Raw genomic sequence first — 56,709 nt, forward strand, 5'->3', positions numbered from 1 at the left:
GTGGCGCTCGCGGCCGTGAGTCGGCGGCGACCGGCGGCTGTGGCCGGCGTCACCCTCCATGGTTCGCTCGCGCTGTTTGATCGCGACCTGCCGAGTTTCAGAGAGCTCCGTGCTTCCGGAACACATCATCCACGCGGCCAGCGCGGGAGACCTGCGTCTCAACTGAGAGAGTTACTTCCACATAGCTAATACTATCTCGGTGAGTGCCCGAGCGTTGCGTCGGTTTCTGCGGCGTTGCGCCGTCGGGCCCGCCGCTGCTCCTGGCTTCGGAGTGGGGTTCACGCGCCGGGACCGGGACTCGGCGAACCGCGGAGGTGGTGTCGGAGATGACCGAGCTGGTGGTGGTGGCCGGCGCCGTGGATAGTGCCGGTCGGGCCGGCGGCGATCGTCTGGTGGGGACCGCCGAGACGGCTGACACGGTGGCGCGGGAGCTGATGGGGCTGCGGATCGACCCGGGCAGCGGCCGTGGCGAGCTCGTGGCTGTCCCGCACCTTCTTAACGCGGTCGGAGGGCTGTGGGGCGGCGCGGGGTTGGCTGTTGCTCTCGCCCTGGGCGCGCAGGTGCTGGAACGGCCACCGCTGCGGGCAAGTGTGCAGTACATCAGCCCGATTCGAGCCGGCGAGCGGCTGGAGCTTCGGGTGGAGCCTGGCCACCATGGCCGACAGCTGTCACAGGCCGTCGTCCGCGGCACAGTGGAGGGACGGCTGGCCCTGGTCGCCACCGGAACCTTCGGGGAACAGGCTGGCGATGGCCGCTCAGGCGACGCGGTCAGTATCCCGGATGGACCCGCGGACCGGCAGCTGGTGGCCCCGCCCGCTGGGGTGCCGGCGCCGGAACAGTGCCCGGAACGGACGGTGCCGGCCGACCCACCGGGGGCGGCGCCAGGAATGCGGGGGTGCTTCGAGGAACGCTGGGCGCGTCCGATGCCGCCGGAGCTGACGGGTAGTCCGTCCGATGGGCGTAGCGTTCTGTGGCTGCGCCCACGGGCGCACCTGCCGATGTCGGCGGTTCTGCTCGCCTTGCTCGCGGATTTCGCTCCCGCCGCCATCAGCGTGGCACGCGGCGTGCACACCTACGGTGCCAGCCTCGACAACAGCATCCGGGTCGTCGATGTCCCGACGGACCAGGCTGGCAATGAACAAATCCGCTGGGTGTTGCTCGACGTCAGGGTCGAGGCGCTTGTGCGCGGCGTCGCGCAGCTCCACACGCGGATGTTCGACGAGGACGGCCGCCTCCTCGCGACCGCCGGCCAGTCCATGATCGAGAGTCGACCGCCCTGGCTCTGACGCCGTGCCCCTGGCGACTCGACGCATGGCGACGAGGACAGGGGAGCGACGTACCGCTGGTGGCCGGATGACCGCCAGAGGGCTCCTCTCGGCCCGGCAGCCGAGAGACATAGCACGTGCTATTGTCGGTCGGCACCGACAGGCTCCGGCTGACCACGACGTGATCACATGAGGGCGGCATCTGGGCTGGACTCCAGGAGGACGCCGATGGACACACCTGTTGTCGATCCGACCCCTGCGGAGGCACGCCCCTGACGCACGATCTGGTCATTCGCGGCGGCCTCGTCGTCGATGGGTCTGGCAGTAAGCCGGCGCCCGGCGATGTCGCCATCGACGGGGACCGCATCACCGAGGTCGGGCCGTGCATGGTGTGAACGCCGGTGGCCTGGTCGGGCACTGCGCGGTCCGCTGTGCCCGCCCTGTTCAGCGCCGACGACCGCGGCGCGCTTCGCCCGGGCGTGTTTGTGGACTTGAACGTGATCGACCTTGATGGACTGCGCCTGCATGCCCCCGAGTACGTCCACGACGTTTCCGGCGGCGTCGGCCGGTTCGTGCAACGGCCCAGCGGATACCGCTGGGCCCTGGTCAACGGCCCCCCGACCGCCGAGGACGGCCAACCCACGGGCGCGCTGCCCGGCCAGCCGCTACACGGAGACAGCCAGCCGAGACGCTGCGGGTTATGACGGTTCCTCGTGACAGATGAGGGAGAGGGAATCGGCAATGCCGATCAAGGTGGATGTGATGTTGTCGAACTCGGTCGTGGACGCGGCCGAGCGGGCCCGGGCGTTGGAGCGCGCCGGTGTGGATGGGGTGTTCAGCTTCGAGAACTCGCACGACCTGTTCTTCCCGCTGGTCGCGGCGGCTCCGGTGTGCTCGCTGGACCTGATGACGAACGTCGCGATCGCCTTCCCACGCAGCCCGCTGCATCTGGCGCACGCGGCCTATGACCTGCAGCTGCTGTCGCGGGGCAGGTTCCGGCTCGGGCTCGGCTCGCAGGTGCGGGCGCACGTGGAGAAGCGCTACGGCGCCCGGTGGGGCAAGCCGGTGGCGCAGATGCGCGAATGGGTGCAGGCGACGAAGACGATCCTGAACAGCTGGCAGGACGGCACCCGGCTGGACTTCCGCGGCGAGTACACCACCCACACCCTGATGACTCCGGCGTTCAGCCCGGGGCCGAACCCCTACGGGGTGCCGAAGGTGCTGGTGGGGGCGCTTGGGCCGAGGATGAACCAGATGGCGGCCGAGGTAGCCGACGGGATCCTGGTGATGCCGTTCAACAGCGACCGGCACATGCGGGAACGCACGATGCCGGCGATCGAGGCCGGTCTGGCCGCCGCTGGCCGTAGCCGCGCCGACCTGGAGATCACCGCCGAGGTGATCGTCGCGGTCGGGCGGACCGAGGAGGAACTGGCCGCGGCGAGGGCCGCGCGCGGCCTGCTGGGGTTCTACGGTTCGACGCCGTCCTACCGGCCGGTGCTGGAGGTGGAGGGCTGGGGTGACCTGCAGCCCGAGCTCAACGCGCGCTCCAAGCGCGGCGACTGGGCCGGCATGACCGAGCTGATCACCGACGAGATGTTCGAGACGATCGCCGTCCACGGCACCCCCGACCAGGTGGCCGACGAGATCATCCGCCGCTACGGCGACTGCGACCGCGTCTGCGCCTACTTCCCCGGCTACCAGGTCGGCGATGACCTGATCGGCGACCTGGCGCGGTCGCTGCATGCCGCGTCCGCGAAGGCAGACGGCCAGGACGCCGTGGCCGGGGCGGTGGCGCTGTGACGGTCCTGTTCGACCTCACCGACGGGGTCGCGACGCTCACCCTGCACCGACCCGAGGTGCGCAACGCGTTTGGCGGCGCGATGGCCCGCGACCTCGTCGCGGCCTATGAACGCTGCGACACCGACGACGCGGTCCGCGCGGTCGTACTGACCGGCACGCCGCCGGCGTTCTGCGCCGGCGCGGACATGACGTCGGGCGGGGACACGTTCGCCAGCCCCGACAGTTCGACGTTCAGCGCGGCGGGGCTGGGCATGCCGGCGTGGCGGGTGCGCAAGCCGGTCATCGCGGCGGTCAACGGCCACGCGATCGGCATCGGCTTCACCCTGACCCTGCAGTGCGACATCCGGATCTTCGCCGCCGACGCGAAGTACGGCATCGTCCAGGCCCGCCGAGGCGTCCTCGGTGACGCCTACTCGCACTGGACGCTGCCCCGGATCGCCGGCATGTCCGGCGCGGCGGAGATCCTGCTGACCGGGCGGACGTTCAACGGCCAGGAGGCGCACGGCCTGGGTGTGTGCAGCCGGGTGCTGCCGAACGACGAGGTCCTGCCCGCCGCGCTCGCGCTGGCCCGCGACATCGCGGCCAACACCGCCCCCCTGTCCGTCGCCTACAGCAAGCGCCTGCTCTGGGACAGCTGGGGCCTGGACCCGGCCGGCGTCGAGGCACGCGAGACGGCGGCGCACCACCACACCATGGGCGCGCCGGACGCCAGGGAAGGCGTCCTCGCCTTCCTGGAACGCCGCCCGCCGCGCTGGCGGGGCAGCGTCGCCACCGAGTGGTCCGACGACTGACGCACGCCCGTCGCACGCCCCAGCGGAAGGAACTCGACTATGGACAACGGCGTGACCCAGCCGGTCGCGATCGTCACGGGCGCGAACACCGGCATCGGCCTCGAAACAGCCCTCGGCCTGGCTGAGCAGGGGATGCGGGTGGTAGCCACCGCGCGGGACCCACGTCGCGGCGCCGAGGCGGTCGCCGAGATCGAGCGCCGGACCGGCAGGACCGTCGACCTCGTACCGCTCGACCTGGCCTCGTTCGCCTCGATCCGCCGGTTCGCCGCGACCGTGCTGGAACGCTACCCGCGCATCGACGTCCTCGTGCACAACGCCGGGCTCGCGCCGGGCGGGCACCGCTGGGAGACGGCGGAGGGCTTCGAGGCGGCCTTCGGCGTCAACCACCTCGGCCCGTTCCTGCTGACCGGCCTCCTGCGGGACCGGATCGTCGCGAGCGCGCCGGCCCGGATCATGATCGTCTCGTCCGGCGCCTACCGCATGGCACCGGACGGCCTCTGCTTCGACGACCTGCAGCACCGGGAGAACTTCCACACGCTCCAGGTCTACGCGGAGTCCAAGACCGCGAACATCTATTTCACGCACATCCTCGCCCGCCAGCTTGCCGGCACCGGGGTGACGGTCAACGCCGTCAACCCGGGCTACGTCGCCACGCAGCTGGGTCAGCCCCGCGAGGCCGACCTCGCCCACGCGGTCGCCGTGCCGCGCGACAACGCGGCGTCGAGCGCCGTGCTCGCGAACCTCCCGGAGCCGATGACCGCGGCGCGGGGCGCGATCCCGTCGATCACGCTGGCCACGGCCGCGGAGCTGGCCACGACGACCGGTGTCTACTTCGACCGGACCAGGCCGGCGACGCTGACCCCCGTCGCCGCTGACCTCGACCTCGCCCAGCGGCTCTGGGACGAGAGCGAACGACTCGTCGCCCTGCACCCCGCCCACTGACCCCCGGCGACCACGGCCGCCCGAGGCGCTGGCCTCGGGCGGCCGGACCCACCGCGCCGCCCCTGGGCGCGCGGCAGTTCTGATCATCTTTCTTGGCGTCCCAGACAGGCCGACGGCTGGCTCGTCGGCCGCGAGGAGTGATGCAACGTGTCCATCGGTCTCGACGAGGACCACGCCGCGCTGGCGGACGCGGTGCGCGGCTTCGTGTCCCGGCACGCTGGGTCCGAGCGGGTCCGGGCGGGGCTGGATCGGTGGGTCGCGGGCGCGGCTCCCGACTACTGGCGGGCGATCGTCGAGCAGGGCCTGACCTGGCCGCACCTGCCGGAGAACCTCGGCGGCGCCGAGGCGGGCGAAATTCGTCCAGAATCTTTGGCGCCGACGCTGCGGACTCGGCACCGATGCCAAACCCAGCCGTCGGCTCACGGCGGAGTTCCCCGAGTTCGCCTTGGCTGTCTGGCCAGGTAACCAACCCGTCGTGGTCATGCCTCCGGCCTGCTCAACGAGACAGCGCCGGTATTCTTGACACGCCGCTAGATGCAATGCATAGTATTCGCTATGTTGACCCCGCCGTGTGGGTGCCATACCCACAACGAGGCTCGACGTGCCGCGGGCAGTGGATCGACTCGCCGCGCCGCGTCGCCTGGGGCGGGCACGCGACGGAGCGGCACCGCCCAGTGGCCGGGGTGCTTCCGTTGGTGGGATACCTTCGTCAGATAGGGCAATGACGCTGTGGAGCGACTGATATCCGCCGACTCGCACGTCCAGATGACGCACGAGCAGGTCAAGTACCATCTCCCTTCGCGCCTGCACGAGGCGTATGACAAGGCGTCCGGTGACTATGAAGCCAGGATGAACCGGGGCGCCGGCGCGGCGAACCGTGCCGGCGCCAAGGGAGGTCAGGCCAGCTCGGCATCCAACGCGGTATTCGGTCGTAAGGCCTACTACGACCCGGTGGCGCGCCTGGAGGACATGGACACCGATGGCGTCGAGGCCGAGGTGCTCTACAGTGAGGTCAGCGCATTTCGCTACCTGGCCTCCGTCGAGGGCGGCGTCGACGAGACCGTCCAGGCGTTCAACGATGCGCTGGCTGACTTCGCCAGCACCGACCCCAATCGGTTGATTGTCTCCTACCAGATCCCGATCCACGATATCGATCTCGCGGTCCGCGAGGTCCAGCGGGTGGCGGCCAAGGGCGGTAAATCGCTCCAGATGCCGGTTTTCCCGAGCGAGTTCAAGCTGCCGGAGTACTTCGACGAGCGGTATGCTCCGCTGTTCTCCGCGATCGAGGAGACCGGGCTGCCGATCTGCTTCCACATCGGCCTGAACACGAACCTGGCAGACCTGTTCATGCGGGACCCGACCCCGAACAAGGGGATCGCGGTCCCGCTGGTGCCGCTGATGACCGCCGAGGCTCTCGGTATGATCATCATGGGTGGGGTGCTTGAGCGCCACCCGCGGCTCAAGGTGGTCTTCGTGGAGCCCGGCCTGGCCTGGGTCGCCTGGTGGCTGGAGACGGTGGACGACATGGTCCGCCGGCAGGGCTACAAGTTCCCGGCGATCAAGGAAATGCCGAGCGAGTACTACTATCGCAATGTCTTCCTGACGTTCATCGACGAGAGCGTCGGCCTCCAGCGCGTGCGCGACCTGCTGGGCGTCAACAACATCATCTGGTCGACTGACTTTCCGCACCCGGTGACCAGCTGGCCCAACTCCCGGGCCGTGGTCGACAAGATTTTCACCGGTATCCCGGCCGAGGAGCGCAAGGCCATGGTCTCCGGCAACGCGGCCCGCGTCTGGAATCTGTAAGCAGGGTCGTAGACGGCGCGGCGCGACCTCCGCTCGCCCGGGACCGAAGGCCAGGACGGCGTTTCGGCGTTCTGAGGTCCGTAGAAGCCAGGCATGCTGAGCAGGCCCGCTGGGGCCGGCTCACACCGCGCTGGGCCGCGTCGGGAGCGTAAGGCCAGGCGGGGACTACATCGCCATTCCGGTGCCGGGCGCGCCGCCGTCGGCCTGGACGAGTCTCCTGCCTGGCCGGCCGCGCTCCCCGGTGACCGGGTTGAGGCGTCTGGTCCAGGGCTTCCTGGTCTGGAAGCCAGGACCGGTCACCTGGCCCGCGCAGATCCTGGCGGGTTCCGCACGTATTCATCGGAACTCGGCCTGGGATGACCGGCGCCGTGTGACAGCCCGCTTCGCGGGGCCCTGGTAATCCCCACCCGAAGAGGTGCGAAGACGACGCCGGCCTCAGCATTTCTCGGTGCCTTAGCCGGTGGTGGTTCCTGTGGTTATGACATCGCCGCACCAGTAGCCGTCTGACCGGGCTGGGTCCGAGATGACCTGCCACTGGTCGCCGGACGGGCTCACCTGGACGAAGTTGACACACCTCGCCGGGTCGGCCGGGTGGCGTATGTCATTTGGTGGGATCAGGCCGCCCGCGGTGTAGTCGGGCACCTGGCGCAGGCCCTCGATGAACTTCTCCCGCGTGGGGCAGTCGCCGGCGAGGCTCAGGCCGAGCAGCATCTCGTCGGCGGCGACGTACCCGGCCAGGGCCAGCTGGTCCTGGGGGTTGGTCAGCTCCGGCGCGTAGGTGTCGACGTTGCGCAGGTAGGTGTTCATCGCCTCGGTCCCGAAGGCCGAGTACGAGACGACGACGGTCATGCCGGCCAGTGCCTGCCCCTGAGAGGCCAGTATGTCCGCGTCGTATCCAGTGGCGTTCATCGCCAGCTTGAGTCGCAGGGGCCCCAGGAGCGGGTAGAGCTCGTAGAACGGGTCGGCCTGGATCGTCCCGATGACGCCGTTGGCCCCGCTGTCGCGGATCGCGTCGGCGACCCGGGCGGGGCTGGAGATGCCCTTGGTGATGTCCAGCGTGCCGACCACCTGGACGTTCTGGCTCTGCAGACTCGTGACGACGTGCGCGGCCAGGCTGGCCGACGCCTGGGCCTGCTGGTCGGTGAGCACGAACACCTTGCTCGCGCCCTGGGCATTGGCGAACTGGCCGTACGTGGTGACCGCCTGGTTCTGGTTGAAGATGTTGCCGAAATGGAACGCGTTCGGGTAGTTGCTCCACTCGGCGGAGGTGGCGACGCCGACGACGGGTACGCCGGCCTTGGCCAGCCAGTCGAAGGACGCCGGCGTCAGCGCGATTGTCTGTGCCAGCAGCGCGAGGACGCCCTGCCCGTCGCTGTCGTCGAGCAGGTCATGGGCGGCCAGGGAAAACACGTCCGCGGTGCCCTGGTCGTCGCGCCAGTCGACGATGACCTTGCGGCCGTTGACACCGCCGGCGGCGTTGGCCGCCTCGATCCGGGCCGCCACGGCACCAGGAGTGGCCTGGAAGCCACCGACGACGGCGCCGCTGTCCGGGTAGATGAGCCCGATCCTGATCGTGTCCGCCGTGACACCGGGCGAGACACACCCGCCAGCGCCGTCGCCGCTCGGATCCGACGAACCGTCCGCGCAGCCAGCGAGCACCGCGGCCAGCAGCGCAAACGTGGTCACGACGCTCGCCGTCGTTCCGGGTGCTAATCGCTGACGAACCATCGGCTGGATACCTCCAGTGGAGAGTCGATTCAGGCACTGTTACGCCGCGGCGCGCGGCAGGTCCGGGAGCACCACCACCGCGCCGCCGACCCGAGGCGGTCCGGCTGGACTGCCGGACGGTGCAGGCCGCCGTGGTCCGGCGGACACCTCGGAACCCGATCCGGAGAAGAAGAGCAGGGGCGGCCGGAGCGGGGCCGCGACCGACACGCTCGGCGTTCTCCGCGGGATGTTGCCGGTGCGCGGTGAGGGTGGTGCGTGGGCGCGGTTGGTGGCTGCTTGTCGGTAGCATTCGGGCGGTGCGAGATCCTCTGACCCCGGCGCGTGTGGTCGCCGCGGCGACGTTGTTGCTGGAGCGGGACGGTTTCCGGCAGTTCTCCATGCGTCGGTTGGCGGCGGAGCTAGGTGTGGCGCCGACTGCGATCTACTGGCACGTCGGTAACCGGGATGAGCTTCTCGACGTCATCGCCGATGAGGCTCGGGATGTTCTCGGTAGGGTGAGTACGGTCGGACAGTCGCCGTTGGAGCGGGTCATGTCGACTGCTTCGGCACTGGTGGCGAACATCAACGAGCACCGCGGGTTGGTGGAGTTGGCCCACCAACGTGGGATCTTGCTGGCGTTGCTCGGGCCGGCTCGACAAGCCCTCGCGGCGGAGTTCGCCGCCGCCGGGCTGGGCGGGCTGGGGATCGTTGACGCGACCAACGCGGTCGTCCAACTTGTTGGTGAGCATGTGACGTTCGAGCACTATGCGCGGAGGTGGCCTGAGCAGACGGTGGGTGACGGTTTCGACGCGAGTGCGGGTGGGGTTCTGGACGAGGCCGCTTCGGCGGCTCTCGCGCGGAGCCCGGATCGTGATCGAACCTTCGTCGTCATGCTGCGGGCCCTGGTCGCCGGGTTGTTGGCGGAGTCCGACTCCTCGGGTGGTGCCGACGGTCAGGCGGTGACAAGGACCTCGGCGGGTGATGGTCCGATCCGTGCGGCTGCCCAGGGGCGATAGATCAGGGCGACAGGCCGGACCGGCGGGGACGGACGGATCAACCGCCTCCCCAGCCCCCCCGCCATCATCTTCTCGAAGTGGTCCATCAGACTGGCGAGCGCGGCGGCCGGGTTCAGTTCCAGCACCTCGCTGGGCTCATCGTAGATAAGCGAGTGCCCGGCCGGGAAGAAGTACACGTCTCCCGCGGTGGCGACCTCGTCCGGCCAGTCGGTGCCTGGGTATACAGCACGTAGCCGCCCGCGGAAAACATATCCGTAATGCGGGCAGTTGCATACGCCGCCTGGTAGCCCCTGATATCCTGGAGTGCAGTCGACGGGGGCGGGGACGACGGTGTAGCCGACCTCCATGTCTCCCCACTGAACGGAGCGGAAGCCTGTGTGCGGCCACCGGCCGTCGCCGTTCTCGGGTAACTCCTGGGGCTTCATTACCGGCATCGGTTTCTCCTATGGGTGGTGAAGGCGTCTTCGCCTTTCCGGTTCCCGGTTGACGTGAGCGTCGCGGTTGGCGGGTCGATCGACGACTACGTCCTCCGACTCCAACGGCTTCGGGTCCATGCGGCCAGGCCACCGTAGCAGCCACTATGTTGCGGAGGCAATATGACCCGGTGGTCACCGGTCTCCGCGGGTGCCGAAGCTGCCCGTCGGCGAGCGGCGCGCGGCTGGCCGTCGCCGCCTCGGGGCGGTCGACCCGACGCGAGGACCACGCGCGTTCCCCGGCGGGCCGGCAGCTCACCGGTGGCTCGACCGATTCCGGCCGAGCCACCGGTGATCACGGCAGCGCGTTCGGGGAGGGACTGTATGTCCGCCTTCTCGACTTCCGATCCGTCCGCGGCGTGCGCCGGGCGTGCGGTTCAGCTCGCGGTGAGACCATTGTCAATGGCGTAGACGGCGCCAGTCACCGAGCGGGCCTCGTCGGAGCCGAGGAAGGCGAACAGCGCCGCGACCTCGTCCGGCTCCGTCCTGCCGCGATGACCACCGAGCCTGCCGAGCAACCGCAGGTCGACGTCGGCTGGGAACGTGCCCGCCGCCGCCATGGGCGTGTTCGTCGCCGCGGGCGCGATGGCGTTTACCCGCAGCGGCCGCTTGAGATACTCGACGGCAAGGGAGCGCGTCAGCGCCACCAGCCCACCCTTGCTCATCGAGTAGGCGGCCGCGTACGGCACGCCTTGCAGCCCGGCGTGCGAGCTGACGTTGACGATGTTGCCCGAGGTCGCGAGCAGGTGCGGGATGGCGGCCTGAGCAAGGAAGAACGGGGCGTCGAGGTTGACCGCCATCACCTGTCGGTAGTGCTCGACCGTGATCTCGGTGGCGTGTCCCGTCGCGTGGACGCCCGCCACGTTCCCGAGTACGTCGATCCGCCCGTACCGGTCGAGGCAGCTGGCGACGACGTCGGTGGCGGCGCCTGGATCGGTGAGGTCCGCGCGCAGCGTCGACATTCGCTCACCGGCGCTCGACGCGGTGCCGACAAGGCCGTCGCCGGATATGTCCACGCCGAGCACGGTGCCGCCCTCCGCGACGACGCGCCGGGCGATCGCCCGCCCGATGCCCGAGCCGGCACCGGTGACGATCGCGACCTTGCCGGAGAAGCGGTTCCCGACAGCGGCGGCCGCGGTCTGGCCTTTCATGACGTCCACGGGCAGATCTCCCGGCGGTCCACAGCCTCGCGGCTAGTTGTACCGGCGCATCAGGGTCACGTTGAACCCGAACCACTGTGCCGGGTCGAGGATGAGTTGGTGGACGGCATGGGCCTGCTCGTCGGAGTTGCCCGCGCGGCTGTCGTACTCGAAGACGATGTTGTAGTTGTGCTCCGCGAGCCAGGCGCGGGCCTCGTCGATGTCGGCGATCTCCCAGACCAGCGGGCCGATCTGACCGGGGCCGCGCTCGAGCTTCGCGGCGAAGCCGCCCTGCCCGTCCACCGGGGCGACCAGCTCGATGTGCCCGTCGAAGTCGGTGGCCGACAGCACCGGTGCGTTCTGGATGGGGTGCGGCTTCGGCAGCTTGAGGCCGAAAACCTCGTTGAACTGCTCGACAGCCTTCTCGATCTCGTCTTCGCGGACGACGAGTTCGACCCGGTTGAAGCCCAGAATGTGCACTGTTCCTCCTGTGTGCTTGATGACGGATGGGTACGGGCCGGTCTTCCCAGGACGCGCCGCCGCGGCGAGACGCGCGCCGCCGCCGGACCGACGCGTCTACCAGGACGCGCCGCGCGCGCCGCCGCCGTTGACGGTCAGGACCTGACCGCTGACGTAGCGGGAGTCGTCCGAGGCGAGGAACGCGACCACGTCGGCGACGTCCTCCGGCTGGCAGACCCGGCCCGCGGCGGACGCGGCGCCGAACCTGCCGATCATCTCGTCGTCGAAGATCTCACGGATGCCTTCGGTGAGGACGAACCCGGGCGCCACCACATTGCTGCGGATGCCGGCCTGGCCAAAGTTGGTCGCCGTGTACATCGACAGGGTTTCGAGCGCGGCCTTCGCGGTGCCGTAGGCGACCCGGGTCGCCGTCGCCGCGTGGGCCGCGCCCGAACTGGTGTTGATGATCGAGCCGCCGCCGGTCTTCGTCATCACCGGAATGGCATGACGGCAGCCGTAGACGGCGGCCATCACCACGACGTCGAAGGTCGCCCGCCACATCCAGTCGGGAGTACGGACCGTGTCGGTGTCCTCGGCCGAGGAGCGGACCGCGTTGTTGTGCAGGATGTCGAGCCGGCCGAAACGCTCGACGGCGGTCTCGACGAGGGCCGCCACGGCGGCCTCGTCGGCGACGTCCGCCTGCCGCGGTACGACCGCGTCGCCGATCTGTTTGGCCACGGCCGTCACGCCGTCGAGGTCGAGGTCGGCGGCGACCACCGACGCGCCCTCGGCGGCGAGGCGGCGCGCGGTCGCGGCACCGATGCCCCGGCCGGCGCCGGTCACGATCGCGACCTTGCCCGCGAGACGGCCGCTCATCGCTGCACGCCGCTGTAGTTCACGATGATCGACTCAGGGTCGGCCGGGTCGGTGAAGCCGAAGCCGGTCATCCAGAGCTGGCCGTTCTGACGCCAGGTGAGGTCGAAGGCGGCGCCCCGAGCGGTGATGGTCCACTCGAATGGCCCCCAGGTCGTGCCGCCGTACCCGTCGTAGGTGATGGCGTAGGTCCCGGGGAACCCGTTCCTGGTGTCGCCGATCGCCCGGCCGGGCAGTGCTTCGTCCTGCCCGGACACCGCCGACATCATCGAGCAGTAGTAGGCGTCGATCGTGTACGGGTCGCGGATGGTGTAGCGCACGATCCCGGTGGGCGCCGCGTCGCCGGTCCAGCCGCTGACCAGGACCGTCGAGGGCGAGTCCTCGTCGCGTAGGCCCATGCCGCGCCAGACGGCCTCGCCGCCGATGTTCGCCTCGAGGTCGACCAGCGCCGTGCCTCGGGTCTTGACGTCGAGTTCGACGCTGAGCTCCGAACCGTCGTCGAGGCGCACCGAGGCCTGGTGATGGCCGGCCGCGTCCAGCGCGCCCTCCGGGAAGTCGAGGAACGCCGTTCGCGTGCGGCTCTCGTCGGCCGGGTGGCCGGGCACCAGGTAGGTCACGGTGACTCGTTCCGGTGTGTCCGGGTTCCACGCGCATTTCGCCGCCGCGAGCGTGGCCGGCGCGATGTCGTTGGTCATCTGGTTCCGCCTGTCATGAGTAGTGAGCAGCGCTCGGGCCGGCTGTCGGGTTCAGCCCACCGGGTCGCCCATCCGGGCGAACACGTCGGTGATGTTGTCGCCGAGGAATCGTGCCCGGACATCGTCGGGCACCTTTCCGAGCTGGTTCTCGATCAAGGTGATCGGATCCGCGTTGCCCTCGCCGTGGGGGTAGTCCGACGAGAACACCATCACCTCCGGAAAGGCCGTCAGGAGTTCGGCGACGTCGAGGTCTCCCATACCGATCAGTGGCGACGACCGCACGTTGTGCCGAACCATTTCGCCGACGGAGCGTTCGAACGGCCAGCCGACGGTCGTGTGGCTGAGCCGGTCGATCCGGGTGACGAAGGACGGGAACCAGGAGTTCTGGATTTCCTCGCAGAGGACCGTGAGGTTCGGGTGGCGGCCGAACACGCCACCGAAGAGCATCGCGGCGAGCATCTTCTCCGGAGTGTGGTGGCGCATCGAGTTGGCGAAGGAGAAGAACCCGCCGACGCCGGTGCTCGTCGGATCGAGCCAGCCCGCATTGCCCCAACCGCCGTCGAAGTTGGCGGGGGCGTTGCCGACGTGCAGGATCGCCACCATGCCGAGACTGGTCGCGGCCGACCAGATCTTGTCCCAGTCGGGGTGGGCGGGGCTCACGCCGCCGGCGGGCTCGGCGCGGATCCAGAACGCCCGGCTCCCTCGCGCGCGCATCCACGTCAGCTCACGGACTGCCCGGTCGAGGTCGCTGAAATCGACCATGCTCACTGGGAAGAGCCGGTCGGCGCCATCTTCGAGCCGTTCGGCAAGAAAGTCGTTGCACAGCGTCACGGCGAGCGGGCGGTCGTCACCCATGTGCTCGCAGAGCGCGAAGTAGGACCCCGGGTTGACGAGTGCCTTGTCGATGCCGATCCGGTCCATCCAGCCGAGCCGCTCGGCCACGCTGGACACGACGAATCGCGGCTCCCGCTCCCCGGGAACCGTCGCCTGCTCGGACGCCGACCGGTTGGCATCCGGAAGAAACGCCTGGACGGCGTAGGCCGGCGGCCGGGAGTCCTCCGGGGTCGCCCGGTACAACTCTCCGGCGATCGCGTGGGTGATGTCCTCGTCGGTCGAGGGAAAGCGGTCGGCGAATCGCCGTAGCGGATGCTCTTGCGGCGTCAGGGAGACCTCGAGATGACAGTCCACGTCGAAAATCATGATCTTCTCCTGCTCTCGCGAGTCCGACCGGGAATCAAGGTGCCCGCGGTAGCGCGGCCGTGGGCGGAACGGTGGAACGGCTTGAGGGTGAGGCCGTGCGGTGGCGCGCCACCATGACAGTCCGCCGGGTTGACGGCCATGGCGTCCTGGTCCTCGTGTCGATCTCCGAGGGCGCCGGAGCGGTGCTGAGACTGTAACAGGCGTAACATTCCAGGTGAAGATGGTGGTTGCTATGGAGTTGTCCGCTGTCTTGATCCGGGCCGCATGGTCCGCGCGCCGGTCGACACCGGCGATGACCGGCCTTGGCCGTATCACCTCGGTGGCTGGCGGACCATCGAGTGGCCGCCAGGTTCGAGGGCGACGGTCCGCCCACTGGCCGGACGCGCGTCGACCCGCGACGCGGCTACGGTGCGCGACTGGCCGATCATCCTGACCTGGGTGGCCAGCCAGTCGTCTTGCGTTCCCGCCGCCACTGAACCGGTCTCGGTCTCGGTCGCGGCTGGCGGTCACGGTCGCCGAGCTCATCCGCGGCCCGATCATCCGCTGCCTTCGGGCGATGCCGGGCCGTGCCCGTCGCGGACGCGGGAGACCTTCGTCGACGCGGGGGCGCGGGGTAGCGATGGAAACATAGTGAATGCTACCGTGTCCCAGCTCACACACTTGACCCGGGCGGCTGCTTCCTCAGGTGGTCAGCCGTGCCCAGCGCACGGCGAGCGGCGGGCCGCCCTCTTGCTTAGCCGACCCGGAACCGGGCCATCGGCCCGTCACGACACACCAGGAGTTGATCATGCTTGATCTGCCACGGAGCCCGTGGCCGGACGGGGCGCGTCCGCCGGCCGCGTCCGGAGGGTTGGTGGGCGCCCGCGCGTACCTCGTGGACGGGGGAGTGGACGGGGGACTGGTCTTATGCTGACGGCGACACGAGGTGCCCGGCGGCGCGGGCTGAGCATCGCGGCGGCCGTCCTGGCCATGGGACTGGCGGCGTGCGGCTCCTCGGACGACGCGGCCCCGCCAGACGACTCGAACGCTACGACGGCTGGCCCGTCGGCCGGACCGTCGTCCGGCTGGAGCGACGGTGGTTTCAAGGTCAACGCCGCCGACCTGAAGTGCGGGTCCAAGGCCGCCGACCCGACCCGGGGGGTCACGCCGGACAGCATCACCATCGGCGGCCTCGCCTATCTGACCAGCCCCAACGGCAGCTCGATGGCCGGTACCGACGCCGGTGCGAAGGCGCGGTTCGAGCGGGCGAACGCCGAGGGCGGAGTACACGGCCGGAAGATCAATTTCATCGGTGTGCTGGACGACGGCCAGGACGTCGCCCGGAACACGCAGCAGGCCAGCCGGCTCGTCGAGCAGGACAAGGTCTTCGCGGTCGTGCCGCTGATGACCAGCAACACCGGCTACCTGGACACCTTCTGCGGCAACGTGGTTCCGTTCTTCGGCTGGGGATTCAACCAGGGCTACTGCTCCACGGCGATCGGCTTCGGTATCACCGGATGCCAGTTCGCCCCCGGGAACATCGCCAACAACTCCCTGGCGTACTCGGTCAACTCCATGTTCGAGGGCGAGCCGGCGAGTCGCACCGTGGCGTTCGTCGGCGTGGACAACGATTCCGCCCGGGCTGGCGTCAAGACACTCGCCGCGTACGCGAAGGCGGGCGGCCTGGACGTGGTCTACGCAGAGAATCCCACCCCAGCCGCCGGACTGACCGACCCGACGCCGGTCGTCCAGGCCATCATGCGTTCGAACAAGGGCGCGCCACCGGACGTCGTCTATCACGTGACCGACTTCCAGTCGACGCTGAAGCTGACCACCGCGCTGAAGGCGGCCGGGTACCCGGGAAAGCAGCTCAGTCCGACATATGACCCGCGGCTGGCTGGGCTCAAGGACCTCGACGGCGCCTACGGCAACGTGCAGTGGCTGCCCGCGATCGACGACTCGAATCCGGTGATCAAGCAGCTGCTCGCGGACCTTGCCGCGTACGCGCCTGACCAGGCACCGACCCTCTCGACCATGGCGGGCTACTACGCCGCCGACATGTTCCTCACCGCCGCGGAAAAGGTCGGACCTGACCTGACGGTGGACAAGCTGCTGTCCGTCCTCAACAACAACTACACCTATGAGCTTCCGGGCGCGCTTCCCGAGACCCGGTGGCCGCTCAACCACGTCATCTCCGCTCCGTGCAGTTCGGTGGCGCAGATCAAGGATGGCGCCTGGCACGTCGTTGGCCCGCTCAGCTGCGGTTCCGTGATCGTCGCCAAGAAGTAGCTGCCAACCCGGACGGGCCAGCCGCCAGACGGCGGCCCGGCCCGTCCGGAGCGTGGCTGTGGATCATTTTCGATCATGCTGATGAACGTGCGGCGGCCGGGTGCGTAGCCCGGCCGCCTCCGTCCTCGGCGCCCAGTCGAGCATCGCCGTCCACCCCGACAGGCCCGGCGTCAGGGCGGCAGAGAGGAGGCTCCGGGCCGCGCGGTCCGGTGAACGGCGAGTCGTTCGGCAGCACGGCCGGCCCTCGCCCTGCCCTCGCCCCGTCGTCGGTCACGACGCCGGCGCGGATCGCCGTCCGGGGTCGTTCCTGTCGCCAGTTCCAACCGAACGATCGTTCGGCTCGCCGGTAGAGTGCTGACCGGGCGGGACGGCTGACGGCGGGAGCGGGGCCAGGTGGACGACGGCGTTACCAGGGGGAGCGCGGCCGGACGGAGATCACCGGACTCGGCCGAGCCGCCACGGCGTCGCGCCTCGTCGCGCGGCGGGATCGAGGTGGTCCTGCAATCCGCCATCTCGAACTTCGCGCGCGTCGGCTACCACGGCACGTCGATGCGCGACATCGCGGGCGATGCCGGGATGACGGTGGCGACCATCTACCACCACTTCGCCTCGAAGCAGGAGATCCTCCAGGCGATCATGGCCGCGACCCTGCGCGACGTCATCGCCCTGACGCGCCGGGCGCTGGTGCACGCGGGCGGATCGCCCGCGGAACAGCTGACCGCCCTCGTGAGCGCATGGATTCTCTTCCACACGGACCGTCAGGCCGAGGCACTCATCGGGGCGAGCGAACTGCGCAGTCTCGACACCGCCGGCCGTCGCCTCATCGTCGCGCTACGCGACGAGCAGGAGGCGATGTTCCGCGATGTGATCGAGCACGGCACGCAGCGCGGTGAGTTCCTGACGCCGTACCCCGTCGAGGCGGCCCGGGCCATCATCAACATGGGCTACTCGGTCGCCGCCTGGTACCGCGCCGGGGCCGGCGTCACCCCAGCGGAGATGGCCGCTCGCTACTGCGAACTCGCGCTGGGCGTCGTGCGCGGGCCGCGGACGCCAACCCCCTGAGCCCTGCCGACTGGGACCGGCCTCGCGACGGTGAATCGTCTACCATCGAAAACCGAGCGGTTGTTCGGTAAGTTGAGGAGGTGGCGCCCATGGCCGCCGGGCCGCTGGCCGCCGATCTCGATCTTGTGGGTCTCGCCGCCTACCTCGGTCCCCGGGTGGACGGCGGGCTCGCCGGCCCCTTGCGGGGTCGTCTGCTGGCGGGCGGACGTTCCAATCCGACGTACGAGGTCGACGACGGTGTCCGCCAGTGGATCGTGCGCCGGCCGCCCTACGGCGACGTGATGGCCTCGACGCACGACATGGGGCGCGAGTCGCGGGTGATCCGCGCGTTGCACGGCTCATCCGTCCCGGTGCCCGCGGTCGTGGCGCGCTGCGCGGACCCCAGCGTGATCGGGGCCGACTTCTACGTCATGGAAAAGGTCGACGGCCGGACCTACCGGACGCGGGAGGACACGCGACTACTCGCGCCTGACCAGCGGGCCGAGCTGTCCCGGTCACTCGTCGACACGCTGGTGGCGCTGCACACCATCGACCCGGCGGCCGTCGGGCTGGCCGACTTCGGGCGTCCCGACGGCTACCTGGAACGCCAGCTCTCCCGCTGGCGGCGCCAATGGGAGAAGGTGCGTACCCGCGACCTCCCGGCCTTCGACTCTCTCGCCGACTTCCTCACCCGATCCATTCCCGACCGTCGTCTTCCGGGAATCGTCCACGGCGACTACAAGATTGACAACCTGATGGTCGACCACGCCGACCCGAGCCGGATCGTGGCGGTGCTCGACTGGGAGATGGCGACGCTCGGCGACACCCTCGCCGACGTGGGCATGCTCCTGAGCTTCTGGGACGAGCCGGCCCTGCCGTACAACCCGATCACCGCCGGCGCCACCGCGCTGCCGGGCTTCCCCGATCGCCGTGGTGTCCTGTCCGCGTATGCCGAGCGCCGCGGCATCGACCTCGGTGACATCGAGTGGTACGTCATTTTCTCGGACTTCAAGCTCATGGTCATCCTGGAGCAGATTCATGCCCGGCATCTTGAGGGCGCAACGGTGGGGGAGGGTTTCGCGGACATCGATCCCATGGTGCCGGCGCTGCTGGAACGGGCGCTTGCGCGGAAAGCGGAGTCCGGCGACCCGCCTTTGCGCGGCTGAGCCAGCCGCCGATAGGTCCGGCGGCTCACTCTCTCGACGTCTCCCGTCCAGCGGGCACCGGGAACCAGGAGGAACAGGCGTGACAGCCTTCGAGCACATCCGTCTCGAAACGGTGGACGGCATCGCCACGATCACACTGAGCCGGCCCGAGGCACTCAACTCGTTCACGGACACCATGGAGGGCGAGCTCATCGCCGCCTACGACCTGGTGGACTCCGACGACAGCGTCCGCGCGGTCGTCCTGACCGGCGCCGGGCGCGCGTTCTGCGCCGGCATGGACCTCGGTGACGGCGGCGCCGCCTTCGACGTGTGGTCGGCGAGCGGATCGGGGCCCGAGGGCGCGCGGCCGCGCGACGACGCCCTGCGCCGCGACGGCGGCGGCCGGGTCGCGCTGCGCATGTACGAGGCGCGGAAACCGATCATCGCGGCGATCAACGGGCCCGCGGTCGGCGTGGGCATCACGATGACCCTGGCCGCCGACTTCCGGCTCGCGGTGCCGGCGGCGAAGATCGGCTTCGTCTTCGCCCGCCGTGGCCTCGTCCCCGAGTCGTGCTCGAGCTGGTTCCTTCCGCGGCTGGTCGGGATGCAGACGGCGCTCGACTGGATGTACAGCGGGAGGATCTTCACCTCCGAGGAGGCGCTCGCCGCGGGGCTCCTCCGTGGCATCCACGAACCCGCCGACCTCCTGCCGGCCGCGCGCGTGCTCGCCGACTCCCTCACGAGGGAGTCGGCGCCCGTGTCGGTGGCGCTGACCCGCCAGCTGCTGTGGCGCATGCTCGGCGAGACCCACCCGATGCGCGCGCACGAGGCCGAGACCCTCGCCATCAACGTCCGAGGAGTGAGCGCGGACGCGCGTGAAGGCATCAGCGCCTTCCTCGACAAGCGCCCGGCGGCGTTTCCGCAGCGCGTGTCGACGGACACTCCCGACCTGTCGGCCCAGCTTCCCGCGCCGGCCTATCAGCCGCCTCGCGCACCACGACGAGCCGGGTAACGGCGCGTCGCTGACGCACCCCACCGGGCGTTCGCCGCGCGCGACCGTCGACGATTCGAGGAGGAACCGCAGTGGACTTCGCGCCGAGCCCGAAGGCCGCCGACTACCTGGCGCGGCTGACCGAGTTCATGGACGAGTACGTCTATCCGGCTGAGCCGGTCTACGAGGCCTACCGACGGGAGCGCGGCGGGGCCGACAACACCCTGCCGCCGGTGGTCGAGGAGCTCAAGGTCGAGGCGCGCAAGCGCGGGCTGTGGAACCTGTTCCTGCCCGACGCCGTCGATCCCGCGCACGGCCTGTCGGTCGTCGACTACGCGCAGCTCGCCGAGATCGCCGGTCGCAGCCCCGAGCTCGGGCCGGAGGCACTCAACTGCTCGGCCCCGGACACCGGCAACATGGAAGTACTGCATCTGTTCGGCACCGTCGAGCAGAAGGAACGGTGGCTGGCCCCGCTGCTCGACGGGCGGATCCGCTCGGCGTTCGCCATGACCGAGCCCGACGTCGCCTCCTCGGACGCGACCAACATCCAGACCTCGATCCGCCGCGACGGCGACGAGTACGTCATCAACGGCCGCAAGTGGTGGATCAGCGGCGTCGCGGACCCCCGCTGCGAGGTCATGATCGTGATGGGTCGCACCGACCCGGATGCCGCGCCGCACCGGCAGCAGTCACAGGTCCTGGTACCCCTCGACACCCCGGGGGTGGAGGTGGTGCGGCCGCTGCCCGTGTTCGGGTACTGGGACCAGCATGGGCACTGCGAGATAACGTTCACCGACGTCCGGGTGCCGGTCCGCAACCTGATCGCGGGCGAGGGCGACGGCTTCATGATCGCGCAGGCTCGGCTCGGCCCCGGCCGCATCCACCACTGCATGCGGTGCATCGGCGTCGCCGAGCGGGCACTCGAGATGGCGTGCCGGCGGGCCAGCTCGCGGGTGGCGTTCGGCGGGCCGCTGGCCGAGCAGGGGGTCGTGCAACAGCAGGTGGCCGAGTCCCGGATGGAGATCGAACAGGCCAGGTTGCTCACCCTGAAGACGGCCTGGCTGATCGACAACGTCGGGGTGAAGGGTGCTCGGACCGAGATCGCGGCGATCAAGGTGATCGCGCCGCGGGTGGCGCTCGCCGTGCTCGACCGCGCGATCCAGATCCACGGTGGCGGCGGCGTCTCCGACGACTTCCCGCTCGCCTCGATGTACGCCCACACCAGGACGCTGCGGCTCGCCGACGGCCCCGACGAGGTGCATGTCCGGACCGTCGCCCGCCAGGAGCTGCGCCCCTACCTCAGCCGCGTCTGACCAGGCGAACCAGCGCGGCCTCGCAAGCCGCCGGAACCGGGTGACGGCGCCGGCGTCGATGACGAGTACCTCGCCCGTGATCCAGCTGGCGTGGTCGCTGGCCAGCCACAGCGCGGCCGACGCGATGTCGCCGGGCTGGCCGATCCGCCGCAGCGGCCACGGCCAGGCCGCGCCGGCCGGGTCGTCGCCGGCGCCCTCCCACAGGTAACGGGCGAAGGCGGTCTGCACCAGGCCGGGTGCCAGCGCGTTGACCCGCACCTTCGGCCCCAGTTCGGTCGCGAGGTGCTTGGTCTGGTGGATCAGCGCCGCCTTGGTCATGTCGTAGGCGCCGATCGGCCCGCCGTACTTCATCCCGCCGATCGAGGCGATGTTGAGGACGCTGCCGCCGTGCTCGGACTGCCACTGGCGCCAGGCCTGCTGGGTCCAGACGAGCGGTCCGCGCAGGTTGACCTCGATCGTCTTGTCGAGGCGCGGCAGGTCGATGTCGATCAGCGGGCCGGCGTACGGGTTGGTCGCGGCGTTGTTGACCAGGACGTCCAGGCGGCCGAAGCGGTCGAGCGTCGCGGCGACGGCCCGCTCGGCCGCCTCGGGGCTGCCGGCGTGGGCCGGATGGACCGCCACCTCGCCGTCGATCTGGGCCGCGGTCTTCTCGAGGCCCTCCTGTTTGCGGGAGCTGAGCATGACCCTGGCGCCGTTCTCGGCGAAGATCTTCGCGATCGCGGCGCCGATTCCCTGCGAGGCGCCGGTGACGAGCGCGACCTTGCCGTCGAGACCAACCTGCATGGTCTGCCCTCCTGAAGGTCAGGACTTCGTGTGTGGCGGCGCCGTCCGGCCGCCGGCGGCGGCCTTCGGTGACGACGCCGGTGTGCTGACGGTGCCGGTGTGCTCAGGCCAGGCCGTAGATGCGTTCCGCGTTGCGGGCGCAGATCAGGTCGCGCTCGTCGTCGGGGATGTCGGCGAACTGGCGGGCGACGGTGGCCTGGGAGTGGGGCCAGGTGGTGGCCGGGTGCGGGAAGTCGGTGGACCAGAGGATGTTCTCGATCCCGATCAGATGGCGCAACCCAAGCCCGACCTCGTCGTCCATGAACGTGAGGGCCATGTTGCGGCGGAAGTACTCGCTCGGCGCCAGCCGCAGGCCGGGCAGGTCGTAGACCTTGGCCTTGCGGTCGAGGCTGGCCAGGAAGCCCGGCACCCAGTACAGGCCAGGCTCGACCAAGACGATCTTGAGCCTCGGGAACCGTTCGAGGGTGCCCGTGAGGATCCACCAGGCGATCACCTCCGCCAGCGCCAGCGCCGGCATCGACGTGAAGATCGCTGCCTGCGGCGTGGGGTCCCGCCGCATGATGTCGTAGAGCCAGTGGCGGTTGCCGAGATGGTGGCTGATGGAGATGCCGGTTTCCTGGAGCACGGCCCACAGCGGGTCGTACACCGGTTCGTGGTAGTCGGGCAGGCCGATCTCGCTCGGGAAGTTGGGTAGGTGCACCGACCGGGCGCCGAGCGCGGCCAGGCGCTCGACCTCGGCGACGGCGTACTCGATGTCGATGATCGGGACCTGGTAGGAGACCGCGAGCCGGTCCGGGTCGTGGGCGGCGAACTCGGTGAGGTGGTCGGTGAACGCGCGGCTGATGGGCTTCCAGTCGCCCTTGACGAGCCCGAACGACCGAAAGGCGCTCACCTCGGAGTACAGGACCTCGGCCTGCACGCCGTCGCGGTCCATGGCGGCCAGCCTGGCCACCGGCTCGCGGTAGCCGGGGTCGCGAAAGGCCTCGAGGTCCCAGTCGTCCAACGAGATCTTCCGCCCGCCGCGCAGGTCCTCGTCGATCCTCGCCTGCTCGGCGGTGGCGTCGTCGAACGCCTCGCGCAGCGATCGCGGTACCCGGTCCCGGATGGCGTCGAGGCGCACCGCCACATGCGAGTCGGCCGAGATCAGTTTCGTCATGGTTCCTCCCGAGTCGTTCACTCCGTCCCGAGTTGTTGCGCCGCCGGAACCATAGCACCTACTATGCGCAATGTGAGGCCTGCCACCGTCATTACGGATGATTCGGCCGTCTTCTGGGACGCCGCCACCAAACTCGAACTGGTCGCGCAGCGGTGCGGAGGATGCGGGGTGCTACGCCATCCACCCCGCCCGATGTGCCCGCACTGCCAGTCGCTCGACTACGAGGCCGTGCAGTTGTCCGGCCGGGGAACCCTGTACAGCTACGCCCTGCTGCACCACCCGCGGCACCCCGCCTTCGACTACCCGGTCGTCGCCGCGCTCGTCGACCTCGACGAGGGCGTCCGGGTGGTGTCGAACCTCGTGGACGTCGAGCCGGGGGAGATCCGGATCGGCATGCCGCTGGAGGTCACGTTCGAGCCGACGGCTGGCGACGGGTCGGTGCCCGTGTTCCGGCCTGCCCGGGACGCGGCGTGAGCGGGTTCGGCGGCCGGGCCGCGATCGTCGGGGTCGGCGCGACGGAGTTCTCCCGCCAGGCCGGCCGCACCGAGCTGCAGCTGGCATGTGAGGCGATCCGCGACGCGCTTGGTGACGCGGGGCTGACAGCGACCGACGTCGACGGCATCGTCAGCTATACGGTCGATCCCGTCGAGGAGACCGAGCTCGTGCGGTCCGTCGGCTTTCAGGAGATCGGCTTCTCCTCCCGGGTGCCGTACGGCGGCGGCGGCTCCATGGGCACCCTGCTGCACGCCGCCGCGGCGATCGCCAGCGGCGCCGCCGAGGTCGTCGTCGCCTACCGGGCCATCCGGGCCCGGTCCGGCGCTACCCGGTTCGGGGGCGCCAAGACGGCCGCGTCGCCGACGTCCGGCCATTCGGGAACGACGGCGATGCAGTGGTGCATGCCCTACGGCGTGCTGACGCCGGCGTCGTGGATGGCGCTCAACGCCACCCGGTACATGCACACCTACGGCGTGACGAGCGCGGACATCGGCCGGGCCGTCGTGCAGCTGCGGGCCTACGCCGAGACGAATCCGGCGGCCTGGGGATACCGGCGGCCGATGACGCTGGAGGACCATCAGGCGTCGCGCTGGATCGCCGAGCCCTGCATCCGGCTGTTCGACTGCTGCCAGGAGACCGACGGGTCCGTCGCTCTCGTCATCACCTCGCGGGAGCGGGCCGCCGATCTGCCGAGCCAGCCCGCGTTCATCGCCGTCGCGGCCGGCGCGGGCCTTTTCGGGCAGGAGATCGCGTCCGACCACTACAGCCGCGACCTGGCGGTCATGGAGGGGTCGGTGGCGCTGGGCCGGCGGCTGTTCGACCGGACCGGCATCGGTCGCGACGAGATCGACGCCGCGATGATCTATGACGCGTTCTCGCCGATCCTGCTGATGCAGCTCGAGGGCCTCGGGTTCTGCGGGCTCGGTGAGGCGAAGGACTTCATCGCCGCCGGCAGCCTCGCTCCGGGCGGCGCGCTGCCCACCAACACCAACGGCGGGCTCATCGGCGAGGGCTACATCCACGGGCTGAACCTGGTGCTCGAAGCGGTCCGCCAGCTGCGGGGAACGGCCGTGAACCAGGTGGCGGACCCGCGGCAGATCCTGGTGAGCGCGAGCCGCACCGGCGCCATCCTGACCCGGGACTGACTGGCCGAAGGACCCGCGCGCCGGCACGCCGGCGGCCGGGGTCCCAGTGACGTGAGGTGAACCATGGGAAGCGTTCTCGACGGCGTTCGCGTGCTCGACCTGTCCTGGGGCGTCGCCGGCCCCATCACCGGGATGCTCCTGGCCGACCACGGCGCGGACGTGGTCAAGGTCGAGCCGCCCGGCGGCGACCCGTTCCGTGGCAGCCCCGGCTACGACGTCTGGCTGCGGGGCCGGCGCAGCGTCGTCCTCGATCTCAAGGCGGCCGACGATCGCGACCGGTTCCTGACGCTGGCCGACGACGCCGACGTCGTCCTCGAGGCCTTCTCGCCGGGCACCATGGCCCGCCTCGGCCTGGCCGCCGACACGCTGTTAGCCCGCAACCCGCGGCTGGTCGTGTGTTCGATCACCGGATACGGGCCGCACGCGGGCCACCGGGACCGGCCAGCCTACGAGGCGCTCGTCGCCGCCCGGCTCGGGATCCTCGACGTCCAACGCAGTACCGACGGCGGCGCCGTCCCGCACATGCACGGCGAGGAGCCGTACCTCCCCGACCTGGAGATTCCCCCCGGCATGGAGCCGGGCGCGCCGCGCGAAGGCCCGATCTTCACCTACACGCCATGGCTCAGCATGGGGGCCGCCTTCCTCGCGTCCACCGGCATCAACGCGGCGCTGTTCGCCCGTGAGCACACCGGCCGCGGCCAGCACGTCGAGACCTCTCTGCTGCAGGCCGCGCTGAGCGGGACCGCGTCGAAATGGCAGCGGGTCGGCCGGCCCGACGCGGTCGGCTACCGCTCCTGGGTGTACGACCGCCGGGCCCCGAAGGGCTTCTTCCAGTGCTCCGACGGGCGCTGGATCCAACAGTGGGTACCGAACCCCGGCTTCGTGCTCAGCAGCGCCGCCGGGGACACCCTGGCCGAGCGCCGCGACGTCCGCAACGCCCGCGAGGACCCGGACCGGGTCGGCCCGGACCCCGAGAGCATCGTGATCCTCGCCCACTACTTCCCCCAGCTGGCCGAGGCCGTCGCCCGTTTCCCCAGTGACGAGTGGGTATCCGTCGCCGCGCAGGCCGGCGTTCCGCTGCAGCCGGTGCGCACCCCGGAGGAAGCCCTGGCGGACCCGGCCCTGCTCGCCGAGCAGGCCGTCGTCGAGGTCGACCATCCCGAGCACGGGCCGCTGCGGCAGGCCGGGATCCTCTACGGGCTCAGCCGCACCCCGGGGAAGGTGCGCCGGCCGGTGCCCCGCGTCGGCGAACACACCGGCGGCGTTCTGGCGGACGGCCTGGCCGCCGCCGGATCTCCGGCGCGGGCCGGCGCGGCGCCGAGTCCGGCGCCGGCCCCGGCGGCGAGCCGGCGGGCCTCGCTCGAGGGGATCACCGTGCTCGACCTCGGCTTCGCGGTCGCCGGCCCGTTCGGCACCCAGCTGCTCGCCGACCTCGGCGCGAACGTCATCAAGGTCAACGCCTGGCGGGACCCGTGGTGGCACGCCCAGCACATCGCCTACGGCGCCAACCGCGGCAAGCGCAGCGTCGGCATCGACCTGAAGACCCCGGATGGCCTGGCGGTCCTGCACCGGCTCGTCGCGTCCGCCGACGTCGTGCACTCCAACATGCGCCGGGGCGCGCTGGCGCGGCTGAAGTGCGACGAGGACTCCCTGCGCGAGGTCAACCCGAACGTCATCTACTGCCACACCCGCGGCTTCGACCGTGGCCCCCGCTCCAACTCGCCCGGCAACGACCAGACCGGCAGCTCGCTGGCCGGCGTCACCTGGGAGGACGGCGGCTGCTGGGACGGCGGCAGACCGTTCTGGAGCCTGACCTCGCTGGGCGACACCGGCAACGGCTTCTTCTCCGCTATCGGCGTCATCCAGGCCCTTTACCACCGGGCCCGCACCGGCGAGGCGCAGTCCGTCGACACCTCCATCCTCAACGCCGGCCTGCTGGTCGCGTCGATGGCCGCGGTCAAGGCCGACGGGACGGCGCTGCCCCGCCCGCGCCTCGACCGGATGCAGCTCGGGCTCGGGCCCCTGTACCGGCTTTACGAGACCGGTGACGGGTGGGCGTGCGTCGCCGCGCTCACCGGCCCGCACCGCGACGCGCTCGCCGCCGCCACCGGCCTCGACGTCGACCGGCTCGACGCGGCACGGCTCGAGCCGTGGTTTCGCGCCCGGCCGGGCGCCGAGGTGTTCGCGACCCTGGACAGCGCCGGCGTCCCGATCGAGCTGTGCGACGAGGACTTCGGCCGGCGCATCTTCGACGACCCGGAGATGGACGCCCACAAGCTCGTCGTCCACCAGCGGCACCCGAAACTCGGCAGCTTCGAACACTTCGGCAAGACCATCCACCTGTCCGACACCCCACAGCACATCTGGGGTCCGCCACCCGTCTGCGGCCAGCACACCCGAGAGATCATGCGCGAGCACGGCCTCGACGACACCGACATCGACAAGCTCGTCGCCGCCAGGGTGGTGTTCGAGGAGCACTGGGTCGAGTGAGCCGGCGAGCGGTGCCGGGCCGGGCGGGCCGGTGGCGAGCCGGCGGCCACGGCCGCCGGCGTCCCACGCGTGCTCACCCTGAGACCTCGGCGAGCCGGCCGGGCCCGGCGCGCCTGGCGGGCGAGATGCTCAGTCGATCGCCTGTTCCTGGGCGGCCACGAGTCCCGCGAGGAAGAGCCTTTGGGCGTCCTCTATGTGCAACCGGGGACGGCCGGGAGCGATCGAGTCGACCAGCTGGGTGCTGATGGCGAAGCCGCGGATCATATGGAACATCGCGGTGCGGCGGGCGTCGTCGATGTCGGGGCCGAGAGCCTCGGCCAGCAGGCGCCGAATCTCGTCGGCGACCCGCTGCTGCTGGTTGGACAGGGCCTCGTTCGCCGCCGGGGAGGTGTCCGGGTCGTGCTGGAAGTTCAGCAGGATCTGCATGCTCGCCAGGTAGGACGGCGCACCGTAGTGCTGGTCCAGCAGGTCGTAGAGCGACTCGATCCGTTCCGCGAGCGTCGCGCCCTCGACGTGGCACTGCCCGATCGACGCCAGGAACCGCCGGTTGATCTCCTCGAGCGCGGCCAGCATGAGGGACTCGCGGGTGCCGAAGTGATATTGGATCGCGCCCCAGCTGAGGTTCGCGCGCCGGGCGATCTCGTTCGTGCTTGCCCGGTAGAAGCCGAACTCCAGGATGCAGGCGACGGCGGCCTCGACGATCTGCGTCCGTCCGGCAGGGTCCTTCGTGGACCGGCGTGACCGTGACCGGTCGCGCGGGGCGTGACCGGTCGCGTTCTCGGCCGTCTCCACCACAGTGTTCCTCCCAGTCAGCCTGCCTACCTCTAAATCCTCGCACGGGCGGAAGCGCCGTACCGGAGATGACCGGTGACTAGGGCGCCACAGGCTGGCCAGCCCGATGCCGGCGCGACTGGCGCCGACGGGGACAGATCGAGGTGGTCGAGCCGGTTGGCGGCGGTCACCGCGGAACGGGCGAACGGTGTCGGTGGCGAGGTGTGGCCCGTGAATATAGCTTCCGCCGATCAGCCCGCCGCGGCGCCGCGCTGCCAGCCGGCCCTGCCTGGCGGCCATCGGGAGGAACTCGTTGTCCTCGGTTGTCGCGGACGCGGGATGTACGTCGGTTCCGACAGCAGATATGGTGACCACAACATAGCGAATGCTATTGTCTGTTGTGATGGACCGCAATCAGTGCGGCCGCCCCGTCCGCTGACTGGTTCCAGCCGGTCGAGAGATCGCGGCGCGGAACCGGATCAGGTCGTCGCGCGGGCGACGGGGCTGACCGCGTCGCACGGACCAGACCCTGAACCAATCCGGGAGGACCTTGATGGTCGACTCGCCTGGGCCGCGCCGCGGTCCGCTCGCCGGCCTCGCCGTGCTCGACCTGTCCTGGGGTGCCGCCGGGCCGATGACGACGATGCTGCTGGCCGACTCCGGCGCGGACGTCCTGAGAATCGAGTCCCCGCACGGCGACCGGGTGCGCGACGAGGTCGCCTACACGGTCTGGCACCGGGGCAAGCGCGGCGCCGTCCTCGACCTGCGCGACGCCGAAGGACGTGCGGCGTTCCTGCGGCTGGCCGAACGTGCCGACGTGCTGGTCGAGTCGTTCGAACCCGGCGTGACCACCCGGCTGGGCATCGACGAGCCGACGCTGCGCGCCGCGAACCCACAGCTGGTGTATTGCTCGATCACCGGCTACGGCCCCGACGGCCCGGACGCGCACCGCCCCGGGATCGACGCCCTCGTCGCGGCGCGTACCGGGCTGCAGTGGGAGTCACGCGGGTTCGCCGGCACCGTGCTCAACCGGATCAGCGGCGCCGGGATCCCGCTTCCCGACATCGAGGTGCCGGACCTGCCGGCGAGCAGGTTCGATCAGGACGGCCCGGTGTTCCCGCGATCCACGTGGCCGAGCCTCGGCGCCGCCTACCTCGCCACCGCCGGCATCAGCGCCGCGCTGCGCGCCCGGGAGGTCACCGGGCTCGGTGAGCATGTGCGTACGTCGTTGCTGCAGGGCGCGATGGCCGCCGCCGGCCCGAACTGGCAGCGCGTCGACGACGCCGGCGCGCCCGGCTACTGGATGTGGGTGACCGACCGTCGGGCGCCGGAGGGACTGTTCGAGTGCGCGGACGGCAGGTGGGTGCACTTCTGGACCATGCGGCCCACGCTCGTCCTGGACGCCGCCGAGGCCGATGAACTGGCGATCGAGGGCCCACGGGACGACATGCGGGCCGGTATTCGGATCGGGATGGACGCCGACGAACTGCCGATCCTGTACCTCTTTCACGGGCAGCTCGCCGAGGCGTTCCGCAAGTTCCCCAGCGACCAGTGGGTCGCCTTCGGCGCGGCGCGCAACCTGGGGATCGCCCTGGTGCGCTCGCCGGAGGAGGCGTTCGCCGACCAGGCGCTGCTGGACCACGGCTGTGTCGTCGAGGTCGCCGACCCCGACGCCGGGCCGATCCGGCACGCCGGCGTCCTGCTGGAGTTCACCGCCACCCCGGGCGCGGTGACGGGGCCGGCGCCCCGCCGCGGCGAGCACACCAGCGCGGCGCTGGCCGCCGCCGCCGCGGCCGCAACGCCCGCCGGCGAGCAGGCGCCCCAGCGACCCGCCGGCCAGGCGGCCGCGTCGCGGCGGCTCGATCGCGGCCCGCTGGACGGCGTGCGGGTGCTCGACCTCGGGCTCGGTGTCGCCGGTCCCTGGGGCGGGCGGGTGCTGGCGGACCTCGGCGCTGACGTGATCAAGGTGCACGCGCTGCACGACGGCTACTGGACCGGGACGCACCTGGGCCTGGGCACCAACTGGGGCAAGCGCAGCATCGCCCTGAACCTCAAGGACCCGGCCGCCAGGGAGGTGCTCGACCGCCTGCTCGCCACCGCGGACGTCCTCGCGCACAACATGCGCCCGGGCGCGGCCGAGCGGCTCGGCATCGGCTACGAGCAGCTGCGGGAGCGGTTCCCCCGGCTTGTCTACTGCCACACCCGCGGCTTCGAGGACGGCCCGCGCTCCCTGCAGCCCGGCACCGACCAGACCGCCAACGCGCTCGCCGGGACCGAGTACGAGGACGGCGCCTGCCGTTTCGGCACCCCGCCGCTGTGGAGCCGGATCAACATGGGCGACACCGGCAACGGCTACCTGTGGGCGACCGCCGTCATCCAGGCCCTCTACCACCGTGAGTGCACCGGTCAGGGGCAGCGGGTCGGTACCGCGATCATCAACGCGACGCTGCTGGCGACCTCGTACGCCTACAGCCTGGCGGACGGGACGCCGGTCGACCGGCCGCGGATCGACGCCCAGCAGCGAGGCCTGTCCGCGCTCTACGGCCTGTACCAGCTGGCCGGCGACGACTGGCTGACCATCGCGGTGCTCGACGACGCGGCCTGGCCCGACCTGTGTGACGCCCTGGACGCGCCGGCCGAGCTGCGTGACGACGCACGGTTCGCCGACCAGGCCGGCCGACGGGCGCACGACGCCGACCTGCGCGCCGCGCTCGAGCCGCTGTTCGCCCGGCGCACCGCGGACGACGTGGTGGCCGCGTTCGAGAAGCGGAACCTGCCCTGCGAGCTGTCCTCCACCACCTACTCCACCAGGCTGTTCGACGACCCCGAGATCCGCGCCCGCGGCTGGATCGCCACCGCGCGCCGACCCGGGGTCGGCCGGATCGAGCAGCCCGGGGTCCTCGTCGACCTCGCCACCCACCCCGGCCGGGTGGCCGGGCCGCCGTGCCTCGCCGGCGAGCACACCCGGCCGATCCTCACCGAGCTCGGCTACGACGAAGCCTCGATCGCCGCGCTCCTCGATTCCCGCGCGGCCCTCGACGCCCCGGTCGCCTGAACCGCCCCGACCTCGACGGCCCTCCGCGGGAGGGCGACAGCGAAAAAACGGAAGGGAACAAGGATGGGATCGCAGACGCTGCGCCCCGGCGCCCGGCTGAGCAGCCAGGTGTGCCAGACCCAGGTGATCGTCGTGCGCGGTGGCGGCGGCGCGCCCGAACTGGGCTGCGGCGGCGCGCCGCTGGTCGGTCAGTCCGGCGCGGCCACCGAGCCCGCTCTGCCGGCGGACGCCGCGCTGCTGGGCGGCAGCCCGCTCGGCAAGCGGTTCGTCGTCCCCGGCGCCCCGTCGGTCGTCGAGCTCCTGGTGACCCGGGCGGGGGAGGGGACACTGACCGCCGACGGCGTCGCGATGGTGGAGAAGGAGGCCGCGAAACTACCGTCGAGTGACTGACTGACTGACCGCCCGCCCGGCTCGCCGCCGCCCGCCGCCCGGAGTCTGACTCAGACGTTCCTGCCGCCGGCGGTGGCCTGCCGGGCGATGTCGCGGCCGATGATCTCTTTCATGATCTCGTTGGTGCCGCCGAAGATCGGCTGGATGCGGGCGTCGGCGTAGGCGCGGGTGATGGGGTACTCCCACATGAATCCGTAGCCGCCGTGGAGCTGCACGCACCGGTCGACGACCCGGTTCTGCAGGTCGGTCAGCCACCACTTGGCCTTGGCCGCGTCGACCGCCGACAGGGACCCGTCGCCCAGGGCGAGGATGGCGCGGTCCAGGTAGATCTCCGCGACGTCCAGTTCGGTGGCGAGCTCGGCGAGGGTGAACCGGGTGTTCTGGAAGTCGCCGATCGGCTTGCCGAAGGCGCGGCGCCCGAAGCAGTAGTCGACGGTCCAGGTGTACGCGGCGCGGGCGAAGGCGTAGGACGTGGCGGCGATCGACAGCCGCTCCAGCGGCAGCCGTTCCATCAGGTGGATCAGTCCTCGGCCCTCGGTGCCGAGCAGGGCGGTCGCGGGTAGCGCGATGTCGTCGAAGAACAGTTCGGCGGTGTCGTTGCCGCGTAGGCCGAGCTTCTCGAGCTTGCGGCCGTGCCGGAAGCCGGGCGCGGCGCTTTCGACCAGGAAGAGGCTGAACCCGCGGGAGCCGGCGTCGGGGTCGGTGCGGGCGAACACGATGACGACGTCCGCCAGGATGCCGTTGGTGATGAACGTCTTGCCGCCGGACAGCCGCCAGCCGTCGCCGTCGCGGACCGCGCTGGTGCGGATGCCCTGCAGGTCGCTGCCCGCGTCCGGCTCGGTCATGGCGAGCGCGCCGATCGCCTCGCCAGCACACAGCCGTGGCAGCCAGCTCGCCTTCTGCTCGGGCGTGCCCAGGTCTCGCAGGTAGGGAACGACCAGATCGTCCTGCGCGGACGTGCCGGCGTTGAAGGACGCCGCGCCGACCCGGGCCAGCTCCTCGATGAGGACCATCCGGTACCGGTAGTCCTCCTCGCCGGCGCCGCCGTACTCGGCGGGCGCGGCGATGCCGAGCAGCCCCTGGGCGCCGGCCGCGAGCCAGGCCGACCGGTCCACGAGCCCCTTCTCCAGCCAGGCGTCCTGGTGCGGGATCACCTCGCGTTCGACGAAGGTGCGGGCGGTCTGCCGCAGGGCCTCGTGGTCGGGCCCGAAGAGTTCTCGCCGCACGTCGCGCGCTCCTCACTCGCAGTGGTTCGGATCATTCGAAGTCGTTCTGGGATCCGGGGTGAATGGAACGTAGCATTCGCTATGTTGCTGAGACAATTGAGCGTCGAGGTGAGTGCCGGCGGGCGTCGAGTCTCCGATACGGAGGAGCGCGTCGCCACCGCGGCCCGCCCGCGCCTCGTCGGGCCGGTTGCCTGGACCTCCAGGCTGTAGATGGTCAGGCGGTGGCAAGGACCTCGGCGGGTGATGGTCCGATCCGGGCGGCTGTGGCGGCCAGCAGGTCCGCGTCGAAGCCGTAGAAGTCGATCGCGTTCAGGCCGAGGATCTGCCGTGCCTCGGTGGCCGGGACGCCCGCGACCGCGGCGGCGATGGACTTCCTGCTCTCCGGCCAGGTGCTTTCCGTGTGGGGGTAGTCGCTGCCCCACATCATGCGGCCGACGCCGGCCTCGTGGCGGCGGCCCGCCTCGGCGGCGCCCATGAAGCTCACGCCGTACCAGATGTTCTGCCGCAGGTAGTCGCTCGGCCGGCGGCGCAGCGACCGGATGAAGTCCGGTCCGACGAGTTCCCGCATGGCGCCCGCGGAACTGTGCTCGGCCGCGCCGCTGAGGACCGCGTGCAGGCCGTCGTGGGTCGCGGCGTCGTTGAGCACGCCGTCGAAGCTCTGCTCGGTGACGACGTAGCGCAGCGTGGGGTGCCGCTCGAAGATGCCGGCCCAGATGAGCAGCCAGAGGTTGCGGTGCGAGTAGAAGGTGAACTCCTGCAGGTAGACGAGGCGGGCCATGCCAGGGTGGCCGCCGTAGTCCGGTGACCCGCTGCCGCCATGGTGGTTGACCGGGACGTCGAGGTCGGCGCAGGCGGCCCAGATCCGGTCGTAGCTGTCGTCCCAGATCGGCGGGATCGGCGCGCCCGGCGGGATCGACGGCAGCAGGATCCCGCCGGTCAGCCCGTTCTCCCGGGCCCACGTGATCTCTCTGACCGCCGCGTCCGGGTCGTTGAAGAGGACCTGCGCGATCCCGGCCCGCCGGCCTGGCACCTCGCGGCAGAACTCGGCCAGCCAGCGGTTGTGCGCCTGCAGGCCCGCCCACCGGCGCTGGTAGTCCGCGGCCGACGGCGGGCCGGCGACGAGGCTGGTCTGCGGGCAGAACGGCGGCGCGGTGTTCGGGAAGATGACCTCCGCGGCGATGCTGTCCTCCTCCAGGTGGCGTAACCGTTTGGCGCTGTCCCAGTTCCGGTCCGCGTACACCTCGTCGAGGTCACGCCACGGATTGACGAACTCGCGCGCCCACCGGTCGAAATCGTCATGCCACTCGCTGGCGAGATAGTCCCGGTATCCGAGCGTCGGCGCACCGGCGTGACAGTCCGCCGACACGATCACCACTGGTTCGCCGGCCGTCGGCGCTTCGCGTTCCACAACACCCTCCAGGAGCCTGTTGAGCCGCTATCGACCAGCGGCACTGTAACAGGCGTAACATAGTGAGTAAAGATCGCACTCGCTATGGTCGGTGGCCACGTGTCAATCCGAGGTGGCGAGCACGGCTGGCGGGCTGGCCGACCGCGGGAAGCGCGTGCCTACACCGCGCTCGCCGTGCCACGGCGGAGTCGCTCGTATGCCGTGGGCCTGGCTCGTGTCGAGGACAGTGACGCCAAGGCTCGGGGTGGGCCGGTCCACGTACTTCTGGTGTTTCAACTTCGAAGAGGGCACCCTCGTCGCCGGAGTTGACCAGGGACGCACGGAGCGCCGGCGAACCGGTGGCGCCGGAGGTTGTCGTCAAATGGAGGGAACAACGCGATGGGTAGCCGCGCAGCCACGGTGTTACGCGACGGGTTCACCTTTCCGGAGGGCCTGCGCTGGCATGACGACCGCCTCTGGGTCTCCGACCAGACCACCGGCACCGTGTGGACAGTGGCCGACGACGGCATGGCCGAACCCGTCGTCGAGGTTCCCGGCGGCGCGTCCGGCCTCGGGTGGCTCGCGGATGGTGACCTGCTCGTCGTGTCGATGACGAACCGCCAACTGCTGCGCGTCGACACGGCCACCGGCGGGACGGCGGTGCACGCGAGCCTCGCCGACCTCCCGGGCTACCGGCTCAACGACATGGTGGTCGACGAGGAGGGGCGGGCCTATGTCGGCGACTTCGGCTTCGACCCGCGGGCCTTCGCCGCGCGGTTCGGGGGCGCCGCGTTGATGGGCGGCGAGGCCCCCACGTCGATTCTCGCCAGGGTCGATCCGGACGGATCGGTGCGTGTGGCCGCGGACGGGCTGCGTTTTCCCAACGGCTGCGTGATCACCACGGATGGCGGGACCCTGATCGTCGCCGAGACGTTCGGCCGACGGCTGACCGCCTTCGACCGATCCGAGACCGGTGACCTGTTCGGGCGGCGAGTATGGGCGACGCTCGACGCGCGCCCCGACGGCATCTGCCTGGACGCGGAGGGAGCCGTCTGGGTCGCGAACGCCGGAGCGACCGAGTGCCTGCGCGTGGCGGCGCCACGGGCCGGACAACCTGCGTCGGTGGTCGACCGGGTGGTGACGGGGGCCCCGGTCTACTCGTGCGCACTCGGCGGCGCGGACGGGCGCACGCTGTTCCTCGCGACCGCCCCACCGGCCGCGGCCAGCCAGACCGTCTCCGGAGCCCTGGCCGAGGGCCGCATCGAGACCGCGCGCATTGACGTGCCCGCGGCGGGTTCGCCCTGAGCGGCCGCCCGGGGCGGCTGCCCGGCGGTGTGACGCCGTTTCGCGGCAGTTCCGCCTGCCTGTGGCGGCCCGCGGCCGCCTCCCGCTGGCAGTCGGGCCGACGGTGACCAGGCCGCTGTGGTTATTGCCACATAGTGTTTGCTATATTGTCTGTGGCGTCCGAGACCGGAACGGCCATAGCTTGCGGGCCATGCTTGCTGCCGCCGCCGTCGCCACGCACCCTGACGATCCGCTCGCCGGCCTGGCGGTCGGAGAACAGCCGGAACGGCCCGTCCCCGATGGCTGGATGACGGTCTCGGTCCGCGCCGCGGCACTGAACCACCACGACCTCTTCAGCCTTCGAGGGGTCGGCCTGCCCGCGGAACGGCTGCCGATGATCCTTGGCTGCGACGCCGCCGGCGTGACCGAGGACGGGCGGGAAGTGATCGTCCACGCGGTCATCGGCGACCCGGCCGTCGCGGGTGGCGACGAGACGCTCGACCCGAAGCGGACCCTGCTTTCCGAGCTGCATCCCGGCACGCTGGCCGAGCGGGTCGCCGTGCCGGCTCGGAACCTGGTGCCCAAGCCCGCGTCGCTCACCTGGGAGGAGGCGGCCTGTCTGCCCACCGCCTGGCTGACCGCCTACCGGATGGTGATCAACCGGGCTGGGCTGCCCGCGGACGGCGGCGGCACCCTGCTCGTCCAGGGGGCGGGCGGGGGCCTGGCGACCGCGGCGATCCTCCTCGCGAAGGCCGCCGGGCACACGGTGTTCGTCACCTCGCGGGACGAGGGCAAGCGCAAGCGCGCGCTCGATCTGGGCGCCGACGTGGCCCTCGAGACCGGGGCCCGGCTGCCCCGCCGGGTGGACGCGGTGATCGAGACCGTCGGCGCGGCTACCTGGCGGCACTCGGTGGGGTCGCTGCGCCCCGGCGGGCGGATCGTCTGCTCGGGTGCCACCAGTGGTGACGGTCCGCCGGCCGAGTTGACGCGCATCTTCTTTCTTCAGCTTTCGGTGGTCGGCTCCACGATGGGAACCCGCGAAGAGCTCGTCGACCTGGTGGCCTTCCTCGACCGCACCGGCATCCGGCCCGTCATCGACGAAATCCGCCCACTCGCCGCTGCCCGTACCTCCTTCGAGCGGCTTGCCCGGGGTGACGCCTACGGCAAGCTCGTGCTGACCGTCTAGGGGAATCGCTGCCCCATGAGGAGCCGGGCGGTCGCGGACTGCCACGACGCCGCGGTCGGCCGGCGTAGGTGCGTTCGGTGAACGAGCTCGGGACGCACGGCTTACCAAAGGAGACCAATGAAGATCGACGCCAGCCTGTCCGTCGATATTGAGGGGACACAGTCGGAGGCCGCGGACATGGAGAGCACCGGCTATGCGGGCGCCTGGACCTCCGAGACCAAGCACGACCCCTTCCTGCAGTGCCTGCAGGCGGTCATGGCGACCGAGACTCTCACCGTCGGGACCGCCATCACCGTCGCGTTCGGCCGGTCACCGATGACGCTCGCCAACGCCGGCCAAGGTGGGTAAGGACAGCCTCGACGGCTTCGTCATCAACGGCCCGTCCTTCGTCACCATCGGCCGCACGGAGGAGGAGTTGGCGAGCGCGATCCGCGGGACGAAGGCGCGGATCGCGTTCTACGGCTCCACGCCCGCCTACCGTCAGGTGCTCGAGATGCATGGCTGGGGCGAGGCGCAGGACGAGCTCAACAGGCTGTCCAAGCAGGGGCGCTGGGACGACATGGCCGATGTGATCACTGACGAGATGCTGCACGAGTTCTCGGTCGTCGGCACCCCGGCCGAGGTCGGGCCCAAGCTGGTCGCCAAGGTCGGCCAGGTCTACGAGCGCATCACGTTCTACAGCGGCTACGACGCCGAGCCGTCCCTGTGGGCCGAGCTCCTCGCCGCCACGAAGTAGCGGCCCTCATCGGGGGTTCGGCAGGAGTGGGCTCTGCCGAGCAGGCCTTCACTCGAGAAGCCCGCCAGCGAGTAATCGGCCCTTCGAAGATGGGCGCATGATTCTGCCTCTCCTGCGAGCGTCGCTCGCATTGTCTGCCGGTGAACCTGGAGGTGTACGAATGCCGCGCACGCGTCTCGGTCGCCGTGGTATCCGAGCGGCGCTCGCGCACGGTCATGGTGTGCGGCTCAGTCGGGTGAAGACGAACACGCCAAACTGCCAGGAGAATGACGTGGGGGATTCTAGGATTCAACCGGGCGGAATCGATCGTCGGGCCCGCTGACATCCCGGCGGCCGTCGCATATTTCAGCGAGATTCTCGGCCTCGGGCCCGCCCGATCGAGGAGACGCCCGTTCTCTGCGCCGCGAACATGACGGTCGGAAGTCGCCACCCTGGTCGGATGCCCATGGCGACCCAGGGGGGATGTGGGCAGGAGCGGCACGGCGCCGTCGAAATGCCGTGCCCCTCCGTTACGCGCCCTGTGGATCCTGTCGTGCGAGTTGGTGCCGCTCCGACCCGCCCAGCCCGTCGCACGGGGCGGGCGAAGCCGGGTGTCACCGTGCCAGCCTTGCTACGTCACATTCCCCACAGGTAGGGATCGGGGTCGGACCGGTCGATGATGGCCGTCGCCCGCCGGCGAATCATCTCGTCCTGCCAGTCGATGTCGGCGGCGAACCGGCCGTCATAGAGCCGCTTGTCGGCCTCGTGGTCGTGGTGGGCCCAGAAGTTCCCGCTGCGGACGGTCTCCAGAATCGTCGTCGCGACCTCCTCCGGTTCCGCGAGCACGACCGCCACGCCGCCTGCCTCGAGGCCCTGCTGCACGAAGGTCATGATGTCGCGGTCGCCCGCCAGGTTCGTCTTCGTCAGGGGAGGGAGCGCGACATGGGCCTTGATCAGCGACTGCTTGTCGCGGAGCTGGCCGTGCAGGCACTCCATCAGCGTGCAGACAGCCTGCTTGGAGGTCGAGTAGGCCGGCGTCTGGTACATGACGCCGACGGCTCCGGATCCGGACGACGCGGCCAGGATGTGGCCGGGAGTTCCCTGGGCGATCATTCGCGGCGCGAAGGCCTTGATGCCGTGCAGGATCCCGAAGAGGTTGATGTCGTAGACGCGGCGCCAGTCGGAGGTCTCGTCGTCGAACAGGCCGCCGCCTCCGGCGACGCCGGCGTTGAGGTACAGGATGTCGACCTGCCCGTACCGCTCGTAGGCGGCGTCGGCCAGCTGCCTGACCGAGTCGAAGTCCGCGACGTTGGTCGGCACGCCGAGCACGTCGTGACCTAGAGCGCGCAGCTCCTCGACGGCGTCCGCCAGCGCCGTGGCGTCGATGTCGGACAGCACGACCTTGCACCCCTGCCCGGCGAAGGCCCTGGCCGTGGCCCGGCCGATGCCGTGCGGCCCACCGCTCCCGGTAATGACGGCAACCTTGCCTTCGAGGTCCTGCACGCTTGTCTCCATTCCAGTCTGTGATGACGACCCAGCCGCTCGCGGCTCGGCGGCGGCGGCCTTTCACCGGCGGCGCGGGATCCGTGCTGGCCGCCGCGGCTGGTGCGTCGGGAGGGGCCTTCTCACCCGCCGATGCGGATGACCGACCGGTCAGACCCGCTCTCGGTCCTTGTAGACGATGACGGTCTTGAGCTCGGCGTAGGCGTCCAGGCCGACCTGGCCGTTGTTCCGGCCGATGCCGCTGGACTTCACGCCCCCGAACGGGATTTTGGGATCGATCTCGGTGTGCTGGTTCACCCACGCGGTGCCGCACTCGAGGCGCGCGGCGATCTGCTCACCGTGGGCGATGTCGGAGGTCCAGACGGAACCGCACAGTCCGTACTCGGTCGCGTTGGCCTGCTCGATGGCCCACTCGACGTCGCTGAACGGGATGACCGGCAGGACCGGCCCGAACTGCTCCTCGTCCACGACCCGCACCCCGGGGCCCACACCTGTCATGATCGTCGGGGGGTAGAAGTAGCCGGACCCCTCCGCCGGGGCGCCGCCGGCGACAGCCTTCCCGCCGTGATCGAGGGCATCGGTGACGAGTTCGCTGACGCGGTCGAACTGGGGCTTGGTCGTGACCGGAATCATCGTCGCGGCCCGTTCATGGGCGATCACCGCGAGCTCGTCGACGAGTCCCTGGTAGACCGACTCGTGGGCGTACACCCGCTTGATCGCGGCACAGACCTGGCCGTGGCCGGTGAACGCGGAATCGAAGATCCGTTGCGCGACCTTCTTCGGGTCCACGTCGTCGAGCACGATCGCGGCGTCGTTGCCGCCCAGTTCGAGCAGCACGTTCTTCAGGCCCGGCGCGGCGGCGGCGGCGATCGCGCGCCCCGCCGCGATGCTGCCCGTAAAGCTGATCAACCGCGTGGTCGGGTGCGCGACCATCGCCTTTCCGACCTCGTCGTCGCCGGCCAGGATGTTGACCACGCCCGGGGGAACGAGGTCCTTCCAGATCTTCGCTACGAACAGCGTCGCCAGCGGCGTGAACGGGGAGGGCTTCGCGACGATCGTGTTCCCGACCAGCAGGGCGCTGAAGACCTTCTCGGCGAGAATGAGGATCGGCGCGTTCCATGGGATGATCGCCGCGACGACGCCGAAGGGGGCACGAACCACCTTGACGGTGCGCTCGGCGGAGTCCTCGATGATGTCGACTCGCAGTTCCTGCTCGGCGATGTGGTTGCCGAACCACGGCGCGGCCAACGCCTCGAGCGCGATGGACGAGGCACCCTTCTCGAGCGCGGTGATCTCCTCGATCGTCGCGTAGTTCGCCCCGATCGCGTCGGCCATCGCCTTGATCACCGCTCGACGTTCTGCCTCCGGCCGGGCCGACCAGGCCGGGAGGGCCGCGGCCGCCGCCGCCATCGCGGTGTCCACCATCTCGACCGTAGCCGCCGGGCAGCGCGCGAACTCCTCGCCGCTGGAGGGGTTGACCACCGGTATGGACTGACCACTCGTCACCAGCGTGCCGTTGATCAGTTGGCCGAGCTCACTCACCGTTGCCTGCACGCCCATCAGGAGGTTCGCCTCATCCATTGGTCCTGCGCATCGCGCGCTCCTGTCCCTGTGACCATGCGCACGATAGTTGCCGCTATGTAGTGATGCAACTGCCCGGATGGTCGCTCGAGCCCTCGCGAGATCGAGAACCTTCGAGCCCCGACCACGGCGCGGCTGCGCCGTCCGGCGCGAACGGTCTACCCGCCAGGGCTCGTGGACGACCTGCCAACCGGGTCGATCCGACGAGCTCCGGCCGGCTCGGCGACAGTCTCGGCCACCGGAGCGGGCCACGGACTCGGCCCATGTAGCCGCGCCCGGCGGCCCGAGGGAATGGCGCGCTGGCCCGGCGGGGTGGTGGCCTGCATCGAGCCGACCTGCCTGGTGCGCGGCCTCGCGACCTCATGGCGGCGATTTTCAGCTAACGGTCCGCTAACGGGCCCATCGCTACGCTTTCGCCTGGTTCCGCCCGGGGCCGTGACCAGCGTATTTGAAGGGAACTCGTGGCTCGCCGTCGCGGTCGCAGTCTCAGGCGGCGTCCAGGCCGGGACCTTCAATGGTGGGCGTCTCGACGGCTCGTGGCTGGCCCCGGCGTGGCCCCGGCGGACGATGACTCCGTCGGCTCGGGCGCGAAGCGGCGATGAGCCACCTGGACTCGACCAGCCGGCCGAGCACGCCGGCGGCCGGGAGGCCGACCACCGGCACGCTTGGCCAGCCGCGGGCGGCTGACCGGCGTCCACCGCGGTTTCTCGCTCTCGCCGCCGGCGCGTTCGCGGTGGTCGTCGGCTGTCGCCTGGTAGGCCTCGACCTCGCCCACCTGCCGGGCGCGACCGCCGGATTGGGCTGGCAGTCGGGTGACGGCCGGGAATCCGGCCGTCAGCGGGTGGTGCTCTGGGGCGACTCGATGGCCGCGGAAGCGGCTGGCCCTTTCACCGAGGCGCTCCAGGCCAACGGCGCCGACGTCCTGGTCCGGACCTTCGGCGGCACCGCCATCTGCGACTGGCTCACCGACATCGACGGCCAACTCCGTGACTGGGCACCGACGACGGCAGTACTGGCGTTCTCCGGCAACGTCCTGTCGTCCTGCATGCAGGGACGCGACATGGTGGACGCGTACTCGCGTGACGCTTCGGTCGCGGCTGACCGATTGGCTGCCGCCGGTGTCGATGTCGTGTTCGCCGTCGCGCCGCCGCGGTGGGATCAGCCGGTCGCGGCCGACGGTACTACCGACCTCGAACAGATCTGGAGATCGGTGGTAGCCACGGTCTTGGCGCGCCTGACGGCGCGTGCTCCCGCTGGCGGCGCCACCGGAGAGGCACCTGGGAGGATCGAGGTCTTCCGCGCCGGGCTCGCGGTGACCGACGCCGGCCGTTGGGCCGAGCGGCTACCGTGCCGCCTGGGAGAGCGGTGTGGGCCCGACGGCACCGTCGTCGTCCGCGGGCCGGACGGCACGCACTTCTGCCCGGTCGCCGTCCCGGCGATGACGGCCTGCCCGGTCGATTCGCCGGGCGCTACCCGGTACGGCCAGGCGCTTGCCCAGGCCGCGGCCGCGTTCCGGAATGACGACGCCACTGACGAGGCCGGATTCGAGGCGAGCGAGCCAGCCGCGGATTCCGAGAACTGACTATGGGCGGAGGCCGTTCTTGCTGGCCGGACGCCGGCCAGCAAGGTGGCCATCGCGGGATCTCGATCGCGCGCGGCCGCCTGTGGCGGTCGCGGTGGCGTCCCGCTGGCCGATCGCCTCGGGTCGGTGTTTTCGTGGCCGCCCGCGACGACACCGGCACCGAGCCCGGGTTCGCGAGGCGGTCTACACGGCGTCGCCGCCCTGCCGCGTTCCTTTCGACCCTTCGACGAGGTAGTGAAGGATGTTCCGCCTGACAGCGCTACGTACCGGTGTGCGTGGATGTGGGGTGCTGACCAGGAGGAGGAGAAGATCATGCGCGTGCTGCTCGTGGAGGATGACGAGCCGCTGGCCGACGCGGTCGCCCGCGGGCTGCGCCGCGAACGGTTCGCCGTGGACGTGGTGCACGACGGCGAGACGGCGCTCGACAAGATCGGAACCGTCGACTACGAGATCGTCGTCCTTGACCGCAACCTGCCTGGTATCCGCGGAGACGCCGTGTGTGAGCAGATCGTGGACGGCGGGCGGGCCGCCCGCATCCTGATGCTCACCGCGTCGGCCGACGTCTCGAAACGAGTCGAGGGCCTGATGCTCGGCGCGGACGACTACCTCCCCAAGCCGTTCGACATGCGCGAGTTGGTCGCGCGGCTTCGGGCGCTCGGCCGGCGCAGCCACCGCGTGTCGTCCCCGGTGCTGCGGTGGGACGACATCTGCCTCGATGCGGCGCGCAGGATCGCTCGGCGTGGTGACCGGGAACTCGGGCTGACGAACCGCGAGTTCGCCCTACTCGAGACGTTCATGCTCGCCGACGGCGCGGTTCTCAGCGCGGAACAGCTGATGGAAAGCGTGTGGGACGACCGGCTCGACCCGTTCAGTAACGCGGTCCGCGTCACTGTTCTCACCCTCCGGCGCAAGCTCGGGGACCCACCCGTCATCGTGACCGTACCGTCCGTGGGGTATCGCCTGGTATGAAGATCCGCACCCGTATCACGGTAATCCTCGCCGTCAGCCTGATGGCCGCCGGTTCATTCACGCTCATGGTCAACGCGATCGTGCTCAGAAACGTGCCATTCCAATCGCAGAGCTCGTTCCAGGGCGACCTTTTCGCCAGGCTGGGCATCTCGCGTGACGCGGTGGCCCGACACCTCCAGGCACATCCGGAGGACCTGTTCAGTTCGAAGTTCGATGACAAGCCCCTACCGAACGGCCAGACGGTCAACGGCGCGAGGCGAGCGCTGCAGCAGCAGCCGCTCACCGACGCCCTCGCGGAAGCGCGCCGGTGGTCGTTGATCGGGATCCTTGTGTTTCTCGTCGGCGCGCTCGCCGCCGCATGGGGGTTGTCAGGGAGCATCCTGCGGCCCATCCGGAAGGTAACCGCCCGCGCCCGCTCGGTTTCCGCTTCGAACCTCGGGGAGCGAGTGGCGATCGGCGGCCCGAACGACGAGGTGAAGGAGCTGGCGGACACGTTCGACTCCATGCTCGACCGCATCTCCGCGTCCTTCGACGCCCAGCGTCGCTACGCCGCCCAGGTCGCTCACGAGCTGCGCACCCCGTTGGCCACCACCCGCGCCGAGATCGGGATGCTGATCGACGACACGTCCGATGCCGAGACGCAAAAGCGGCTGCGGACCGTCCGCGACGCCGTCGACCGGGGCGAGCGCCTCGTGTCCCAGCTCCTCATTCTCTCCCGCACCGACCTGCGCGACCTGGAGACCTCGAGATTCCCGCTCGACGAACTGGTCGGCAACGTACTCGGCCGTGTCGTCGAGGGGCCGTCGTTCGCGCGGCTCCAGGTCGACGTGGACCTGCGGACCGTGGAGGTGGAGTGCGACCGCGCGCTGCTGGAGAGCCTGGTACGCAACCTGATCGACAACAGCGCACGACACAACCGGCGGGACGGCTGGGTGAACGTCACCGTCGCGCCGGGCGACGGCGACCAGGCCGCGCACCTGCGCGTCTCCAACTCGGTCGCCGACCCGGCCAACGACACGACTCCCGCCCCTGGCCGACCAGGAATCGGCCTGTCCATCGTCAACGCGGTCATCCAGGCGCACGGCGGCACCATCCACTGGAGCCGCCGACCCGGCGAAGTCACGGCCCACGTCCAGATCCCCACCCAGGCATCCGAACTCCTCCACGCCGCGACCGGGCGACCTGGCGCCGTGGCACTGCCGGTCGATGGCGAAGGACGGCGAACTCGACGCCCTTCCGGCATTGGGCTATGAGCCGTTGCCGGCCATCGCGTCGGCGCTGGCCTGCGCCATGAACCGGACCAGGTCGTTCCGGGGCAGGGAGCCCATCATCGAGACGGCCTCGCGCAGCTTCTCGCCCACGACCCAGGTGGGCCCGTTGGAGAGATTGTCGAAGGCTTCGGAGATGACGTCGCTGACGGCGTCGGCGTCGGCCGGCGGGGTGTCGAGCGCGGGGAGTCGGCCGCGGGCGTGTTCCAGCCGGCGCAGGGTCGGGGTGTCGGTCTTGCCGAGGATCAGGCCCAGGACGTCGACGCCCTTGTCGTGCAACTCGGTCCACAGCGCCTCGGCGAAGACCATGCCGAAGGACTTCGTGGCGGCGTACGCCACCATGTTCGGGGCGCCGGCGAAACCTGCGGCGGAGCCGAGCAGGACGACGCCGCCGCGGCCGCGCGCGACCATTTCCTGTGTGTAGTGGTGGCATAGCTGCATCGGTACGGTGCAGTTGCGCTGCACCATTGCCTCGGCGGTCTCGATCGGGTTGACGAGGAAGTGCTCGAAGTTCGGGTCGGCGCCCGCGCAGTAGACCAGGAAGCCGATCTCCAGTTCCGCGGTGGCGGCGGCGATCGTAGCCGCCGCGCTCGGGGCGGCGAGGTCCACGGCGATGGCGCGGGTCTGGACGCCGCTGCGGGCACCGATGCCGGCGGCGACCTCGTCGAGGAGGGCCTGTCGCCGGGCGAGCAGCGCGACGTTGACGCCGCGTTCGGCGAGCGCCTCGGCGAACGCCGCTCCGACGCCGTCGGAGGCGCCCGCCACCAGCCCCCACGGTCCGTAACGGTCGGCGAATGTCATGAGCTGGCTCCTGTCAGATCGACCGAGACGTCGACCGCGATGAGGGGGACCGTCGTGGGGCTTCGCTGGGCAGCGGGTCGAGCCGGTCGGACGCGACCGCGTCCAGGGCGCCGTACCAGGTCAGCGGCTGCGCGCCGCTGACCTGGGCGGTGACGCCCTGATGCTCCAGTTGCGGCGAGGCACGATAGTAGTAGCTGCTATGTTGCACCCACCTTGATCAAGGTGGGATGCTGGGCGCGCCAGGGTCGAGGTCTCCGGCGTCTGCCAGGCACCCCTGCCCAGCCTCGACCCGAAGGCCCTCTCGTCCTCCCGGCGCTGCCCTCGTGGCATTTTGTAGAAAGTATTCAATATTCAGGCTAGGCTTGGCGCCTCCCGGCGCAGTGCGCGGCCGCGTCGAGGCCTTGACGGCCACGCCGCCGATGGGCGATACGCCACCCGCGCCCCCGGTGCGCACGGAGATCCAGGCGCGAGCAAAAGGAGCATGCGGTAGATCACTGAGACCTTGGCGGCGTACTGCCGGGGCGTCGACCGGATCGACCCGGAACTCGGCCGGTCCGTCTTCCATCCGGACGCCGTAGCCGACTACGGGGACATGTTCCAGGGCACCGGCTTCGAGTTCATTGACTTCGTGTGCGAAGCGCACCGCGGATTCCTGACGCACACACACCAGATCGGCAGCATCTCGATCGCCGTCGACGGCGACACCGCGGCCAGCGAATGCTACGTGACCGCGCGCCTGCGCGCGGAGAACCCCGGCGGGGGCTTCGTCGACATCCTCAGCTACGGCCGCTACGTCGACCGGTGGGCGCGGCGGGACGACGTCTGGCGGATAGCGCACCGGCGTTACCTCCACGAGATGGACGAGACGCGGACCATCGAGGCTGGCGGCTTCGCCGTGGCAGGTCGCCGCGACCGCACCGATCCCAGCTACGAGGTTCTCGGCGCCACCCGCTGACGAGAAGTCAGGAAGACAGGAAGATAGGACGTGACCGTGACGGCCTGGATCGGGCAGTACTGTCTCAATGTCGCCGACCTGGAGCGGTCGGTCGCCTGGTGGACCGCGCTCGGCCTGCGGAACACCAGCCAAACGGAGATCCCGGACGCCCATGAGGCGATCGTGGAGAACCCGAGCGCCGGCGGGAAGTTCCAGATCGCCCAGCAGAAGAACCAGCAGGGACCGGTCGACCTCGGCGACGCGCTGTGGAAGTTGTACGTGAACACGCCGGACATCGCGGCGACGTTCAAGAACGCGGTGACGGCCGGCGCGGAGGTCGTCGCCGAGCCGGCGCGGTACGACCGCTGGCCCGTCTCGGTCGCCTTCGTCCGGGATCCGGACGGTCGGCTCGTCGAGTTCGTCGAGCGTCATCCGTGGCCGGCGGACGCGCCGGCGGACGCGCCGTGGCTCGGTCAGTACTGCGTCAACGTGGCCGACCTCGACGCGTCCGTGGCGTTCTACGAGAAGCTCGGGCTCACCTGCACGAGCCGCACGGATGTCTCGGAGGCGCTGGAGGCGATCGTCGAGACGCCGGGCCGGGGTGGCTCGGTGCAGCTCGCTCAGCAGAAGAACGGCGGGCCGATCGCCCACGGCGCCGGCGTGTGGAAGCTGTACGTGCACACCGACGACTGCGCGGGCCTGTACGAGGCCGCTCTGGCCGCGGGTGGAAAGCCCGTCACCGAGCCGACCCGGCTCGAGCGCTGGCCCGTTGTCGTCGCGTTCTTCACCGACCGCGACGGCTATCTCATCGAAATCGTCCAGCGACTGGGCTGACCCGGCCGCCCGCCGCCGGTCAGCCCCAGATGAATCCGTTGCTGGTGGGCACGCTGGTCATGGCTACGCCGCACGGCCAGCGAACGGCAGATGGGCGACGCCGCGGACGTTCGTCGAGACGTGCCGCACGGCGCGGTCGATGTCGACCTGGAAGTCGGCGTAGCGCCGAAAGATCTCCTCGAACGCCACCTTGATCTCCACGCGGGCGAGATGGGCGCCGAGGCAGCGGTGAATGCCGAAACCGAAGAACAGGGTGGACAGGTGCTCGGCACGGCGCATGTCGAACACGTCCGGGCTCTCATAGACACGTTCGTCACGCAGCGCCGAGCCCGTCACCAGCATGACCCGGTCGCCGGCCGGGATGGTCACGTCGTGCAGGGTGACGTCCTTGGTGGTCTGGCGGCCCTGCAGATGTGACGGCGGGTCGAAGCGCAGCGTCTCCTCGACCGCCTTGGTCACCAGACCAGGATCGGCGCGCAGCAGCGCGGCCTGGTCCGGGAACCGGGTCATCGCCATGATCCCGTTCGGGATGCCCTTGGCGACCGTCTCATGGCCGGCGAAACCCATCTCGAGGAACCGGAAGGCGATTTCGTCGTCCTCCATGCGGCGGGTGCCGCCGTCCTCGTCGTCGGTGACCTCGGTGCTCATGATCATGCTAATGATGTCGTCCCGCGGGTTCGCCCGCCGTTCGGCCACCAGCTGCAGGTACAGCTCCAGCAGTCCGGCCCCGGCGAGCGCCACGTCCTCCGGGTCGGCGTCGGGACCGCGCGCGGCGAGTCGGTCGGAGAGGTCGGACACCGTGGACCGGTGCTCGGCGGGGATACCGAGCAGCTCGCTGATCACGTCGAGCGGCAGCTTGATGGAGAAGTCGCCGACCAGGTCGAACTCGTCGCGGTCGCGCTGGGCGTCGAGCAGTTCCCGCGTCCGTTCGCGGATGAACGGCTCCAGTTCCATGATCCGCCGGGGCGTGAACACCTTGCTGATGATTTTGCGGTGCCAGCGGTGCGACGGCGGGTCCTTCACGATGAGCATCGCGAAGTCCTTCTCGGTGCCCTCGATCGTGACCCCGCCGGTGCTGGAGTAGGTGCCCCAGTCGTTGTGCGCGGCCAGTACGTCGGCGTGCCGCGTCAGCGCCCAGAACCGCAGTTCCTCGTTGCGGTAGACCGGCGCCTCCTCCCGCATCCGTGCGTAGACCGGGTACGGATCCGCGTAGGTCGCCGGACTGTACGGGTTGAACTCGATCATCTAGTCCTCCGCTTCGGTGCGCGCCGGCGCCGGCGCCGGGGCCGGGCTCACGGCGAGCCCGCCCTCCCCATGAGCTCGGCGGGCACCGAGTCCGGTATGGCATCAACCACATAGCAGACGCTATCGTGCCTGATGGCGCGTCGCAATTGGTGTGCATCGGCTCCAGGCGGCTGGGCTGGCCCGGCCAGCCGGGGCTGGCCGGGTTTCGTGTCACCTCGTCAGACGGCCGTTCACGCCGCGTCTCGCGGTGGGCCGGCGGACGTGCTGGCGGTTCCGGGTGGCGCAACGAGCACGGCCAACTCCCTGGGATGGCTGGCTCAGGCTGGCTGTGTCCACGCGGCGGTCGCGTCGTCGTCCGGGGGTTCGGTCACCATGTCCGCGTTGCCGCCGAACTGCCGGGTGTTGGGGCGGGCGGTTGGTTCGTATGGCGGCCAGCCCGGATCACCGGTGGCGGCGAAGCGCGCCCACGCGCCGGTCAGGTCGTCCCGGATCTCGAGGAGGTGTGGTGTGGCGGCCCCGAGGCGTTCGAGCGAGTCGAACAGCGTCAGGAGGTCGGCGGCGTGGAAGGCGCCGAGTTCAGCTCCGAAGGGTTCCGCGGCGAACAGGTAGGCGTGGGCCCGGCCCCCGGCGGCGGCCTGGGCCGCGGCCAGCCTGCTGGCGGGCAGCCGGTAGACGGCGTCGGTCAGGAAACTGGCGCGAAGATCGGCCAGGCCGGCGTCCGGGGCTCGGCGCCGGTAGCCGGCAAGAAGCCGTTCGGGGACGGTGACACCGGCCTGGCGGATCTCGGCGAGCAGGGCGGCCTCGTCGGCGGGGATGAAGGCGGCCTTCTGCATGACCTGGAAGAGCCGGACCTCGTCGCGGTTGGCTCCGATGAGCAGGCCGATGCCGGTGGCGACGCCGTCGGCGATCGCCTGTTCGGGACGCCGGGGCAGCACGGCGCCGTCGTGCACGGCGCCCCACGAGCGTCCGCCGGGCAGGTTGCGGCGGCCGATGTCACTGTCGATGACCGTGCTCTGCGTCTCCAGGATCCGTTCGACCGGCACGTCGAGGAGGTCGTCGACCTCGCGGAGGTCGAGCGCGGTCAACAGGTCGGTGGCGATCGCCGTGCCGGTGTCGGCGTCGAAGATCCGCGCGGCGCTCCCGCTGCTCAGGATCGCCTTGTGAAAGGTGCCCGCGGCGGCGGGCATCGTGAGCAGCGCGCCGACGGAGAACGCCCCGGCGGACTCTCCGGCGGCGGTGATGTTGCCGGGGTCGCCGCCAAAGGCGCCGATGGTGTCGCGGACCCATCGCAGCGCGGCGGCCTGGTCCTGCAGGCCGAGGTTGCTGCTGCCCTCCCAGCCGGGGCCGCCGAGATCGGCCAGGTGGAGGAAGCCGAGCGCGCCCAGCCGGTAGTTGGCCGCGACGACCACCGTGCCGGTCAGGCGGGCCAGGGCCGCGCCGTCGGTCATGGGCGGGGCGGCGGAGCCCACGTCGAAACCCCCGCCGTAGAACCAGACGATCACCGGGAGGTGACCGGTGGGATCCGGGGTCCAGACGTTGAGATAGAGGCAGTCCTCGGCGCTGTCGACCGTCATCGACAGGGCCCCGCCACCGAACGGGGACGAGGCGGCGGCCGAATCCGCGCCCATCAGGGCGGGCGCGCGCTGCGGGGGCGCGGCGCGGAAGTGGGTGGCGTCCCGGATGCCCGGCCATGGGCGCGGTGGCCGCGTCGGGCGCAGTCGCCGTGGCCCGAGCGGCGGAGCGGCGAACGGGATGCCGGCGAACAACGCCCCGCCGTCGGGCAACGGGGTGCCGCGCAGCGTGCCCGCGGGCGTGTCGACCAGGTAGGGATCGGTCATGTTCGATCACGCCTCCGCGCGGTCGGGTAGGTCCATCTCCAGGAGTGACGAGGCCAGGGTCTTGCCGTGCGCGTCCAGGTTGAGGCCACGGGTGACGCCGCCGCCGAGTGCGTGGTGGAGGACGAACTTCAGCGCGTGCAGCCGGGGCAGCTCGTAGCGGTCGACGTATGTGCGAGGCCGAGGCGGCCAGCATTGACCCTGTACCGTGCCAGAACTCGGTTTCGGGCGTTGACGTGCGGTCGATGCGTCTGATCGGGCTGTTCGGATCGGCGGCTGAGGTTGGCCGGTCGGGGGTGTTCCCGTGCCCCAGCCGCAGCGGCGAACACCATGCAACCGGGCGTCGGCGACGCGAAGAAGCCCCTACTAGAAGGTGTACTGGCAGGGCATCCCTCCCCGGACGGGTCCCGCCTAACCTAGGGCTGTGGACAACCGCGCCGAGGTCAAGGCCTTCCTCAGCTCCCGCGGGGCCAGTGCCGTCGAGACGTGACGCGGTGGCCCTGTTAGGTGCAACTTGGCGGAAAGGTGCCCTGGCCGGCGAAATCGTGTAGTTGCGCCTTTTGGGCCTCTCGGCGCGGCGCGGCCAGCGGGTGGCGTGGACGTCGATCTCGACGCGCTACTCGCTGCGGACCGCACGGCCTCCACCCGGTGCGATGATCATCGGCTGGCCGCGCTCCGCGGCACACGCCGTGGCGAGCTGGCGGTGATCGTGACGGCTGAGCTGGGGAGCGATCCCCTCCGCTACCCGACCACACCGTCTCCCGGCGAGGGTGTCCAGGCGTCCGAGGCCGGCCATGCCGATCTCAAGATCCGTGATAGCGTCGTTTGAGCCAAGAAGCTCTGTGCTCGGTACGATCACCGGTCCCGATAAGGATCACCCGCTGTGGCGCCCCGTCCTGTCCCTCGAAACAAGACGAGCGCTGCCGTTGTGGACTACATCCTGGAGCAGATCTTCGAGGGGCGCTTCAGGTCGGGCGATCGGATCGACCTTGGCGAGGTGTGCGAGGACCTCGACGTGAGCCGTCTCCCGGTTCGCGAAGCCATCGTGATGTTGGAGCGGGACGGCATCGTCACCTCGACGTATCACCGAGGGGTCTTCGTCGAGCCGTTCGACGCCAAGTCGATCATCGACGATTTTGAGATCATCGGTCTGCTCAGCGGGGTTGCCGTCCGGCGGTTGGCCGAGGAGCAGGACCGTGAGGTGATCACCCGGCTCGAAGGCCTGGTCGACGAGCTTCGGGCCGGGCCGCCGAACGATCGGGACCGTGTGGTCGAGCTGGTGCGCACGATCCTCACCACCGAGCACCGTGCCGGTGGTTCGCGCCGCCTCCGCGCCGAGTTGCGCGCCTTCACCGGGTACCTGCCGCTGGTGTTCCGCATCAGCAGCAACCGCAGCCATGCCGACACCGTCGACGCGCACGCCCGCGTCGTGCGCGCCATCGCCGCCGGCGACGGGGAGAAGGCGGCCCGCTACCGGGTCGACGACTTCCGCGACGCTGGCCGCCGCGTCGTGGAGGAGCTCGAGCGACGCGGCGTGCTCAGCGATGAGGCTTGATCGTAAATCCGTTCCGGCCATACATATCTCGATCCAAGGCTGTCATGGCCATCGCGGCGTAGGCGACAGCCTCGAACTGACAGGTCGGGCCGCGGCCTCGAGCGGCGTCCACAGGATCCCGTTGCGTGCCGCCCGACTGTCCAGCGGCGACCGATCCGCATCAGGCCGACCGCGAGCTTGACCCGCTGGGGCGCGAGATCACCGCGCCCTTCCGTCGGGGCCGAGCAGGCGAAGGGGGTCGGTGCCGTCCCAGGCCGCGGACGCCTGGGCCATCCTGCCGAGGTTGGCCAGGAACCCGGGCGTGCTCTCGACGACCTCCGTGTAGAACCCGAAGTCCGCGACCGTGTCGACGAAGGCGACGCGGAACCTGCCGGACAGGCTTTCGGCGACGGTCGGGTAGCCCAGCTCCTCGTAACCGGCCTTCGTCCCGTCGTAGTCGGGTGTCACCGTGGCCAGCTGATGGAACGCGCAGGTCCCGCCGCGGCTCCACTCGCGGTACACGCTGGGGCGGTCGCAGAGCTGTTGGATCAGCTCGATCTGTACCGGGCCGGCCTGTGCGACGGCGACCCGCATCGTGATCGCGGCCGGCGTGCCGCGGTAGGTCGAGCGCTGCTCGATGACGGGCATGACGTGAAACGGGCCGACGCCGAAGACCCGGGCCCACCTGGCCGCCGCGGCGAGCACGTCGTCGACGAGGAAGCCCAGCTGGAAGAACCGGTACTCGCCGTCGGGCCACGGCTGCTGGAACAGGCGGTGCTCGATCGGGCTCATGACGCGCTCACCGGGAGCACAAGTACCTCCTGCATGACGGTGGCGACGAGACGGCCGCCGGTGTCGTGGATCGCCCCGCGCACGAGGCCCCGGTTGCCGACGACGGCGAGGGCTTCCTGGGTGTGCAGGTGCCACCGGTCGAACCGTGCCGGCCGGTGAAACCAGATGGCGTGATCCAGGCTCAGGCCGTTCGACCTGCCCGGCCCCGCCGCTGCCGGGTGGGCCCGGAAGACCACGTCCATCAGGAGGAAGTCGCTGGCGTAGGCGAGAAGCGCCGTGTGCAGCAACGGGTCATCGCCTACCCCGCGCGGGAGGCGCATCCAGTGCGACCTGGGCGCGCTCGCGGATGTGCGCGCCCGCGGCCCACCGAGGAACGAGGGCGCCTCGCCAATACGTATCTCGACTGGAGGAGGCTGCTCGATCCAGTGACGTCCGTGCTGTTGCTGGTCGGCTGGGAGTTCACGAGCCCACTGCTGCAGGAGCGGCACGTCATCCGGTGGTGGTGCCGGAGGGGCGGAGGCAGGGGCGGTCGCGCCGGACTCGGCGCCGCCGCCGTGGAACGAGACGGTGGCGACGAGCAGTGGCTTGCCCTCTTCGAGCACGGTGACCTGCCGGGTGGACATCGAGCGTCCGTCACGGACGCGGTCGACCGCCAGGTCCAGCGGGCGGCCGGGCGTTCCTGCCCGGACGAAGGCGGCGTGCAGGGAGTGCGGGGCCTTTCCGGTCACCGAGCTGCCAGCGGCGACGAGTGCCTGTGCGAGGAGCTGGCCGCCGTAGACCCGCCCGGGCGCGCGGACGGCGTCGGACGGCATTCGGAAACGATCGCCGGCGATCCGCTCCGGTCTGAGGGCCCCGAGGACGGCGTCGAGCGCGTCGAGCTGCGCTGCTTCGAGGGGATGCGCGGGCGGGTGCATGCGGCTAGCCTATTGCATCATTGATCAAAGATCAGAGATCCTTGAGGCGAGGGGCGCGGGATGCTGAGCGGCGAGAAGATCCTCATCACCGGGCCGGCGGGCCGCATCGCCTTCGGGCTCGCCCGGACGCTGGCGGCCGACAACGAGGTGTGGGGCGTCTCGCGGTTCAGCGACCCCGCGGCGCGTGCCGAGGTCGAGGCGCTGGGGGTGACGACCCGCGCCCTGGACATCGGCGACGGCGACTTCGGCGACCTGCCGGCCGACTTCACCTATCTGTTACACATCGCCGCGGACTTCGGGAACGACTACGAGCGCGCCCTGCGGGTCAACGGCGAGGGCACGGGCTTCCTGCTGGCGCACTGCCGCGCGGCGAAGGCGGCGCTGGTGATGTCGACGCTGACCGTCTACAAGCCGCACCCCGACCCGTGGCATGCCTTCCGGGAGGACGACCCCCTGGGCGACGCCGGTCTGCCCGAACCGAAGCCTTACTCCATCGGCAAGATCGCCGAGGAGGCGGTGGCCCGCTACTGTGCCCGGGCGTTCGACCTTCCCGTCACCATCGCCCGGATGGGCAGTGCCTACGGCGACCGCGGCGGCCTTCCCGCGTACCACCTGCACGCCGTGGCCGCCGGCCAGCCGGTGGTGGCCCGCTGGGACCCCCTGCCGTACAGCCCGATCCACTACGACGACATCGACGCCCAGCTCGAGCCGCTCCTCGACGCCGCCGGCGTGCCGGCGAGGATCGTGAACTGGGCGGGCGACGAGCCGGTGACCGTGCAGCAGTGGTCCGCGTACTTCGGCGAGCTGCTCGGCGTCGACGCCGCCGTGGTCGTCGACCCTGTCCCCGGCGCGTCGCTCGGCTCCGTCGGTGACCACAGCGCGCGGTCCGCCCTCACCGGCCCCTGCCGGGTGAGCTGGCGTGACGGCTTGCGGCGCATGGCCGCGCACCTGTATCCCGACCGCGTGAAGGTGGGCTGAGGCGATGGCACGCTATCCCGCCGTCGACCAGCTGCTCGGCGAGGCCGCCGAGCAGACCGGGCTGTCGGACTTCGGCCCCGGCGACTTTCGCGACGGGCTCGCGGTGCTGCTCGAGAGCCTGGAGCACGACGGCGACCTGAGCCCGGACGCCGACGCGGCCGTGCTCGGTGACTTCCGCCGGCGCCTCGTCAACCGCCTTCAGGTCGAGGCGTGGTACGCCGAGCATCCCGAGGTCGACGACGTCTCCGTGCGTGGGCCTGTCGACATCCACGGCCTGCCCCGCACGGGCACGACGGCTCTGGCCGACATGCTGTCGCTCGACCCGCAGTTCCGCTGCCTGCGCGGCTGGGAGCAGGGCAGACCGGTTCCGCCGCCGACGCGCGGCAACGAGGCCGACGACCCCAGGCGGCTCGAGTTCATCGCCGCCCAAGAACGCCGGTCGCCGGACCACCGCGCGATGCACATCGTCGAGGTCGACGCGACGATGGAGGACACCGACCTGCTCGGGATGGCCTTCCACGGCCAGCAGATGATGCTGCCGACGCCCGGCTACCGCGACTGGTGGCGGGAGGCCGACCTGACCTCGACCTACCAGTACCACCGCCGCGTGGTGAAGCTGCTCGGGTCGCGGCGTCCGCCGGACCTGTGGCTGTTCAAGGCACCGCACCACAAGTTCCACCTCGACGGGCTGGCGGCGGCGTATCCCGACATCCGCTTCGTCATGACCCACCGCGACCCGGCCAAGGTCGTCCCCTCGTACACGAGCCTCGTGTCGTCGATCATGCCGCCGGCCGACGGCGAGCGCGACCTGCATGGGCTCGGCCGGGAGATCTGCGACCACCTGCGCGTTGGCATGGAGCACGCCATCGAGGCCCGGAGGCGGATCGGCGAGGACCGGTTCCTCGACGTCCACCACCGCGACCTCGTCTCCGACCCGAAGGGCACCATCCAGCGGATCTACGCCTGGCTCGGCTTCGACCTCACGCCGGCGGTCGAGCAGACGATCCTCGACTGGCAGCAGGCCAACCGGATGGGCGCCGCCGGCGCGCACCGCTACACCGCGGAGCAGTTCGGGCTGAGCGCCGCCCAGATCCGATCCGACTACGACTTCTACATCCGACACTTCGACGTGACGTTGGAAGGCTGAGGCGATGACCGCGCTCCCCACGTGGACCGACCAGATCCGGGCGCTCGAAGGCGTGGCCGAGAACCTCATCGAAGCGTGGCGGCCGGATGGCGCGACCGAGGCCGAGACGCAGGACATGAACAAGCTCGCCCTGTCGATCCTCGCCTGCGGCTACCTGTGCCGGGTCTACACCGACGCCCGTCGGCCGGTGTTCATGCCGCTGTGGAACTACGCCTGCAACCAGGGCGGGCCCAACCCCGACTACGTGTACCTCACGACCGAGGTCGACTCGGCCGGCGTCTACGAGATCTCCGGCTTCCGCGGTACGACCCGGTTCGTCGAGATCACGCAGCAGGAATCGGAGATGACCAGCCCGAAGCACTTCGAGCGCCGGGAGGGGCCGCCGCTGAGGCTGACCAATGACCTCGACGAGCTCACGATCGGCGAGGACGGCTCCTTCCGGGTGATCCTCGCCGCCGAACGCCCTGACGGCCACGACGGCGACTGGTGGCACCTCGACCCCCGCGCCCGCAAGCTGCTCATGCGCAAGTGCGCCTGCGACTGGACGAACGAGGTCGACGCCCGGGTGGCCATCAACCGCCTCGACGACCCCGGCGAGGACATGACCCCAGCCGACATCGCCCGACGCTTCTCCGACATGCCGGCCTGGATCGACGGAATGATCCAGTTCGACATGCAGCTCGTCCGCTACTACCGGGAACACCACGGCATCAACGTCCTACTACGCTCTCAGTGGATCGAGAACGCCGGCGGTCTGGCGAAACAGGCCTACTACGACGGCATCCACCAGATCGCCGACGACGAAGCCCTCATCGTCGAATTCCCCGTCCCGACCGAGTGCCACTACTGGCAGATCCTCGTCGCCGACGACCGCTTCTCCACCGTCGACTGGGTCAACCGCCAGTCCAGCCTCAACGACGTCCAGGCCCGCGTCGACAGCGACGGCTGGTTCCGAGGTGTCGTCTCCACACAAGACCCCGGCGTGCACAACTGGCTCGACAAGGCCGACTTCCCGTGGGGGATTCTCCAGGCCCGCTTCTACCGGGCCAACGAGTACCCCGACGCCACAGTGACCAAGGTGCCCGTCGCCGACGTCCTCAAGCACCTACCCGCCGACACCACGCTCGTCACCCCGGCCGAACGGGCCCGGCAGCTACGGATCCGGCGCGAGGGCGCGCAGCTCCGGCGGGTCTGGTGAACGCTGCCGTACAGATCCACCGCTGGCCGCTGGGGGACAGGAGCATCGAGCGGGGTCGACGCCGAGGGAGTCAGGGGCGATGGGCGTGAGACCGATCCGGTTCGGGACGGGACCCGGGCGGGTGTCCGACCGCGCGACGCTCCTCGAGGCCGGGCGGAGCATCGAACGGCTTGGCTACGCGACGTTCGCCATGGCCGACCACTTCATGCTGCCATTCGCCCCACTGCTCGCGTTGCAGGCGGTCGCCGACGTGACGAGCACGGTGCGGCTCACCCAGACCGTCCTCAACCAGGACTTCCGCCATCCCGCCGTGCTCGCCAAGGAACTGGCCACCCTGGATGTGCTGTCGGGTGGCCGGCTCGAGGTGGGCATCGGCGCCGGGTGGATGCGGGCCGAGTACGCCGAGGCCGGCCTGCGCTTCGACGACGCGCCGGTCCGCATCGACCGCCTCGAGGAGGTGGTCGTCATCCTCAAGGGCCTGTTCGCCGGCGGGCCGTTCAGCTTCGCGGGCCGGCACTTCACCCTCGACGGTCTGGAGGGGTCGCCGGCCCCGGCGCAGCGCCCCCGCCCGCCGATCATGATCGGCG

Annotated in this window: 52 protein-coding genes and 3 pseudogenes (1 of these 55 cut by a window edge); 33 read left to right on the forward strand and 22 right to left on the reverse strand. The window is 70.5% G+C overall.

Annotated elements, in window-relative coordinates:
* Positions 1-326 precede the first annotated feature (326 nt).
* The 7 genes from I6A81_RS10405 to I6A81_RS10435 all read left to right on the forward strand — a co-directional run bounded on the left by I6A81_RS10405 (position 327) and on the right by I6A81_RS10435 (position 6,604).
* A complete protein-coding gene (locus I6A81_RS10405; protein WP_203002302.1) occupies positions 327-1,286 on the forward strand; it encodes a thioesterase family protein in 960 nt (319 codons plus the stop codon).
* Between the two features lie 476 nt (positions 1,287-1,762).
* Positions 1,763-1,969, forward strand: a complete 207-nt coding sequence (locus tag I6A81_RS10410; RefSeq protein ID WP_203002301.1) for a hypothetical protein — start codon at positions 1,763-1,765, stop codon at positions 1,967-1,969.
* Between the two features lie 37 nt (positions 1,970-2,006).
* A complete protein-coding gene (locus I6A81_RS10415; RefSeq protein ID WP_203002300.1) occupies positions 2,007-3,065 on the forward strand; it encodes a TIGR03617 family F420-dependent LLM class oxidoreductase in 1,059 nt (352 codons plus the stop codon).
* Positions 3,062-3,856: an enoyl-CoA hydratase-related protein gene (locus I6A81_RS10420; protein ID WP_203002299.1), complete on the forward strand. Its 795-nt coding sequence runs from the start codon at positions 3,062-3,064 to the stop codon at positions 3,854-3,856. Before I6A81_RS10415 ends, I6A81_RS10420 begins: the two co-directional genes overlap by 4 nt.
* A 39-nt stretch (positions 3,857-3,895) precedes the next feature.
* Positions 3,896-4,798 (forward strand): SDR family NAD(P)-dependent oxidoreductase, encoded by a 903-nt coding sequence (locus tag I6A81_RS10425; protein WP_203002298.1) that lies wholly within the window; start codon positions 3,896-3,898, stop codon positions 4,796-4,798.
* Positions 4,799-4,945: 147 nt separating this feature from the next.
* A complete protein-coding gene (locus tag I6A81_RS10430; protein ID WP_203002297.1) occupies positions 4,946-5,263 on the forward strand; it encodes an acyl-CoA dehydrogenase family protein in 318 nt (105 codons plus the stop codon).
* A 300-nt stretch (positions 5,264-5,563) separates the two neighbouring features.
* Entirely contained in the window at positions 5,564-6,604 is a 1,041-nt protein-coding gene (locus tag I6A81_RS10435; protein ID WP_203002296.1) for an amidohydrolase family protein, read from the forward strand.
* 165 nt (positions 6,605-6,769) lie between these two features.
* Here the strand turns inward: I6A81_RS10435 and I6A81_RS44800 are convergent, their stop codons facing one another.
* Both I6A81_RS44800 and I6A81_RS10440 read right to left on the reverse strand, forming a co-directional pair.
* Positions 6,770-6,904, reverse strand: a complete 135-nt coding sequence (locus I6A81_RS44800) for a hypothetical protein (RefSeq protein ID WP_285222673.1) — start codon at positions 6,902-6,904, stop codon at positions 6,770-6,772.
* A gap of 153 nt (positions 6,905-7,057) precedes the next feature.
* Positions 7,058-8,290 (reverse strand): ABC transporter substrate-binding protein, encoded by a 1,233-nt coding sequence (locus tag I6A81_RS10440; RefSeq protein ID WP_203002295.1) that lies wholly within the window; start codon positions 8,288-8,290, stop codon positions 7,058-7,060.
* Positions 8,291-8,628: 338 nt separating this feature from the next.
* Here I6A81_RS10440 and I6A81_RS10445 point away from each other — a divergent pair, with 338 nt between their 5' ends.
* Complete coding sequence (locus tag I6A81_RS10445) at positions 8,629-9,327, forward strand: TetR/AcrR family transcriptional regulator (RefSeq protein ID WP_203002294.1); 699 nt, start codon at positions 8,629-8,631, stop codon at positions 9,325-9,327.
* Positions 9,328-9,392: 65 nt separating this feature from the next.
* Here I6A81_RS10445 and I6A81_RS10450 read toward each other — a convergent pair.
* From I6A81_RS10450 to I6A81_RS10475, 6 genes and pseudogenes are all read right to left on the reverse strand, one after another.
* Positions 9,393-9,761 (reverse strand): annotated as a pseudogene (locus tag I6A81_RS10450) (hypothetical protein); the annotation flags it as partial.
* Positions 9,762-10,177: 416 nt separating this feature from the next.
* On the reverse strand, positions 10,178-10,951 hold the full coding sequence (locus I6A81_RS10455) for an SDR family NAD(P)-dependent oxidoreductase (RefSeq protein ID WP_203002315.1): 774 nt from the start codon (positions 10,949-10,951) through the stop codon (positions 10,178-10,180).
* A 42-nt stretch (positions 10,952-10,993) separates the two neighbouring features.
* Positions 10,994-11,419, reverse strand: a complete 426-nt coding sequence (locus tag I6A81_RS10460) for a VOC family protein (RefSeq protein ID WP_203002293.1) — start codon at positions 11,417-11,419, stop codon at positions 10,994-10,996.
* Between the two features lie 96 nt (positions 11,420-11,515).
* Entirely contained in the window at positions 11,516-12,274 is a 759-nt protein-coding gene (locus tag I6A81_RS10465) for an SDR family NAD(P)-dependent oxidoreductase (protein ID WP_203002292.1), read from the reverse strand.
* Positions 12,271-12,966, reverse strand: a complete 696-nt coding sequence (locus I6A81_RS10470) for a hypothetical protein (protein ID WP_203002291.1) — start codon at positions 12,964-12,966, stop codon at positions 12,271-12,273. The genes I6A81_RS10465 and I6A81_RS10470 overlap by 4 nt, the downstream gene beginning before the upstream one ends.
* A 51-nt stretch (positions 12,967-13,017) precedes the next feature.
* Positions 13,018-14,166, reverse strand: a complete 1,149-nt coding sequence (locus tag I6A81_RS10475) for an amidohydrolase family protein (RefSeq protein ID WP_203002290.1) — start codon at positions 14,164-14,166, stop codon at positions 13,018-13,020.
* A 906-nt stretch (positions 14,167-15,072) separates the two neighbouring features.
* Here I6A81_RS10475 and I6A81_RS10480 point away from each other — a divergent pair.
* The 5 genes from I6A81_RS10480 to I6A81_RS10500 all read left to right on the forward strand — a co-directional run bounded on the left by I6A81_RS10480 (position 15,073) and on the right by I6A81_RS10500 (position 20,924).
* The gene (locus I6A81_RS10480; protein ID WP_203002289.1) at positions 15,073-16,434 is read left to right on the forward strand and encodes an ABC transporter substrate-binding protein; all 1,362 of its coding nucleotides are present in this window, start codon (positions 15,073-15,075) and stop codon (positions 16,432-16,434) included.
* Positions 16,435-16,926: 492 nt separating this feature from the next.
* Positions 16,927-17,496: a TetR/AcrR family transcriptional regulator gene (locus I6A81_RS10485; RefSeq protein WP_307874572.1), complete on the forward strand. Its 570-nt coding sequence runs from the start codon at positions 16,927-16,929 to the stop codon at positions 17,494-17,496.
* A gap of 89 nt (positions 17,497-17,585) precedes the next feature.
* Positions 17,586-18,641, forward strand: a complete 1,056-nt coding sequence (locus tag I6A81_RS10490) for a phosphotransferase family protein (RefSeq protein ID WP_203002287.1) — start codon at positions 17,586-17,588, stop codon at positions 18,639-18,641.
* Positions 18,642-18,720: 79 nt separating this feature from the next.
* Complete coding sequence (locus I6A81_RS10495; protein ID WP_203002286.1) at positions 18,721-19,632, forward strand: crotonase/enoyl-CoA hydratase family protein; 912 nt, start codon at positions 18,721-18,723, stop codon at positions 19,630-19,632.
* Between the two features lie 71 nt (positions 19,633-19,703).
* Positions 19,704-20,924 (forward strand): acyl-CoA dehydrogenase family protein, encoded by a 1,221-nt coding sequence (locus tag I6A81_RS10500; protein WP_203002285.1) that lies wholly within the window; start codon positions 19,704-19,706, stop codon positions 20,922-20,924.
* Between the two features lie 102 nt (positions 20,925-21,026).
* Here the strand turns inward: I6A81_RS10500 and I6A81_RS10505 are convergent.
* Together I6A81_RS10505 and I6A81_RS10510 are read right to left on the reverse strand one after the other, a co-directional pair.
* Positions 21,027-21,707: pseudogene (locus tag I6A81_RS10505) on the reverse strand (SDR family oxidoreductase); the annotation flags it as partial.
* Positions 21,708-21,810: 103 nt separating this feature from the next.
* Positions 21,811-22,863 (reverse strand): amidohydrolase family protein, encoded by a 1,053-nt coding sequence (locus I6A81_RS10510; RefSeq protein ID WP_203002283.1) that lies wholly within the window; start codon positions 22,861-22,863, stop codon positions 21,811-21,813.
* Between the two features lie 63 nt (positions 22,864-22,926).
* Between I6A81_RS10510 and I6A81_RS10515 the strand changes: the two genes are divergently transcribed.
* The 3 genes from I6A81_RS10515 (at position 22,927) to I6A81_RS10525 (ending at position 26,993) form a co-directional block, all read left to right on the forward strand.
* Positions 22,927-23,337, forward strand: coding sequence for a Zn-ribbon domain-containing OB-fold protein (locus I6A81_RS10515; protein WP_203002282.1), 411 nt, complete (start codon positions 22,927-22,929; stop codon positions 23,335-23,337).
* Positions 23,334-24,503 carry a thiolase C-terminal domain-containing protein gene (locus I6A81_RS10520; RefSeq protein WP_203002281.1) on the forward strand — a complete coding sequence of 390 codons (1,170 nt, stop codon included), beginning with the start codon at positions 23,334-23,336 and terminating at the stop codon, positions 24,501-24,503. Before I6A81_RS10515 ends, I6A81_RS10520 begins: the two co-directional genes overlap by 4 nt.
* Positions 24,504-24,566: 63 nt before the next feature.
* Positions 24,567-26,993, forward strand: coding sequence for a CaiB/BaiF CoA transferase family protein (locus I6A81_RS10525; protein WP_203002280.1), 2,427 nt, complete (start codon positions 24,567-24,569; stop codon positions 26,991-26,993).
* A gap of 129 nt (positions 26,994-27,122) precedes the next feature.
* On the opposite strand, the gene I6A81_RS10530 is transcribed toward I6A81_RS10525, so the two are convergent.
* The gene (locus tag I6A81_RS10530) at positions 27,123-27,785 is read right to left on the reverse strand and encodes a TetR/AcrR family transcriptional regulator (protein WP_203002686.1); all 663 of its coding nucleotides are present in this window, start codon (positions 27,783-27,785) and stop codon (positions 27,123-27,125) included.
* 532 nt (positions 27,786-28,317) lie between these two features.
* Here I6A81_RS10530 and I6A81_RS10535 point away from each other — a divergent pair.
* Together I6A81_RS10535 and I6A81_RS10540 are read left to right on the forward strand one after the other, a co-directional pair.
* Positions 28,318-30,819, forward strand: a complete 2,502-nt coding sequence (locus I6A81_RS10535) for a CaiB/BaiF CoA transferase family protein (protein ID WP_203002685.1) — start codon at positions 28,318-28,320, stop codon at positions 30,817-30,819.
* A gap of 63 nt (positions 30,820-30,882) precedes the next feature.
* The gene (locus I6A81_RS10540) at positions 30,883-31,209 is read left to right on the forward strand and encodes a hypothetical protein (protein ID WP_203002684.1); all 327 of its coding nucleotides are present in this window, start codon (positions 30,883-30,885) and stop codon (positions 31,207-31,209) included.
* A gap of 50 nt (positions 31,210-31,259) precedes the next feature.
* Here I6A81_RS10540 and I6A81_RS10545 read toward each other — a convergent pair whose 3' ends face one another.
* The gene (locus I6A81_RS10545) at positions 31,260-32,435 is read right to left on the reverse strand and encodes an acyl-CoA dehydrogenase family protein (RefSeq protein WP_203002683.1); all 1,176 of its coding nucleotides are present in this window, start codon (positions 32,433-32,435) and stop codon (positions 31,260-31,262) included.
* Positions 32,436-32,649: 214 nt separating this feature from the next.
* Positions 32,650-33,843: an amidohydrolase family protein gene (locus I6A81_RS10550; protein ID WP_203002682.1), complete on the reverse strand. Its 1,194-nt coding sequence runs from the start codon at positions 33,841-33,843 to the stop codon at positions 32,650-32,652.
* Between the two features lie 378 nt (positions 33,844-34,221).
* Here I6A81_RS10550 and I6A81_RS10555 point away from each other — a divergent pair, with 378 nt between their 5' ends.
* From I6A81_RS10555 to I6A81_RS43185, 4 genes are all read left to right on the forward strand, one after another.
* Positions 34,222-35,127: an SMP-30/gluconolactonase/LRE family protein gene (locus tag I6A81_RS10555; protein ID WP_203002681.1), complete on the forward strand. Its 906-nt coding sequence runs from the start codon at positions 34,222-34,224 to the stop codon at positions 35,125-35,127.
* A gap of 190 nt (positions 35,128-35,317) precedes the next feature.
* Positions 35,318-36,292, forward strand: a complete 975-nt coding sequence (locus tag I6A81_RS10560) for a zinc-binding dehydrogenase (protein WP_203002680.1) — start codon at positions 35,318-35,320, stop codon at positions 36,290-36,292.
* Positions 36,293-36,409: 117 nt separating this feature from the next.
* Positions 36,410-36,640: an LLM class flavin-dependent oxidoreductase gene (locus I6A81_RS43180; protein ID WP_238428958.1), complete on the forward strand. Its 231-nt coding sequence runs from the start codon at positions 36,410-36,412 to the stop codon at positions 36,638-36,640.
* On the forward strand, positions 36,633-37,028 hold the full coding sequence (locus tag I6A81_RS43185; protein ID WP_307874574.1) for an LLM class flavin-dependent oxidoreductase: 396 nt from the start codon (positions 36,633-36,635) through the stop codon (positions 37,026-37,028). Before I6A81_RS43180 ends, I6A81_RS43185 begins: the two co-directional genes overlap by 8 nt.
* A 615-nt stretch (positions 37,029-37,643) precedes the next feature.
* Here I6A81_RS43185 and I6A81_RS10570 read toward each other — a convergent pair.
* Positions 37,644-38,510: an SDR family NAD(P)-dependent oxidoreductase gene (locus tag I6A81_RS10570; protein ID WP_203002679.1), complete on the reverse strand. Its 867-nt coding sequence runs from the start codon at positions 38,508-38,510 to the stop codon at positions 37,644-37,646.
* Between the two features lie 150 nt (positions 38,511-38,660).
* A complete protein-coding gene (locus I6A81_RS10575) occupies positions 38,661-40,091 on the reverse strand; it encodes an aldehyde dehydrogenase family protein (RefSeq protein WP_238428956.1) in 1,431 nt (476 codons plus the stop codon).
* A 598-nt stretch (positions 40,092-40,689) separates the two neighbouring features.
* Here I6A81_RS10575 and I6A81_RS10580 point away from each other — a divergent pair.
* The 3 genes from I6A81_RS10580 to I6A81_RS10590 all read left to right on the forward strand — a co-directional run bounded on the left by I6A81_RS10580 (position 40,690) and on the right by I6A81_RS10590 (position 43,895).
* Positions 40,690-41,673, forward strand: a complete 984-nt coding sequence (locus tag I6A81_RS10580) for a hypothetical protein (protein ID WP_203002678.1) — start codon at positions 40,690-40,692, stop codon at positions 41,671-41,673.
* Positions 41,674-41,985: 312 nt separating this feature from the next.
* The gene (locus I6A81_RS10585) at positions 41,986-42,642 is read left to right on the forward strand and encodes a response regulator transcription factor (RefSeq protein WP_203002688.1); all 657 of its coding nucleotides are present in this window, start codon (positions 41,986-41,988) and stop codon (positions 42,640-42,642) included.
* A complete protein-coding gene (locus tag I6A81_RS10590; RefSeq protein WP_203002677.1) occupies positions 42,639-43,895 on the forward strand; it encodes a sensor histidine kinase in 1,257 nt (418 codons plus the stop codon). Before I6A81_RS10585 ends, I6A81_RS10590 begins: the two co-directional genes overlap by 4 nt.
* Here I6A81_RS10590 and I6A81_RS10595 read toward each other — a convergent pair.
* Together I6A81_RS10595 and I6A81_RS10600 are read right to left on the reverse strand one after the other, a co-directional pair.
* Complete coding sequence (locus I6A81_RS10595; protein WP_203002676.1) at positions 43,890-44,711, reverse strand: SDR family NAD(P)-dependent oxidoreductase; 822 nt, start codon at positions 44,709-44,711, stop codon at positions 43,890-43,892. The genes I6A81_RS10590 and I6A81_RS10595 overlap by 6 nt on opposite strands.
* A gap of 13 nt (positions 44,712-44,724) precedes the next feature.
* On the reverse strand, positions 44,725-44,919 hold the full coding sequence (locus tag I6A81_RS10600; protein ID WP_203002675.1) for a hypothetical protein: 195 nt from the start codon (positions 44,917-44,919) through the stop codon (positions 44,725-44,727).
* 294 nt (positions 44,920-45,213) lie between these two features.
* Here I6A81_RS10600 and I6A81_RS10605 point away from each other — a divergent pair, with 294 nt between their 5' ends.
* Both I6A81_RS10605 and I6A81_RS10610 read left to right on the forward strand, forming a co-directional pair.
* Positions 45,214-45,666 carry a nuclear transport factor 2 family protein gene (locus I6A81_RS10605; protein WP_203002674.1) on the forward strand — a complete coding sequence of 151 codons (453 nt, stop codon included), beginning with the start codon at positions 45,214-45,216 and terminating at the stop codon, positions 45,664-45,666.
* Between the two features lie 30 nt (positions 45,667-45,696).
* On the forward strand, positions 45,697-46,479 hold the full coding sequence (locus tag I6A81_RS10610) for a VOC family protein (RefSeq protein ID WP_203002673.1): 783 nt from the start codon (positions 45,697-45,699) through the stop codon (positions 46,477-46,479).
* Positions 46,480-46,542: 63 nt separating this feature from the next.
* Here the strand turns inward: I6A81_RS10610 and I6A81_RS10615 are convergent, their stop codons facing one another.
* The 3 genes and pseudogenes from I6A81_RS10615 to I6A81_RS46490 form a co-directional block, all read right to left on the reverse strand.
* Positions 46,543-47,724: a cytochrome P450 gene (locus I6A81_RS10615; protein ID WP_203002672.1), complete on the reverse strand. Its 1,182-nt coding sequence runs from the start codon at positions 47,722-47,724 to the stop codon at positions 46,543-46,545.
* A 317-nt stretch (positions 47,725-48,041) separates the two neighbouring features.
* Positions 48,042-49,562, reverse strand: coding sequence for a carboxylesterase/lipase family protein (locus I6A81_RS10620; RefSeq protein WP_203002671.1), 1,521 nt, complete (start codon positions 49,560-49,562; stop codon positions 48,042-48,044).
* Positions 49,563-49,568: 6 nt separating this feature from the next.
* Positions 49,569-49,727, reverse strand: a pseudogene (locus tag I6A81_RS46490) (AtuA-related protein); the annotation flags it as partial.
* Between the two features lie 427 nt (positions 49,728-50,154).
* Here I6A81_RS46490 and I6A81_RS10625 point away from each other — a divergent pair.
* Both I6A81_RS10625 and I6A81_RS10630 read left to right on the forward strand, forming a co-directional pair.
* On the forward strand, positions 50,155-50,388 hold the full coding sequence (locus tag I6A81_RS10625; RefSeq protein ID WP_203002670.1) for a hypothetical protein: 234 nt from the start codon (positions 50,155-50,157) through the stop codon (positions 50,386-50,388).
* 99 nt (positions 50,389-50,487) lie between these two features.
* Positions 50,488-51,114, forward strand: a complete 627-nt coding sequence (locus I6A81_RS10630) for a GntR family transcriptional regulator (RefSeq protein WP_307874575.1) — start codon at positions 50,488-50,490, stop codon at positions 51,112-51,114.
* 198 nt (positions 51,115-51,312) lie between these two features.
* Here I6A81_RS10630 and I6A81_RS10635 read toward each other — a convergent pair whose 3' ends face one another.
* Together I6A81_RS10635 and I6A81_RS10640 are read right to left on the reverse strand one after the other, a co-directional pair.
* Positions 51,313-51,885: a VOC family protein gene (locus I6A81_RS10635; RefSeq protein ID WP_203002668.1), complete on the reverse strand. Its 573-nt coding sequence runs from the start codon at positions 51,883-51,885 to the stop codon at positions 51,313-51,315.
* Entirely contained in the window at positions 51,882-52,799 is a 918-nt protein-coding gene (locus tag I6A81_RS10640) for an acyl-CoA thioesterase (RefSeq protein ID WP_203002667.1), read from the reverse strand. The genes I6A81_RS10635 and I6A81_RS10640 overlap by 4 nt, the downstream gene beginning before the upstream one ends.
* Positions 52,800-52,859: 60 nt before the next feature.
* Here I6A81_RS10640 and I6A81_RS10645 point away from each other — a divergent pair, with 60 nt between their 5' ends.
* The 4 genes from I6A81_RS10645 to I6A81_RS10660 all read left to right on the forward strand — a co-directional run.
* Positions 52,860-53,777: an NAD-dependent epimerase/dehydratase family protein gene (locus tag I6A81_RS10645; protein ID WP_203002666.1), complete on the forward strand. Its 918-nt coding sequence runs from the start codon at positions 52,860-52,862 to the stop codon at positions 53,775-53,777.
* A gap of 4 nt (positions 53,778-53,781) precedes the next feature.
* On the forward strand, positions 53,782-54,924 hold the full coding sequence (locus I6A81_RS10650) for a sulfotransferase family protein (RefSeq protein ID WP_203002665.1): 1,143 nt from the start codon (positions 53,782-53,784) through the stop codon (positions 54,922-54,924).
* A 4-nt stretch (positions 54,925-54,928) separates the two neighbouring features.
* Positions 54,929-56,122: a DUF1214 domain-containing protein gene (locus I6A81_RS10655; protein WP_203002664.1), complete on the forward strand. Its 1,194-nt coding sequence runs from the start codon at positions 54,929-54,931 to the stop codon at positions 56,120-56,122.
* Positions 56,123-56,201: 79 nt separating this feature from the next.
* On the forward strand, positions 56,202-56,709 hold the 5' portion of the coding sequence (locus tag I6A81_RS10660) for a TIGR03621 family F420-dependent LLM class oxidoreductase (protein ID WP_203002663.1). 467 nt of this gene lie beyond the right edge of the window; the window shows 508 of its 975 coding nt (coding positions 1-508); it begins with the start codon at positions 56,202-56,204; the stop codon falls past the right edge of the window.

This window comes from Frankia nepalensis (assembly GCF_016786325.1).
Taxonomy (GTDB): Bacteria; Actinomycetota; Actinomycetes; order Frankiales; family Frankiaceae; genus Pseudofrankia; species Pseudofrankia nepalensis.

Bases quoted from the DNA above. Each gene is read 5' to 3' on its own strand.
- I6A81_RS10655 (WP_203002664.1), top strand. From the start codon at position 54,929: ATGACCGCGCTCCCCACGTGGACCGACCAGATCCGGGCGCTCGAAGGC.
- I6A81_RS10590 (WP_203002677.1), top strand. From the start codon at position 42,639: ATGAAGATCCGCACCCGTATCACGGTAATCCTCGCCGTCAGCCTGATG.
- I6A81_RS10510 (WP_203002283.1), bottom strand. From the start codon at position 22,863: ATGACGAAACTGATCTCGGCCGACTCGCATGTGGCGGTGCGCCTCGAC.
- I6A81_RS10620 (WP_203002671.1), bottom strand. From the start codon at position 49,562: ATGACCGATCCCTACCTGGTCGACACGCCCGCGGGCACGCTGCGCGGC.
- I6A81_RS10515 (WP_203002282.1), top strand. From the start codon at position 22,927: ATGCGCAATGTGAGGCCTGCCACCGTCATTACGGATGATTCGGCCGTC.
- I6A81_RS10470 (WP_203002291.1), bottom strand. From the start codon at position 12,966: ATGACCAACGACATCGCGCCGGCCACGCTCGCGGCGGCGAAATGCGCG.
- I6A81_RS10475 (WP_203002290.1), bottom strand. From the start codon at position 14,166: ATGATTTTCGACGTGGACTGTCATCTCGAGGTCTCCCTGACGCCGCAA.
- I6A81_RS10540 (WP_203002684.1), top strand. From the start codon at position 30,883: ATGGGATCGCAGACGCTGCGCCCCGGCGCCCGGCTGAGCAGCCAGGTG.
- I6A81_RS10525 (WP_203002280.1), top strand. From the start codon at position 24,567: ATGGGAAGCGTTCTCGACGGCGTTCGCGTGCTCGACCTGTCCTGGGGC.
- I6A81_RS10535 (WP_203002685.1), top strand. From the start codon at position 28,318: ATGGTCGACTCGCCTGGGCCGCGCCGCGGTCCGCTCGCCGGCCTCGCC.
- I6A81_RS10480 (WP_203002289.1), top strand. From the start codon at position 15,073: ATGCTGACGGCGACACGAGGTGCCCGGCGGCGCGGGCTGAGCATCGCG.
- I6A81_RS10580 (WP_203002678.1), top strand. From the start codon at position 40,690: ATGAGCCACCTGGACTCGACCAGCCGGCCGAGCACGCCGGCGGCCGGG.
- I6A81_RS10555 (WP_203002681.1), top strand. From the start codon at position 34,222: ATGGGTAGCCGCGCAGCCACGGTGTTACGCGACGGGTTCACCTTTCCG.
- I6A81_RS10645 (WP_203002666.1), top strand. From the start codon at position 52,860: ATGCTGAGCGGCGAGAAGATCCTCATCACCGGGCCGGCGGGCCGCATC.
- I6A81_RS10425 (WP_203002298.1), top strand. From the start codon at position 3,896: ATGGACAACGGCGTGACCCAGCCGGTCGCGATCGTCACGGGCGCGAAC.
- I6A81_RS10575 (WP_238428956.1), bottom strand. From the start codon at position 40,091: ATGGATGAGGCGAACCTCCTGATGGGCGTGCAGGCAACGGTGAGTGAG.
- I6A81_RS10615 (WP_203002672.1), bottom strand. From the start codon at position 47,724: ATGATCGAGTTCAACCCGTACAGTCCGGCGACCTACGCGGATCCGTAC.
- I6A81_RS10455 (WP_203002315.1), bottom strand. From the start codon at position 10,951: ATGAAAGGCCAGACCGCGGCCGCCGCTGTCGGGAACCGCTTCTCCGGC.
- I6A81_RS10650 (WP_203002665.1), top strand. From the start codon at position 53,782: ATGGCACGCTATCCCGCCGTCGACCAGCTGCTCGGCGAGGCCGCCGAG.
- I6A81_RS10415 (WP_203002300.1), top strand. From the start codon at position 2,007: ATGCCGATCAAGGTGGATGTGATGTTGTCGAACTCGGTCGTGGACGCG.
- I6A81_RS43180 (WP_238428958.1), top strand. From the start codon at position 36,410: ATGAAGATCGACGCCAGCCTGTCCGTCGATATTGAGGGGACACAGTCG.
- I6A81_RS10560 (WP_203002680.1), top strand. From the start codon at position 35,318: ATGCTTGCTGCCGCCGCCGTCGCCACGCACCCTGACGATCCGCTCGCC.
- I6A81_RS10490 (WP_203002287.1), top strand. From the start codon at position 17,586: ATGGCCGCCGGGCCGCTGGCCGCCGATCTCGATCTTGTGGGTCTCGCC.
- I6A81_RS10405 (WP_203002302.1), top strand. From the start codon at position 327: ATGACCGAGCTGGTGGTGGTGGCCGGCGCCGTGGATAGTGCCGGTCGG.
- I6A81_RS10585 (WP_203002688.1), top strand. From the start codon at position 41,986: ATGCGCGTGCTGCTCGTGGAGGATGACGAGCCGCTGGCCGACGCGGTC.
- I6A81_RS10435 (WP_203002296.1), top strand. From the start codon at position 5,564: ATGACGCACGAGCAGGTCAAGTACCATCTCCCTTCGCGCCTGCACGAG.
- I6A81_RS10635 (WP_203002668.1), bottom strand. From the start codon at position 51,885: ATGAGCCCGATCGAGCACCGCCTGTTCCAGCAGCCGTGGCCCGACGGC.
- I6A81_RS10595 (WP_203002676.1), bottom strand. From the start codon at position 44,711: ATGACATTCGCCGACCGTTACGGACCGTGGGGGCTGGTGGCGGGCGCC.
- I6A81_RS10640 (WP_203002667.1), bottom strand. From the start codon at position 52,799: ATGCACCCGCCCGCGCATCCCCTCGAAGCAGCGCAGCTCGACGCGCTC.
- I6A81_RS10465 (WP_203002292.1), bottom strand. From the start codon at position 12,274: ATGAGCGGCCGTCTCGCGGGCAAGGTCGCGATCGTGACCGGCGCCGGC.